Here is a 54178-nt window from a genome sequence, read left to right on the forward strand (position 1 = left end):
ATCTGCCACAGGAAACCCGCGCCCCAGGCCGCGTGCATGATCGCCAGCGCCGGCCCGGCCCAGAGCCCGTGGGCCGCGCGCAGCGCCACGGCGCCGACCAGCGAAGCCGCGGCCAGCGCCGCGAGATAGAGCGCCGCGGGGATCAGCGCCGGCGGCCAGACCGGCCCCAGCAGCAGCCCGACCGCCAGCAGAACGAGGTTGATCGCAGGCGCCAGCTGCCGCAGCCGCGGCTTCATCCGGTGCTTGGCGACGGTGCGCGCCCGGCCGCGGCCGTAGTTCCAGTATTGCCGCGCCAGCGCCGCCGGGCCCGGCCGCATCCAGTAATCCAGCCGCAGCCCGGCATCGAGCCAGACCCGGCCGCCGGCGCGCGCCAGCCGGTGGTCGTACTCGGCGTCCTCGTTGTGGCTGAAGCCGGGGTCGTAGCCGCCGATCCGCCGGAACCAGTCGAGCCGGAAGCCGGCGTGATGGGCATGATCGACCCAGCCCGAGCGCGCGCCGCCGCGATGCGCCGAGCCGCCGGAGCCGAGCGGCGTGTCGACCGCCCAGGCGGCGGCGCGGGCGAAGCCGCTTTCGCCGCGCGCGTCGAGCACGCTCGCGACGGAGGCCGCCTCGGGCCGCGCGGCCAGCGCCGCGGCCACCCGGCGCAGATAGCCCGGCGGGTAGAGCGCATGCGCGTCGCAGCGCACGAGGTAGCGATGCCCCGGCCCGGCCTGCCGCTCTACCGCACGGTTGATCCCGGCCGATTGCAGCCGGCCGGGGTTGTCGACCAGACGCAGATTGGCGAAGCGCTGCGACAGTTCGGCCACGCGCTCGCGCGTGCCGTCGCGGCTGCCGCCATCGGCGACCACCACCTGCACCTCCCGGGCGAAGTCGCAGCCGGCGATCAGCGAGCGCAGGCAGGGTTCGATCCGTGCTGCCTCGTTCAGCGTCGGGATTACCACCATCACCTCGTCGGGACGGGGGAGCAGATCAGGCAGCGTTTCGGGGGGGATCGGCGGGCCGGCCTCGGACGGATGGGGGGCGGGGACGGCGGGGCTTTGAACAACGGGCATGGCACTGGCACACAAGGACTGTCGCAAAAGGGCTGTCACGTCGCCCCATGCTAGCCGCCTCCCGGCCGCCGGCAAAGCCCGGTCTGCGGGGGCTGCGGGGTCAGCGCCGGCTGCGGTGCGCCAGCGCCAGCACGGCGAGGGTCAGCGCCGCGCCGATCACGCCGTGCAGCGGCACCGCCCACCACAGCGAAAGACCGGCGGCGTGCAGCAGCCACAGCGCGGCGACGAGCGAGACCGGCAGCGTCGCCAGCGCCACGGCGATCGGGCTGGACAGCCAGCGCGGCTGACCGATCCGGTCCCGGCTGACGAAGTTCTGCGCCCCTGCCTTGCGGCCTTGCTGCTTTGCGACCTGCACCCGTGATCTCCTTGCTGGGTTGGTCCGACGCTAGCGATTCCGCGGCGCCCGGACAATGGAGCCTTGCGGCCTGTCGGCGCCGAACCGCTGCTGGATAGGCAACCGTCGGCCCGGCGCGCCGGTTCCCGCGGCGATCGGCCATATAAACAATTAGATCTATATTGGTGATCAAATTTCAACCAGAAATTACATGGCCATTATTAACAATGTCTTACCCAATGACTCGCGGCCGTTTTCGGCAATTGAACACACAAACCACCTAACTTTAAAGATGTACTTAATATTGCACAGATTTCTTGCTCAATCGGCGGAAGCTGGCGTAAGATGAATTCGGGATCCGAGCGGGCGGCCCAATTCCAGTCCGCCACCCCGTGAACGGCTCGCCGTTCTGCAGGCCGCGCGGTTGCGGCGCGCAAAGCGGCGGACCCCTTTTGGTATTGGCCCGGCCCCGGGCCGATCTGTGCCTGATGCCCGTCGGGGCATCACCTTGTGTTTAACTAGTACGGAATGTCGCCATGGGGCATCTTTCTGCGACGACATCGGGCAAGGACTCGGATTTCGCGCCCCGGCACCGCCGCCGGGGCGCCTTGCGCTATGTCGAAATCCCGAAACGCGGCCTGGACCTGCTGCTCTGCCTGGTCCTGCTGCCGACCATCCTGCCGATCATCGCCTTCCTCTATCTCCTGGTGCGCCTCGATGGCGGGCCGGGCTTCTTCGGCCATCAGCGGATCGGCCGCGACGGCAGGCGCTTCCGCTGCTGGAAGATCCGCACCATGGTGCCCGACGCGCAGGAGCGCCTCGCGGCGCTGCTGGCCGCCGACCCCGAGGCGCGCGCCGAGTGGCAGCGCGACCGCAAGCTGCGCCGGGACCCGCGCGTCACCCGTCTGGGCGGCTTCCTGCGGGCCAGCTCGCTCGACGAGCTGCCGCAGATCTGGAACGTGCTGCGCGGCGAGATGAGCCTGATCGGCCCGCGCCCGATCACCGCCGCCGAGCTGATGCGCTACGGCGCCGAGAAGGGCGTCTACCTCGCCCTGCGCCCCGGCATCACTGGCCTGTGGCAGGTCTCGGGCCGCAACGACCTGAGCTACGACCAGCGGGTGCGGCTCGACGCCGAGTACCAGGCCCGGGTCTCGCTCGGCACCGATCTGCGGATCCTCTACCGCACCGCCGGCGCGGTGCTGATGCGCACCGGGCTGTGACGGCGGTCGCCCGCCCCGCCCGCGGATTTGCCCTCCGGAGGCCCGCCATGGACAACCGCCACGAGTTCCGCAGCGCCAGCGCCGCCACCCCGGCCGCCGTGCTGGTGGTCGATCTGGACGGCACGCTGATCCGCAGCGACATGCTGTACGAAAGCTTCTGGGCGGCGCTGTCGCGGCGCTGGACCTGCCTGTTCTCGGCGCTGGCGGCGCTGCGCGAGGGCCGCGCCCCGCTCAAGCGGCGGCTCGGTGCGCTCGGGCCGGTCGACCCGGCGCTGCTGCCCTACAACGACACTGTGCTCGACTACATCCGGCGCTGGCGCGCCGGCGGCGGCCGCGCGGTGCTGGTCTCGGCCGCCGACCAGCGGCTGGTCGAGCGGATCGCCGGCCACCTCGCGCTGTTCGACGAGGCGCATGGCTCGGACGGGGCGCAGAACCTCAAGGGCGGCCGCAAGGCGGCCTTCCTGACGCAGCGCTACGGCGAAGGCGGCTTCGCCTATGTCGGCGACGCCGCGGCCGACCTGTCGGTCTGGCGCGTCGCGGGCCACGCCGTCACCGTCGATGCCGGGCCGGGGCTGTCGCGCCGGGTCGAGGCCGGAACCGGGACCGGCTCGGTCGAGCATCTGAGCACGCGTTCGGGGCGCGCCGCGCCGCTTCTGCGCGCGATGCGGCCGCATCAATGGCTGAAGAACCTGCTGGTCTTCCTGCCGATGCTGGCCGCGCAGCAGTTCGACGCGGCCACCTTCGGCCAGAGCCTCCTGGCCTTCGTCGCCTTCAGCGTCATCGCCTCCTCGGTCTACCTGCTCAACGACCTGCTCGACCTCGCCGCCGACCGCGCCCATCCGCGCAAGCGCCACCGCCCCTTCGCCTCGGGCGCGCTGCCGCTGGCCTGGGGCACGGTGCTGGCGCCGGGGCTGGCGCTCACCGGCTTCGCGCTGGCCTTCGCGCTCGGGCCGGCCTTCGCGGCGGTGATGGTGCTCTATTACGGCTTCACCACCGCCTATTCCTTCCATCTCAAGCGCCGGCTGGTGGTCGACATCTGCACGCTGGCCGGGCTCTACACGCTGCGCATCATCGCCGGCGCCGTCGCCACCGGCATCCCGCTCTCGGTCTGGCTGCTGGCCTTCTCGATGTTCTTTTTCTTTGCGCTGGCGGCGATGAAGCGGCAGGCTGAGCTGGTGTCGGCGGCGCGGGCGGGCGGCCGGGCCGCGCATGGGCGCGACTACCGGGTGGACGACCTGCCGCTGATCGCCAACATGGCGGTCTCCTCGGGCTACATCTCGGTGCTGGTCATGGCGCTCTATCTCAACACCGGTGCGGTGCAAGACCTCTACGCCTCGACCACCCCGCTCTGGGGCATCTGCCTCGTGCTGCTGTTCTGGATCAGCCGCATGGTGATGATCACCCATCGCGGCTGGATGGACGACGACCCGGTGGTCTTTGCCGCGCGCGACCGCGTCTCGCTGATCTGCGCGGCGCTGATCTTCGGCTGCGCGCTGGCCGGGGCGGCCGGGGCACTGGCATGAGCGCTGGCCTGAGCCCTGGCATGAGCGCCGGCCTGAGCCGCACCACGCTGGTGCTGCGCTATGCCGGCTTCGCGGTGCTCGCGACGCTGGCCAACCTCGCGGTGCAGCGGGCGGTGCTGGCGCTCGACGCCGGCCCGCGCGGCTTCATGGCCGCGGTCTTCTGCGGCACGCTCGCCGGGCTCGTGCTGAAATACCTGCTCGACAAGCGCTGGATCTTCGACGACCGCAGCCGGGGCGCCGCCGCGCATGGGCGGCGCTTCTCGCTCTACACCGCGATGGGCATCGTCACGACGGCGATCTTCTGGGCCAGCGAGACCGCCTTCTGGCTGGTCTGGCAGACCGACGCCATGCGCGAGCTGGGCGCGGTGCTGGGCCTGACGGTCGGTTACGTCGTCAAGTACCGGCTCGACCGGCGCTTCGTCTTCACCGGCAGCGCGAGTCCCCGCCCGGCATGAGGCCCACCCGCGAACTTTCCGGCTGGGGCCGCTACCCGCGCCGGCCCGGCCCGGTCGCCGCCCCGCGCGACGCGGCCGAGGCGCGCGCCGCGCTGTCCGGCGGCGTGGTGGCGCGCGGCAACGGCCGCGCCTATGGCGACAGCGCCATGGGCGCCGCCCTCACCCTCGAGACGCGGCGCATGGACCGGATGCTCGCCTTCGACCCCGAACGCGGCCAGCTGGTGGCCGAGGCGGGCGTGCTGCTGGGCGACGTCATCGACGCCTTCCTGCCGCGCGGCTGGTTTCCCTTCGTCACGCCCGGCACCAAGTTCGTGACGCTGGGCGGCGCCATCGCCGCCGACGTGCATGGCAAGAACCACCACCGCGAGGGCGGCTTCGGCGCCTTCGTCGACTGGGTCGACCTGATGGGCCCGGACGGGCAGGTGACGCGCGCCAGCCGCGAGACCGCGCCCGACCTTTTCGCCTGGACGCTGGGCGGCATGGGGCTGACGGGGGTGATCCTGCGCGCCGCGATCCGGCTGCGCCCGGTCGAGACCGGCTGGATCCGCCAGACCAGCATCATGGCCCCCGACCTCGCCGCCGCCATGGCCGCCTTCGAGGCGCATGACGCCGCGACCTACTCGGTCGCCTGGATCGACTGCCTCGCCCGCGGCCCGGCGCTCGGCCGCTCGATCCTGATGCTGGGCGAACATGCGCGCCGCGACGAGCTGCCCGTAGAGCAGCGCGAGCACCCCTTCGAGACGCCGCCGCGCCGGCGGCTGACCATGCCGCTCGACGCGCCGGCGCTGGCGCTGAACCGCTACGCCATGCGCGGCTTCAACGCGCTCTACTGGGCGCGCGGCCGGCGCGCCCCGCGCGAGACGCTGGTGGGCTGGGACGGCTATTTCTACCCGCTCGACGCGGTGCTGGGCTGGAACCGCATCTACGGGCGGCGCGGCTTTCTGCAGTTCCAATGCGTGCTGCCGCCCGACCGCGCCGAGCAAGGCCTCGCCGCGCTTCTGGGCGAGACCGCGCGCACCGGGCAGGGCTCCTTCCTCGCGGTGCTCAAGCGGCTGGGGCCGGGGGCGGGGCGCTTCGCCTTCCCGATGCCGGGATGGACGCTGGCGCTCGACTTCCCGGCCGGGCCGCGCAGCCTCGCGCTGCTCGACCGGCTCGACGCCATCACGCTGGCGCATGGCGGGCGGTTCTACCTTGCCAAGGACGCGCGGCTCGCGGCGGCGACGCTGCACGCCGCCGACCCGCGCGCCGCCCGCTTCCGCGACATGCGCCGGGCGGCCGGGCTCGACACCGCCTTCGCCTCGGCCCAATCCGAAAGGCTGCTGCTATGACCGACCCAGACCCGACCCCGGCCCCCGTGCTGATCCTCGGCGGCCGCTCCGAGATCGGGCTGGCCATCGCCCGCCGCTTCGCCGCCGACCGCCACCCGGTGGTACTGGCCGCGCGCGACGCGGCCGGGCTCGAGGCCGATCGCGCCGACATCGCGCTGCGCCACGGGGTCGAGGTCAGGCTCGCCGAGTACGACGCGCTCGACCTCGAGGCGCTGCCAGGCTTCGTGGCGGCGCAACAGCCGCCGCCCGGCATCGTCGTGTCGGTGGTCGGGCTGATGGGCGAACAGGCCGAGAGCGAGCGCGACCCGCAGGCCGCGGCACGGGTGATGCGCTCCAACTACGAGGGCCCGGCGCTGGCGCTGGGGCTCTTCGCCGAAGTCATGGCGCCGCGCGGAAAGGGCGCCATCGTCGGCGTCAGCTCGGTCGCCGGCGATCGCGGCCGCGCCTCGAACTACGTCTACGGCTCGGCCAAGGCCGGCTTCACCGCCTTCCTGTCGGGGCTGCGCAACCGCCTCTCCGACAGCGGCCTGCGCGTCGTCACCGTCAAGCCCGGCTTCGTCGCGACCCGGATGACCGAAGGCATGGACCTGCCCGCCCGCCTCACCGCCGCGCCGGCGGAGGTGGCCGAGGCGGTGGTGCGCGCGGTGCGCGGCGGGCCGGAGGTGGTCTATGTCCGGCCCATCTGGGGGCTGGTGATGCGCGCGATCCGCGGGCTGCCCGAGCCGATGTTCAAGCGCACCCGGCTTTAATGCGCGGCGCGCGGCTTCTGCAGCCAGGCGATGTCTGACTTCAGCGCCCGGCGGTTCAGCGCGGCGCAAAGCGCCACCGCCGCCGCGCCGCCCAGCACCACCACCGCCGTCGCCGCCACCGCGCTGCCGATCCCCGGCAGCACCGCCACCCGCAGCAGCAGCCCCACGCCGAGGCCGCACAGCGCCGGGCCCAGCAGCGGCTCGGCCGCCTGCCAGTTGGTCAGCGGCACGCAGCGGCCGAGAAAGCCCCAGTAGCGCGGCAGGTAGGCCAGCGCGAAGGCGCTGCGCAGCGCGATCGCGAGGCCGAGCCCCAGCGGCAGCGCCAGCAGGAACAGCCCGCCGCCGATCACCAGCCGCTCGATCGCGCTTTGCAGCCTGAGCCCGGTGCGGTCGGCCACCATGAAGACCCGCGCCCCGAGCGAGGCCAGCGCCTCGATCGCGAAGGCCGGCGCGGCCAGCGCGAAGAGCGGCGCCGCCGCGCCCCAGGGCTCCGACAACAGCACGGTGAAGACCGGCACGCCGTTCAGCGCCAGCACCGCGAAGCCCGGCAGCAGCAGCGTCGCCAGCACCCGGCTGGCCGCGCGCCAGCTGCGGCTGACCCCGGCGGGGCCTTCCTCGCCATGCCATTGCCGGGCCATCGTCACCATCGCCACCTGCGACAGCGGCCCGGCCAGCCCCATGCGCGGCAGCCGCGCCACCCGCTCGGCCATCGACCACAGCGACACCGCCGCCGCGCCGGGCCCGGCGCCGAGCGCCAGCACCGGCACCTGCGTCTGCAGCGTCTGCACCCCCGAAAACAGCAGCGTGTTGCGGCCGAACAGCAGGTGCGGGCGCAGGAGCGGCCAGCGCAGCACCCATTGCGGCCGGAAGCCCGAGAGCAGCGCGAAGCCGCCCAGCTTGACGCCCGCCAGCACCACCTGCTGCCAGACCAGCGCCCAGTAGCCGAAGCCCGCCAGCGCCAGACCCAGCGCCGTCGCCACCCCGGCGAGCCCGGCCGCGACGCCGATCGCGGCCACGGGGCGGAACCGCCCGGCGCGCTCCAGCGCCGCCTGCTGGGTCGACATCGCCGACTGCATCAGCGGCACCGTCGCCAGGAGCAGCATCACCGCCACCAGCTGCGGCTGGCCCATCGCCCGCGCGTAGAGCGGCGCGATCGCCGCCACCACCAGCGCCAGCGCGAGGCCGAGCGCGGCGAGGAACCAGAACACGCTGCTCCATTCCTCGGCGTTGAAGCCGCCGGTGCGGATCAGCGAACGGCCCATGCCGGCATCGCTGAAGGCGTTGGCGAAGAGCGGCACCGCCATGCCGAGCGCGACGATGGCGAAATCCTCGACGCTGAGCAGCCGCGCCAGGATCGGCAGGCTCGCCGCCTGCAAGAGGATCATCGCGCCGCGCGCGACCACCAGCAGCCGCACATCGGCGAAGAAGCGGCCCGGCCGGGCCGGCGTGACCGCGCCGCTCATGCCGCCGCCCCGAAGCGCGCGCCGCCGCCGAAGCGCAGCGCCGGCCAGCGCGCCTCGAGCCGCATCAGGCCGCGCCGGCCCAAGCCGGTGAGCCAGCGCTGGCCCGGCCGCTCGACCAGCCGGTGCAGCAGCAGCGCCACGCCGACCACGGCGGCGAACACCAGCGCGAAGGCGGCCCAGGGCGCGATGCCGGCGCGCTCGGCATACATGAAGCCGACCATGCCGGGGCCCTGGTGGAACAGGTAGAGCGGGTAGGAGGCCAGTCCCACCGCCACCAGGGGCGCGCTGGCCAGCGGCCGCATCGGCACGCGCCCCGCCACCGCCGCGACGATGGCCAGCACCGCGGCATAGGTCGCGGCGCGGCCCGGATGCAGCACCAGCCCGCCCTCCTGCCAGGCGACGAGATCCTTGGCGGCGATGGCGTAGAGCGCCAGCACCGCCAGCGGCACCGCGCCCGGCCGGCCCCGGCGCCACAGGTAGGCCGCCATGCCCATGCTGAACCAGCACAGGTTCTGCGGCTGCAACACCAGCGCCAGCTTGAACTGCGCGGTGGCGAGGCCCGGATCGATCATCCGCACCGTCTCGAGCCCGGCGGAGGCCAGCTGCACCGCGAGCCAGGCCAGCACGAAGTGCCGCCCCGCCAGCAGGAACACCACCGCCACCAGCGCGTAGAAGCGGATCTCGGCCCAGAGCGTCCAGTAGACCCCCTCGACCCAGCGCGGGTCGCCGCCGAGCCCGAGCGCGCCGCCGACCATGTCGGGCGGCAGGAAGACGAGGCTCGAGAGATATTCCAGCGGGGTGACGGCGAAGCGCTCCCAGCCGGGGTAATGCGTCGTCACGCCAGAGCCGTTCAGCACCAGCGTCGAGAGCGTGGCGCAGACCAGCATCGCCGGCCAGAGCCGGGCCGCGCGGCGGACCGCGAAATCGACGAGGCCCGAGCAGCGCTCCAGCGTCATCAGGATCACGAAGCCGGAGATCGCGAAGAACAGGTAGACCCCGAACCGGCCGAACTGCAGCAGCGCCGGGAAGCGGGCGCTGACATCGCCATGCGGGTAGAGCGAGACGCCCCAATGCGCCTCGCCGAAGCGGGCGAGGAAGTGGTAGAGCACCACCGCCAGCGCCGCGAGGCCGCGCAGGCCGTCGAGCGCGGCCAGCCGGCCGCCCCCGGCGGGGGGCGGCGCGGCCGGGCCTGTCAGGCCGGCCGGCCCGGCCGCGCGCTCAGAAGGCCCGGTCAAGCGCTTCAAGATACTGCACCACGAGAGGGGCCAGCTCGCTGTCGGCGACGCCCGGCATCGCCGTGCCGGGGGCGAAGCCCTGCGGATCGGCGAGGTAGGTCTCGAGCGTCGCGCTGTCCCAGCGGCCGCGCTTGCCGGCCAGCGCGTCGGTGTAGCCGGTGTAGCCCGTCGCCGCGATCTCGTCGTCCCAGATCCGCGCCAGGCTCGGGGCCTTGGCGTGCTCGTCGGGCAGCAGCGAGTGGCACTGCGCGCAATTGCCGATCTCGGTCTCGAGCCGGGCGGCCAGCTGCGGCTCGAGCTTCTGCCGGCGGGCGAAGCGCTCGACCGTCACGGCGCGGTCGGCCAGCGGCGCGGCGCTGAGGAAGACCAGCTCGCCGCTGTCGGTCCACAGCACGATCCGCCCGTCCGAATGCTGGTGCACGTCGCGCAACCGCGTGCCGATCTCGATCCGCTCGTGGTAGACGCCGCGATCGCCGTCGAGCCGCACCCGGTAGAGGCTGCGGTCGATCAGGCTGGCGACCAGCAGGTCGCCGTCCCAGTCGGGGTGGAAGCCCTGCACATAGGCCAGGCCAGAGGTCGCGACGGAGGGCATCCAGGCATGCATCGGCGGGCGATGCGTCTCGTGCCGGCCGAAGCTGACCGCGCCGGGGATCGGCGTGCTGGTGTAGGACAGCCCGTAGCTTTCGCGCGGCCAGCCGTAATTGCCGCCCGGCTCGATCAGGTTCAGCTCGTCGCCGCCCTGCGGCCCGTGCTCGGCGGCGTAGAGCCGGCCGTCGGGCAAGAGCGTCAGGCCCTGCATGTTGCGATGGCCCATCGAGACGATCCGCGCGCCGCGCCCTTCGGCATCCATGGCGAGGATCTTGCCGTATTGCGCGCCGCGGTCCTGCGCGATCGGCGGCCCGTCCGAGCGCATCCCGTCGAGGTGGAAGTCGCCGCTGGCGAGGTAGAGCATGCCGCGGCCCTCGTCCCAGGCCAGCCGGCCGCTGGCCATGTGCCCCTCGATCGCGAGGTAGCGCGTCTTCAGCGGCAAGCAGGGCGCGGTGCGGAAGATCACCCGCCAGTCGCCCGGCGCCGCGAGCGCCGCCGCCCCCGTCTCGGGCCCCAGCTCGCGCCGGGCCAGCGTGTTGGTGTAGCACGACCGCTCGGGGTGGAACTCGGTGTAGGAGACGATCAGCGCCCGGCCCGTTCCGGTCCCGATCACCTCGAGGTCGTTGTAGCGCAGGAAGCCGGCGCCGATCTGGTAGTCGGCATGGTCGGGGTCGTCGGCCAGCGCCTCGTAGGCGGCGCGGCCGGTCTCGGGCGCCATGACGCCGGTCTCGCGCACCGGGCCTTCGCCGTCGGCGGCGTAGATCATGCCGTTGTAGGTGAGCAGCAGCACCGCGTCGTCGAGCGCGGCGAGCCCGCCGCCGTTCTGCTTGAGCGCGTTGCCGTCGGTGCGGCCGGTCTCGACCCGGAACACCCGGCTGTCGATCCGCAGAAGCGCGGTCGGGATGCGCGCATCGGCGATGCGCGGCTGCTCCTGGTTCAGACCGAGCTCGCGCTCGATCTTGCCGTTCACCCTGTCGAACAGCGCGTAGGGGAAGATCTGCCGCAGGCCGACCTGGTAGCCGGCGAAGAGCAGCCCGCCCGCCAGCGCGACGAGCAGCAAGAGCAGCAGGGCGCCGCGCCCCGCGCGCCGCAGGCGGGCGGGGCGGGGGGCGGTGGAGTGTATCGTCATGAACAGGGCTCCTCAGCTGGCGGCCGCGGCGGCCAGACCGCGCGCGGAAGGGGCGGCGGGCCGGCGGACCGGCCGGTCGGCAAGGTCGCGGGCCAGCATCTCGGCCATGCGGTTGCCGTCGCGCACCGCGTAGTTGGTGCCGCGATCCATCGGGTAGATCTGCGAGAAGTTGCACAGGATCACGCCCGGGCAGGGCGTCTCGTGGTCGAGCAGCTTGTTCTCGGCAAAGCCCAGATCGACGATGTGCTGGGCGTTGCGGAGCCGGAACAGCGCGTCGTCCACCACCTCGCCGCGGTCGAACTCGGGGAACATCTCGTGGATCTGGTCGTACCAGAGCGACTTCAGATCCGGGTCCGGGGTGGTGGCATAGGCGTGCTCTGGCGGCACGTAGGCGCCGATATAGTAGATGTTGAGCCCGTCGAAGCGCTCGGCGCCGACGAGGTTGGTCAGGCTCAGGAACACCACGAAGGGCGCGTCGGGCGTGTTGACGTTGTGCCAGTAGAAGCGGGTGAACTTCTGCCTGGAGGCGAAGACATGCACCACCGCGTCGAGGTAGTCGATGCTGCGCAGCCGGGCGAAGTAGTCTGGGTCGCGCGGCTCGGAGGTGGCGATCATCTTCGCGGCGACGCCGCTCGGCACCGTCAGGAGCACCCGGTCGAAGCGGCGCGCGCCCCCGGGCAGGTCGAGCACGACCTCGTCGGTCTCGGCGTCATGGGTGATGCCGCCCACGGGGGTCTTGAGCAGGACCTCGGTGCCCGCGGCGCGCACGGGTTCCTCCAGCGCGCGGATCAGCGTGTTGAAGCCGCCCTCGAAATAACCCAGCGCCTCGCCGCCCAGCTCGGGGTCGCGGCTGTCGACCCGCTGCAGGATCCGGCCCCAGAGCCATGACATGGTGACGCGGTCGTAATACTTGTCGAACTTGCCGCGCAGCAGCGGCTCCCAGATCACGTCGCAGACCCGGCGGCCGGCATGGCGGCGCAGCCAGTCGAGCGCGGTGACGTTCTCGAAGCGCTTCCAGTCCTTGGTGCGCTGCAGCCACAGCACGCTGAGCCCGGCGCGGATCCGGTCGACGAACTTCAGCGGCGTGAAGCGGATCAGGTCGAGCGGCCCCTCCATCGGCCAGAGCTTGCCGTCGTAATAGGTCGAGACCGAGGATTTGTGGTAGCGCAGCTTGTCCTTCAGCCCCAGCTCGTCGACGAGGCCGAGGATGTGCTCGTCGGTGCGGTAGAGGAAGTGATAGGCCTGCTCGACCCGGTGCCCGGCGAGGTCGAAGCCCGCGGCGAGGCCGCCCAGCCGGTCGCCGGCCTCGATCAGCGTCACCTCGGCGCCGCTCTCGCGCAGCCGGTAGGCGGTGGTGAGACCGGTGATGCCGCCGCCGACGATGGCGATGCGAGCGCCCTGCATGTCCTGCTCCTTCATGCCCGCCCCGTTCATGCCCGGCCCCCGACACGGCGGAAGGTGATGTTGGCGTTGAGCAGGTACTGGATCGCGAAGACCACCGGCAGCGAGACGAACTTGCCGAGATTGGCCCCGAGCCCGGCCGCGGCGCAGGCGGCGATCACCGCGTAGCCGGCGATGTAGCCGATGGTGCAGACCACGACGAAGCTCATCAGCCGCAGCGCGATGAAATCATGGGTGCGGAAATTGTGGCGGGCGTTGATGGTGAAGCTCAGGAGCACCGCCGTCGGCACCGCCACCGAATGCGCGAAGAGCGCGCTGGTGCCGGCGATGTTGAACAGCACCAGGAAGATCGCGAGATCGGTGGCCGAGGCCAGCCCGCCGATGAACAGGTAGTTCACCAGGTGCCGGTGCCGGCCGTAGAGCGCGCGCAGACCCGGCGGCGTCGCGGCGCCGGTCCGATCGAGTTGGGATTGGAACATGAGGACCCCTCTCACTGATTAACCCGTGGCCTCGCCGGCCCGCGCCGCCCGGCGCTGCGCGAGCCGCAGCCCGGTGCGCAGGGAGCGGCGGTCGCGGCCCCAGATGAAGGCCTGCGTGGCGACGAAATTCCACACCACCGTGATCAGCGCGCCAGCCACGGAGACGAGGCTGAGCTGCAGATCGGCGAATTGCGCGTGCATCATCGAGGCGACCGAGACATTGGCCAGCACCCCGACCGAGCACAGCAGCGCGAAGGCGGCGAAGCCGCGCCAGAAGGCGCCGCCGGTCAGCTGCCGGTCGCGATAGGTGAGCGCGTTGTTGACGCTGAAGTTGAAGAACATCGCCACCAGCGTCGCGCCGAGCTGCGCGGCGGCAAAGCCCGTGCCCCCCAGCGCCAGAAGCGGCATCAGCACCGCCAGATGCACGAGGATGCCGACCGCGTTGATCATCGCGAAGGACAGAAACCGCGCCGGCAGCGGCACGTAGCGGCCGATCCGCTTCTCGATCAGAAACAGCGCGAAGTCCCACAGCACCCGGTTGTCGAGCTTGGAATCGCCATGCGCGCGCGGCCGGAACCGGAACGGTACCTCCATCAGGCGCGGCGGCTCGGGCGCGGCGGTGACGAGATCGAGCAGGATCTTGAAGCCCAGCTGCGACAGGTGCGGCAGCGCCGACAGCAGCAGCGACCGGCGCATCACGAAGAAGCCGGTCAGCGGGTCGGTCAGCTCGAGCCCGAGCAGGCGGTTCGCGAGCCCGATGCCGCCGTTCGAGATCTTCAGCCGCCGCGCCGAGGCCAGCCCCTCGGCCGCGGTGCCGGTCTCGTCGAGAAAGCGGCTGGCCGAGACGAGGTCGGCGGCGCCGGCCTCGATCCGCCGCACCATGCCCGGCAGCACGCTCTCGTCATGCTGCAGGTCGCCGTCGATCACCGCGATGATCTCGCCCGCCGCGGCGAGGCCGCCCTCGACCACGGCCGAGGACAGCCCGCGCCGGTCGTGGCGGCAGATCAGCCGCACCCGGCGGTCGCGCCGCGCCAGAGCGCGCACCGCCTCGGCGGTGCCGTCGGGCGAGGCGTCGTCGACGAAGATCACCTCCCAGCCGAAGCCCGCCAGCGCGGTGTCGAGCCGGCGCACGATCTCGGCGACGTTGTCGCGTTCGTTGAAGGTGGGCACCACCACGCTCAGCCCGATACCCTCCGGCCGCTCGTCTCGTTCCTGCCGCATCCTGTCCCTCCCTCCCGGTCCCTTCCGGTCGCCCGCCGCGGCGGGCCGTCTCAGCGCCGCGCCGCCAGAGTGGCGCGGCGTTGGTGGATCTCGAACGGGCCGATGGTCTCGGCCAGCGCGTAGCGCGCCCCCACGAAGTCGCGCAGTGCCGCGAACTCCTCGTCATAGACGGCGCGGCTATCGCGCCGGTCGCCGGTCACGGCGCGCATCACGTCGCCGCTCTCGATCACGAGGTAGTCGGGCGGCGCAGCCGCGAGGTCGCGCATCAGCTCGGCCCGGCTCGCCTCGGCCGACCAGCCCACGCGCTGCGGGAAGTTCGACACGAAGCGCGTGGGCGGCCTGAGCCCGCTCAGCAGGTAGAGCGAGGGCTCGAAGCCCCAGACGTAGAGCCCGGCCCCCGGCGCCGCGCGTTCGCGCAGATAGGCGGCGGCGGCCTCGATCGCCGGGCGGTCGTAGCTGTTGGTGCTGTAGGCGGCCGGCCCCGGCGCGGCGGCCGGCGCGATCCAGGCCCGGCCCTGCGCCAGCGTGCGGTCCCACAACCCGGCGGCCGGGCGGGGCAGGGCCAGCAGCAGCGCCAGCGCCACGAGGATCGCGCCCTGCACCAGCGGCCAGCCGTGGCTGCGGCGCAGCCCCAGCCAGACCCCCCAGCCCGCCACCAGCGCCAGCGGCGCCAGCGCGGCGAGGTAGTGATAGGCGAAGAACTTGCCCTGCAGCGCCACGCCGATCAGCGGGAAGGCCGCCACCGCGCAGAGATGCAGCGCGCGGCCCCGCGCCGGGTGGCGCCAGAGCCCGCAAACGAGCCCCAGCGCGATCGCCGCCGGCAGCACCGGCCAGAGCTTGCTGACCCGCCACAGCGTCTTGGCCGTGTCATGCGCAAGCCCCGGGCCGCCGCCCTCGGGGGCGACGTCGCCCAGGTAGTTCGGCGCGAAGACGAAGAGCGTCCAGACGAAGGCGGGCAGGGCGCCCGACAGATGCAGGTAGAGCGCGGTGGCCGCGAAGACCGAAAGCCCGCCTGCCACCAGCACCGCCGCGGCGCGCAGCACGGCGCCCGGCCCCGCGCCCTCGCGCGACAGCAGCACGCCGACATAGATCAGCGCGACCAGCCCGCCGCCGGCGAAGCTCGGCTTGAGCAGCGCCGCGAAGCCGTAGAGCGCGCCGGCCGCGAAGAGGTATCGCCGCTCGGTCGCCAGCACCGCCCAGACCAGCAGCGGCGCGGCGAAGGTCTCGGGCTGGCCGACATGCCAGAAGCCGAACTGCAGGATCGCCACCACCGCCAGCAGAAAGCCGATCGCCGCGGCGCGCGGGTCGAGATGCGGCCGGGTCAGCGCCCAGAAGCCCCAGCCGGTCAGCCCGAGCGAGACCGCCTCGAGCAGCCGCGGCGCCGATTCGCCCGGCCCGAACAGCGCGTCGGCCAGCGCGTAGAGAAAGAAGATGCCCGGCGGCTTGATGTCCCAGGCCTCGGAATAGGGCGCGCGCCCCTCCAGCATGCCCGAGCCGATCACCGCGAAGGTGGCCTGGTCGCGGCCCAGCGGCAGCGCCAGCATCTGCACGATCAGCAGCGCCGAGATCGCGAGCGCCACCAGTGCCAGCGCGGTGCCGAGACGGTCGGCGGGGGCGCGGTCCGCCCCGGCGGACAGGCCCTGATCCTTCGTCGTCGAGGTGCCCAGCATCACGGGGGACCTCCTTCACTGAAAACCCACATCCGGGACCGGACCCGCGATAACCGCGCGAGCGACGTCCCGGGCCGGATCCGATCCCTAAAGCCCCGGCCGCAAAGGCATCGCGGCGCTCACCCGACCGGCGGATCCGGTGGCTTCAGCCTATAGCGAGGAGCCGGTCCGGCCAAAGACAATTTTCGCGCCGTGCCTTGTGCACCGGAAACAGGCTGTTGCCGGCGCCCCGGCCCGCCTCAGTCCGAGCCGAACAGGTCGCGGGTGAACACCTTGTCGGCGACGCTCTCGAGATCGGCGGTCAGGCGGTTGGCAACGATCACCTCCGAGCGGGCGCGGAAATCGGCGAGGTCGCGGATCACCGGCGAGCCGAAGAAGCTCTCCTCCTCGAGCGCCGGCTCGTAGACCAGCACCTCGATCCCCTTGGCCTTGAGCCGCTTCATGATGCCCTGCACCGAGCTTTGCCGGAAATTGTCCGAGCCGGTCTTCATGGTCAGCCGGTAAATGCCCACCCGGCGCGGCGCGCGGGCGATGATCCGGTCGGCGATGAAGTCCTTGCGGGTGCGGTTGGCCTCGACGATGGCACCGATCAGGTTCTGCGGCACCTCGCTGTAATTGGCCAGCAGCTGCTTGGTGTCCTTGGGCAGGCAGTAGCCGCCATAGCCGAAGGAGGGGTTGGAGTAGTGCCGCCCGATCCGCGGGTCGAGACCGACCCCCTCGATGATCTGCCGCGTGTCCATGCCGAGGCTCATCGCGTAGCTGTCGAGCTCGTTGAAATAGGCCACCCGCATCGCGAGGTAGGTGTTGGCGAAGAGCTTGATCGCCTCGGCCTCGGAGGGGTCGGTGAAGAGCACCGGCACGTCCTCGGCCGCCGCGCCCTCGGTCATCAGCGCAGCGAAGGCGCGGGCGGGCTCTGAGCGGTCGCCCACCACGATGCGCGAGGGGTGGAGGTTGTCGTAAAGTGCGCGGCCCTCGCGCAGGAACTCGGGCGAGAACAGGATCCGCTCGGTGCCGAAGCGGGCGCGCATCTCGCGCACGAAGCCCACCGGGATGGTCGATTTGACGACGATCGTCGCCCCGGCCGAGAGCCCCAGCACCGTCTCGATCACCGCCTCGACCGAGGCGGTGTCGAAGCGGTTGCTGACCGGGTCGTAATTGGTCGGGGTCGAGACCAGCACGAACTCGGCGCCGGCCACCGCCTCGGCGGCGTCGGTGGTGGCGCGCAGCTCGAGCGGGCGATGCGCGAGGAACTCCTCGATCTCGGGGTCCTTGATCGGGCTGCGGCGCGCATTCACCTCGGCCACCCGGTCGGGCGAGAGGTCGCAGGCCACCACCCGGTGGTGCTGCGCCAGGAGCACCGCGTTGGACAACCCCACGTAACCGATACCGAACACCGCGATCTTCATGGCTCAACACTCCTTGTCCGGGGGGGCCCGGAACACTCCTTGTCCGGGGGGCCCGGTTAGGCCGCCCCGACCCGACTGGCAAGGCCGCGCCCGGCCGCTCCGCGACGCGTGTCCCGCGGCGCCATGATAACGGCTCATGCGCCGCAGCAAAGCGCGCAGCGCCGCCGGCGCGTCCCGCAAGTGACGGATAATGCCGATTATGTCGCGAAGGCCGGTCTCAGATCAGCCCGTACTGCGTGGCGATCGCCGCGGCATGGGTGCCGTTCGAGGCGCCGAGCTTGGCGCGGGCGTTCTTCAGACGCTGCTTGATCGCCCCCTCGGTCACGCCCTGCTCATGCGCGATCTGCTTGATGCGGATGCCGGCCTTGATCCGCTCCAGCACCACGATCTCGGCCGCGGTGAGCGTGGTCGGCGGCGCCAGACGGCCATGCAGCTCGGCCAGATGCGCCGCCAGCACGTCGAGCTCGCCCTGCTCGTATTCGCGCCCCGAGCGGAAGAACAGCCCGTAGGAGCGCAGCCCGTTGGTTTCGCTGAAGGCCGCGACGGCGCCGTAGCGCAGCCCGAAGGGCGCGGCCCGGTCGATGATGCCCAGCGGGTCGTCGGCGCGCAGCGCGCTCCAGCGCGTCGCGCCGGAATGCGCGTAGGACCAGCGCATCGCCGGGTCGCCGAAAAAGAACTTCTCGCGCGAATAGAGATCGATCCAGCCCTGCGGCAGCGCGTTGAACTCGGTGGCCGGAAAGGCGAAGCGGATCCGCAGCCCGAGGTAATAGCCCTTCGGCGCCATCCGCGCGGCGATTTCCGGCGAGATCTGCTGAGTCACGGCAACGACCTGTCCTAAAGTCCAATCCGGGGCCGCTTTCCCTTTCGGGCGAAACGGCGAACATCTATGCAACCGATCCGGTCGCCCGCGCTGGGGCCGAGCGCAGACCCTAACCCGCGCATGCATGGAAAGGCAAGAAGTTGGACGCTGGCAAGCTTGTCATCGCCGCGCTGGCGCGGCTGGTCGAGATCGCGCCGGCGGGCTTCGCGATCGGGCTGCACGTGCGATTCACCGCCGCCACCTACATGTTCGAGAGCTATCCGCAGGCCTGGCGCGACCTCTATGCCCGCGAAGGCATGCTGATGCGCGACCCGACCGTGCTCTGGGCGATGCATCACGCCGGCGCCAAGCCGTGGGAGGAGCTGGCCGAGATCGACGGCGCCGGCGTGCTGAGCCGCGCGCGCGAGTTCGGCGTGATCCACGGCCACACCCGCTCGATCCACGAGAACGGCGACATCAGCTTCGGCGGGCTGGCCCGCAGCGACCGGCCCTTCACCGCCGCCGAGATCGACGAGATCGGCGAGATCCTGCAGCAGATGCACGACGCGACCGCCCGCCGGCAGACGCTGGGCACGGGCCTCAGCGCCCGGCTGCGCGACATGGCGGTGGTGATGACCGAGCGCGGCACCGAAGGCTAGGCGCGAAACCCGGGGCCGCCCTCGGCCGTTGGGTCCTGCCCCCCGCAGGGCGCAGCCAGAGGGAGACCGACATGGAACGTGCCTTCGAACATGACGGGCAGGCTTGCCGGATCGAGGCCCGGCTCGAGGACGAGATCTGGCATGTCAGGGCGATGCGCGGCGACAAGGTCGTCTGCACCGCCGGCCGGGTGCCGCGCACGCACCGGCTCGACGCCGAGGCCCTGGGCGGCGACGACCCGTTGCGCGCAATGCTCGACGCCTACGAGCAGCGCATCCGCTCCGGGCAGCTCTAGCCCGTCCGGCCGGGCCGCGCGATCGGGCTCAGACCGCCTCGGCCAGCGGCGCCGCCTCGATGCAGCCCATCAAGAGCGCGAGGTCGTCGGCCAGCGCGTCCTGCAGCCCCGGCGCCGAGAGGTAGAGCGCGGCGAGCCGCTCCTCGGCGCGGGCGCAGAGCAGCCGCAGCTGCGTGCTGTTGAACTGCCGGCGCAGCTCGGCCGAGACGGCATCGCCCGAGAACGGCGCCTCGCGCAGCAGCGCGGCGGCGCGGCGCAGGCTGGCCTCGCAGCCGCAGCGCTCGACCATCCCGCTCGACAGCGCGCCGACGATCGCCGCCCGGCGGAACCGCTCCGGCCCGCCCTCCGGCGCCGCCGCCGTCGCGTCGAGCCAGTCGGCGAGCGTCTCGGGGCGGTGATACTGGACCGTCTGGGTCATGCGGTGGCTCTCCCTGTCCGCCGCGTGGGGCGGGATGTTGATATTGCTGTGGTCTTTGTTGACCTTGGCGTCACATCTAGGGCGCAGCCCCGGCCCGGTGAACCTGTCCGTTGCGACATGTCGGGCGGTGCCGCGCGGACCGCGCTGGCGAACGGTGCGGCGCGGTGCGGCCCGATCGTCGCCGGGGCGCCGACAATCCGGCGCGCCGCGCCATGATCGCAAGGACTTTGCGCGAGTCGCCGCGACTGCATGGCGGCCATGCCGAATGGGCGGGGCTCGAGGTCTGGGGCGGGTGGAGACGCTCTGTTAATCGGCGGCTCCGCAACGCAAAAACACAGACAGAAGGATTCGCGCCGTGCCTGCCATCGCCGCGTCGCCGCTCGCTCTCACCACCTCGTTCGCGCGCCTGGCCGCCGCCTGCGGCCGCTGGTTCGCCCATCGCCAGTCGCTGTGCGACCTGCGCCAGCTGTCGGATGCCGATCTCGCGCATCTGGGCATCCGCCGGGACACGCTGCACCGCGTCATCGCGCGCAGCACCGGCCTCGCGCCGCGCCCGGCCGCGCCGGCGCGCGAAAGCCAAGCCGCGCGGCCGCTGCCCGGCGGCGCGATCGGCCTTCTGACCTCGGCGGCGCTGCGCCGCTGACCCGGCCGGGGCGGCCCTTTGGCCGCCCCGTCACCGCGCGCCGGCCTCGGCGCGCCAACTCAGAGCGCCGGCCAAATCCGCTTCAGCGCGCCAGCGTCACCGTGAAGATCCCGGCCCGCGCGGAGATTTCCTCCAGCCGCCAGACGCCGCCCTCCGGCGCCGCGTAATCCAGCCGCAGCGACAGCGACTTCAGCTCCAGCGGCGCGAGGTAGCCCGGCCCCGCCACCACCTTGTGGCGCAGCTGGCAGAACGCCCGCTCCCCCTGCCGCTCGGCCGTCTCCAGCGACAGCTCGGCCACCCGCCGCCCGTCGAACACCCGGATCGCGTCCGGGCAGCCGCGCGTGTCGACCAGCCGCCCGAAGGCCGTGACCGGGTCGAGCACGCCCGCCGGCACCGCCGCCGCCACGCTCAGCGCCGTCGCCTCCTCGGCCGGCTGCACCGACACGGTGGCGACGCGGCCGCCGTCGATCTTCATCGACACGTCGCGGGTCTTGCGGCTCGACCGGGTGGCGGCGCTGTGCGCCACCACGCCGCCCTCGGCTTGGCTCTGCGCCGCGAAGCGGCCGTCGAAGACCCCGAAGGGCGTGCTGTCGAAGGTCGAGACCAGCCGCGCCCCGCCGCCCTCGCGCGCGTAGCTCACCTGCCCCAGCCGGTCCCCGGCCAGCGAGACGGTGAAGCTTTCGGCGGCGGCGAGGCCGGGCCAGGCCGCCAGCAGGCACAGGCCGGCGAGGCGGCCGAGACGGGAAGGACGGGTCGACATGCGGGGGCTCCTGTCGCGAGGGGTGCCACCTGACTGGCATGCCGGGCCGGCCGGCGCCAGTGCCGGCGTGGCCCGCCTTGCCCGCCGGCCGCTGGCCCCCTCCCCGGCGCCGCGCTATGAGGCGGCGCGAAAGGAGCGCGCCTTGGCCTATCTCGACAATCTCCGCACCTTCGTCCGGGTCTACGAGCTCGGCTCGATGTCGGCCGCCGGGCGCGACCTGCGGATCTCGGCCGCCGTCACCTCGGCCCGGATCGGCCAGCTCGAGGCGCATCTGGGCGTGCGGCTGTTCCAGCGCACCACCCGCAGCCTCGCCCCGACCGAGCAGGGCCGCAGCTTCTACGAGGGCGCGCGCGCCGTTCTGGAGCGGCTCGAGGAGGCCGAGGCGATGGTCTCGGAGATCACCGAGACGCCGCGCGGCGTGATCCATCTCGCCGCGCCGCTGGGTCTGGGGCGGCGGCTGATCGCGCCCGAGGCGCGCGGCTTCGCCGAGGCCTACCCGCAGATCGAGCTGCGGCTCAGGCTGTCGGACCGCAGCGTCGACCTCGCCGCCGAGGCGATCGATGTCAGCTTCTTCCTCGGCCACCCGGCCGACAGCGACCTGAAGATCCGCCACATCGCCACCTGCGCGCGCGTGCTCTGCGCCGCGCCCGACTACGTGGCGCGGCGCGGCATGCCCGAAGACGGCGCGGCGCTCCTGCGCGACGGGCATGACTGCCTGAACCTGCGCTTTCCCGGCGCGACCGAGTTCCGCTGGACGCTGCAGACGCCCGAGGGGCCGCGCCGCTTCGCCGTGGCCGGCCGGCTCGAATGCGACGACGGCGACGTGCTGACCGACTGGGCGCTCGACGGCGCGGGCATCGTGCTCAAGCCGGTGTTCGAGGTGGCGGGGCATCTGGCCGAGGGCCGGCTGGTGCCGGTGGCGCGCGCCACGCCGCCGCTGCCGGTGCAGATGGCCTGCCTCTACCAGCACCGCCGCTGGCAGGACCCGAAGACCCGGCTGTTCATGGACCACATGTCCGGCCGCCTCTCGGCGGCGCTGCGGGCGGCCGAGACACGGGCCGCCGCCGCGCTCTAGCGGAACCGCGGGGGCCGCACGGGCGTATGTCCCATGCACTTTCGGCGGGCATCGGCAAGAATCTGCCCATCCGCCGGGCGACCGGGAACCCGAAACTGCCGCGAAACCCCGGCTCTGCTATAGCGGGGGCAAGGACCAGCAGGAGCACGCCATGACCGCACTCGCCCTCCAGCCGACCGAACGCCCCGTCGCCGCCGCCGAAGCGCGGCCGCTGGTGCGCAGCACGGTGATGCTGGCCCGGGTCTGGCAGCTGCGCGACGCGCAGATGGTGGCGATCCTCGGCGACATGCAGCCCGAGGCGTGGCGCCGCTGGTGCGACGGCCGGGTCGAGATCGTCGACCGCGAGCGCCTGCGCCGCATGGCCGTGCTGGTCGAGATCCACGTCGCCACCCGCGCCGCCAGCGCCGCGCTCGGCGCCGCCGACTGGATCCGCGCCCGCCTGCCCGAGCTCGACGGCCGGAGCCCGCTGCAGCTGATGGCCAGCGGCCGGATCGAGGACCTGCTGCGCCTGCGCGACCGCTTCGCCGCCCTGCCCGCCTGAGCCGCCCGCCTGAGCCGCCCCCCCCGTCCGCCCGGCGCCGGTTCCCCGCCTCGCCCGCCATGTGCGTGGCGCATGGCCGCGCCCCGGCCCGCCGCCGCGGCGCATCGGGGGCTTGGCAGCGGCGATGCGCCGGTCTAAGGCGCCGCTCCGCCCGACCCTCGCCCGGAGCCCGCCATGGATCTCGCCCTCGCCCCGCTCGTCGCCGCCCTCGACATCGCGGCCGCGCTCTCCTTCGCGGTGACCGGCGCGCTGGTCGCCTCGCGCAAGGAACTCGACATCCTCGGCTTCGTCTGGCTGGCGGTGATCACCGGCGTCGGCGGCGGCACGCTGCGCGACCTGCTCCTGGGCCTGCCGGTGTTCTGGGTCGAGGACCCGACGCCGGTTCTGGTCTGCCTCGGCACCGCGCTCGCGATGCATTTCGGCGCGCATCTGATGGAATACCGCTACCGCTACATCCTGTGGTTCGACGCCTTCGGCATGGCGCTGGTCAGCGTCGTCGGCACGCTCAAGGCGCTCGACGCCGGTGCCGCGATGCCGGTGGCGATCGCCATGGGGGTGATCACCGCCAATGTCGGCGGCATCATCCGCGACACGCTCGGGCAGGAGCCCTCGGTGATCCTGCGGCGCGAGGTCTATGTCGCGGCCTCGATGCTGGGCGCGGCCACCTGCGCGGCCGTCGACGCCTTCGGCCTGCCGCGCGAGGCGGCCGCGCTGGCGGGCTTCGCGGCCGCCTTCGCGCTGCGCATCCTCGCGCTCTGGCGCGGCTGGTCGCTGCCGGCCTACCGCTCGCGCCCCGGCCGGGCCAACCCGCCGACCCGGCTCTGAGCACCCATTCACGAAAAAGGCCGGCGGGGTCGCCCCCGCCGGCCCGTGTCCCGGCCTCTCTGGCCCTTTGGCGTCAGGCCACCTGCCGCAGCGGCGCGGGCTTGGTCCAGGCCGTCTGGTCGATGTCGAGATCGGCATAGTCGGCCGGGTCGAGCACCGGCTCCACCGCGCCGGCGCGCAGCTGCCTGCGGTAATCGGCCAGCAGCCGCATCCCCACCGGGAACAGCATCGCCAGCGCGATCAGGTTGACCAGCGCCAGCAGCCCCATCAGCGGGTCCGAGAAGAAGAACACCGCCGTCGCGCCCGGCGCCGCGGCGCCGAGGAACACCACCACCGGCACCGCCAGCCGCAGCGCCAGCACGCCGAAGCGGTTGCCGGTCAGCACGCTCACCGCCGTCTCGCCGAGATAGTAGTTGTAGATGATCGAGCTGAAGGCGAAGAGCAGCACAGCCCCGGTCAGGAAGTACTGCGACCAGTCGCCCAGATGGCCGACCAGGCTCTGCTGGGTCAGCGCGACGCCGTCCACATCCGTGGCGCCCGGCACGTAGACGTCGCCCAGAAGGATCACCATCGCGGTGCAGGTGCAGATGATCACCGTGTCGATGAACACCGACAGCGACTGCACGATGCCCTGCGTCATCGGGTGCGGCACCGCCGCCGCCGCCGCCACGTTCGGGGCCGAGCCGAGGCCCGCCTCGTTCGAGAAGAGCCCGCGCCGCATGCCCTGCGCCACCGCCGCGCCGACGCCGCCGCCGACCGCTTCCTCGAGGCCGACCGCGTTGGCGACGATGGTCCAGAGCGCGGCCGGCACCTCGGTGAAGTTGAGCACGATCACCGCCAGCGCCATCGCGATGTAGCCGAGCGCCATGATCGGGATGATCACGTCCGCGACCCGCGCGATGCGGCGGATGCCGCCGAACACGATCACCGCCGTGACCAGCGCCAGGAACACGCCGACCATCACCGGGTCGAGCCCGAGGCTGTCATTGGCGGCCACCGCCACGGTGTTGCCCTGGAAGGCCGAGAAGCCGAGCCCGAAGCTCGCCAAGAGCGCGATGGCGTAGATCACCGCCAGCCAGTTGAAGCTCTGCCCCAGACCGTGCTGGATGTACTGCGCCGGGCCGCCGCGGAAGGTGCCGTCGGGCTCGCTGCGCTTGTAGAGCTGCGCCAGCGCGCATTCGAACAGCGAGGTGGCCATGCCGATCAGCGCCACCACCCACATCCAGAACACCGCGCCGGGCCCGCCCAGCGTGATCGCTACCGCGACGCCGGCGATGTTGCCGCCGCCGACCCGGCCGCCGATCGACACCAGCAGCGCCTCGCGCGAGGAGACCTCGCCCTCGCCCTGCCCGTGGCCGCCCGAGAGCACGTTCCACATCCGCCCGAAGAAGCGGAACTGCACGAAACCCGAAATCAACGTGAAGGCCCCGCCGAGCACGATCAGGAACGGGATCAGCGCCCAGCCCCATGTCGCGTCCCCGAGCCAGCCGAAGGCCGTCTGCAACCAATCCATCGCGCCCGTTCTCCTCAATCCGTCGTGAACCATTGATGTCTGACGCGGCTCTTTGGCGCAAACCCCCGCGTGTCGCAATGCGCGGGGCCGGCCCGCGCCGGCACGTCACCGCAGCACCAGCGCCACCGACACGGCATAGAGGCCGAGCACGGCGAGGCTCTCGAAGCCGATCCGCGCCGGGCCGGTCTTCTCGCGCCTGAGCATCCCCAGAAGCAGCACCCCGGTCATCAGCAGCGCCAGCAAGGCCGTTGTGCGGTCGCCCGGCCCCATCGCGCCGTAGATCGAGCCCTCGTCGAACAGGTCGGCGGCCGAGAGGAACATCACCTCGAAGGCGTTGCCGCCGATCACGTCGCCCACCGCGAGGCTGACCGCGCCGATCCGCACCGCGGCGATCGCGGTGACCAGCTCGGGCAGCGAATTGGCGACGCCCGCGAAGACCGTGCCGATCGCGCTCTCGCCGAGGCCCGTCATCTCGTTGAGCGCGAGGCTCGCCTCGCCGATCGCCCAGCCCGCCACGGCGGTGATCCCGGCATAGAGCGTGAAGCGCAGCCACAGCGCGCGGTCGGGCACGCCGTCCTCGCGGTCGGGCTCGGACACCTCCTCGCGGGTTTCGTCGGTCTGCACCGGGTGCCACATCGGGTCGTCGTGGATATGCGACAACAGCCGCAGCCCCAGCCCGTAGATCACCGGGATCAGCACCGAGGCCGGATGCACGCCCCACAGCGTCACCTGCGGCTCGGCCGAGGCCAGAAGCGGGATGGTGAGCAGCACCATCAAGAGCACGCCCTGCGTCAGCCCCGCCACCGAGGCGGCGGCGTGTTCGAGATTGGCGCGGCGGTAGAACAGGTCGGCCACGGCGATGAAGGCGGTCTGCGCCGTCAGCCCGCCGAGCGCGTTGCCGACGGCGAGGCCCGAGGCCCCCTGCCACGCGGTCGAGACCGAGGTGATGGCGCCGGGCAGCGAGGTCGCGGCGCCGACGAAGAGCGCGCCGGCCACCACCTCGCCCATGCCGGTGCGGTCGGCCAGCGCGTCGGCGACATGCGCAAGCCGCACCCCGGCCAGCGCGATCGCCGCGGCCGCGGCGACGAACACCGCGACCACGGCCCAGAGCGGCAGGGCCGCCAGTGTCATGCCGGCGGGCCGGCTCCGATCCGCGCGGCCGGGCTCACTCGGCCGCCTTCAGCTCGCGCCCGGCGAAGAGCGCGCAGCTGCCGTCGTCGTCGGCCATGGCAAAGCCGGTCTCGGTCGGGCTCAGGCCGCAGCGCATCGGGAAGCGCGCCCGGCCGGTGTCGCCGCGCGCCTCCTGCAGCACGAGATACTCGCCCTCGACCGTGTAGCGGCCGGTGACGCGGCCCATGTCCTCGGCGCCGGCCATGCTGAAGCGGCCGTCCTCCGACAGCTTCACCGCGATCGGGCCGAGCATGTAGAGCCCCGGCTGCAGCCCGTCGCCGCCGCTCGCGGGCGCGGCCGCGCCCTGCGTCGCCGCGCCGCCCAGCCCGGCGGCCCCGGCCTGCGCCTCGCCCTCGGCGGCCGCGGTTTCGGTGGCCTCGGCCGCGCCGTCGCCCTCGGCGGCATCAGCCGCCTGCGCCGCGTCGCCTTCGGTGGCCTCGGCAGCGCCGGCCTCGTCGGCACTCGTCGCGGCAGCCTCGTCCTCGGTGGCCTCGTCCGCCTCGGTCGCCTGCGCCCCGTCATCCTCGGTGGCCTCGTCCGAGCCGGCCTCGTCGGCACCCGCCGCAGCCTCGCCCCCGGCGGCATCCCCCGCCTCGGTCGCCTGCGCAGCGTCGTCCTCGGTCACCTCGTCCGAGCCGGCCTCATCGGCACCCGCCGCGTCAGCTTCGCCCTCGGCGGCATCCTCCGCCGCGGGCGCCTGTGCCGCATCGTCTTCGGTGGCCTCGGTCGCCTCGGCCTCGCCGGCCTCCGCCGCAGCGCCTTCGCCTTCGGCTGCCTGATCCAGCGCTTCGTCCGCCGGCAGCTCGGTGATCCGCGGCGCGGCGGCTTCGCCCTCGGCGGGCTGCGCGGCCTCGTCCTCGGCCGGCAGCTCGGTGATCCGCGGCGCGGCCTCGGTTTCGGCGGCGGCCTCCTGAGGCAGGTCGGTGATGCGCGGGGCCTCAGACGTGCCGGCGGTGGCGAGGTCGCCGCCCTGCAGCGCGGCGATCCGGCGCTCGGTCTCGGCCAGCTCCTCGGCGCCGGCGGCCAGCACCTCGGCCAGCGCGGTCACCTGCTCCTGCAGGCGGGCGCGGCGGTCCTGCGCGGCCTCGACGTCGGAGCGCAGCGCGGAGCGGTCGTCGGTCAGGCTGCCGATCTCGACGTCCAGTCGCTCGTGGCGGGCCTCCAGCTCGGCCAGGCGCGCCTCGGCCTCGCCGACCTGCTGGCGCAGGTTCGCGTTCTCCTCGCGCAGGCCGCTCAGGGTCGACTCGGCGGCGCTCACCTGGCGGGTCAGCTCGGCCGCCTCGTCGCTCAGCGTGGCGATCAGCTCGCGCAGCTCGGCCTCCTCGGCGCGGGCGGTGTCGAGCCGCTCCTGCACCGCGGCCAGCTCGGACTCGGCGCGCTCGGCCGCGCCCTGCGCCTCGTCGCGGCGGGTCTCGAAACCGTCGAGCTCGGCGCGCATCGGCGCCAGCTGCTCCTCGAGCGCGGCGACGTCGGCCTCGCGCGCGGCGAGATCCTCCTCGGCGGTGCCGATCTGGTCCTGAAGCTCCGTGAGACGGGTCTCGGCCGGGGCGATGTCGGCCTCAATGGTGGCGCGGCGGTTCTGCAGCTCCTCCTCCTCGACCCGCAGGGTCTCGAGCTCGGTGCGCAGCACCTCGATGCTGCCCACGGTCTCGCTCTGCACCGCGAGCTGGTCCTCGACCTCGCCGATCTGGGCGCGCGCCTGCTCGAGCTCGCCCGAGACGCCGGCGCGCGACACCGCGAGCCAGAGCACGATGAGCCAGCCGACGACGGCGGCGGCGACGGCGATCCAGAAGACGAGGCCGCGCCCCCCGGCGCCGCCTCCGCCGGACCGGTCTGGGGTGGTGGTGCTGTCGGTTTCGGCCATCTTTCTCTCCCTCGTCTCGCGCGCGCCCGCGCGCCTGTTCCGAACAAGCCAACCGGGGGCGGGGCGCCAAGTTCCGGTTCGCGTTCAATTCTCCGCCCGGCGCGGCGGCCACTGCGCGGCGACCGCCTCGCACACCGCCCGCAGCGGATGCGCGACCGCCGCGCCCGGCAGCGGCCCGACCGCGCCATGGGGGCCGTAGCCCAGCCGCAGCATCACCGCGCGCACCGCCTCGGGCAAGGGCGCGGTCTCTGACAGGTCGTAGTCGCGGTTGCCGTCGCGCACCGGCTCGGCGGGCGCGGTGGCAAGGCCGGACCCCGGGTCGGGCGCGAGGTCGCAGAACGCCGCAAGCGCCCGCCGCGCCGCGTCCGGGTCGGCCACCAGATCCTCGTAGCGCAGGATCAGCCGCGCATGCAGCCGCCCGGCATCCTCGAGCGCAATCTCGTGCGCCCGCGCCCAATGCGCCACCAGTTCGGCCTCGCCGCGCGCGCTCCACTTCGCCGTGGCCCGCGCCACCGCCAGCGGGTGGCGGGTGACGATCACGAACTGCGACAGCGGGAAGAGCTGCTGGTAGAGCCGGGTCCGCAGCAGGTTGACCGGCGACTTCTCGACCCGCCACGGCACGCCGTCCGGAAACCACGGCGCCCAGTCCGCCTCGATCCGCTCGCGCGTCTCGAGCCGGTCGTAAGGACCGCCCTCGACCAGGTGCTGGGCCGGGTCGAAGGCGAAGGCGCCGGGCTCGCCGGCCCGCGCGTCATGCGGGATCGCGCCCTGCAGGTAGACGCCCTCGTTCTCGGGCACGGGTGCGTGCGTTATCGTACCCATCCCCGGGATCGTCCCGGCGATCCGCGCGGCCAGCGAGGTGCCCGAGCGGTGCAGCCCGCCGATGAAGAGGTAACGATGACGCATGTTTGCTCCGCCGGGGCTCCGGATCCCGCGGCAAACTAGCGCGGCGGCGCGCCGGTCCAGCCCCGGAAAGGCCGTATCTTGCGGCGGAACAGAACCGGGGGGTGGGGACTTTGGACCCGGCAACCCTTTGACGACCGGAAGTTTCCTTCGATGTTCGTGATGCACATTGCCTTGGGCGGATGCCTCAAGGCACCGCCGATCCGTTACGGCCTGACCGACGACACCGGCGGCCACATCGCCTACATCCTCGCCGCCGCGCGGGCGCAGGCGGCGCGGCACGACATCGACCGGGTCGAGATCGTCACCCGCCGCTTCGACGCGCCCGGCCTCGACGCCGCGCATGCGCGGGCCGAGGAGCCGCTCGGCCCGAAATCACGGCTGCTGCGGATCGACGACGGCTGCGCCGACTACCTCTCGAAGGAGGCGCTCGAGGCGCAGGTCCCGGCCTTCACCGCGGCCTTCCTCGACCACCTCGCCGCGCTGCCGCGCAAGCCGGACGCGATCCACGCGCATTTCGCCGACGCCGCCGCGGTGGCGCTGGCGGCGCGCGACCGCTTCGGCATCCCGGTGCTCTACACGCCGCATTCGCTGGCGCTCGACAAGGCGCGCGCGATGCGCCGCCCCGATGACGGGATGCGCCGCCGCATCGAGGCCGAGACCCGCGCCATCGCCGAGGCCGACGCAATCGTCGTCTCCTCGCGCGACGAGGCCGAGCGTCAGGTCTGCGCCTATGCCGGCGCCGACCCCGCGCGCATCCACTGCATCGCGCCGGGGCCCACCCTGCCCGAGGGCGCGGGCCCCGAGGCCGCCCGCGCGCTGATCGCGCCGGAGCTCACCGCTCCCGAAAAGCCCTTCATCCTCGCCGTGGCGCGGCCGGTGGAGAAGAAGAACCTCGCCGGGCTGGTCGAGATCTTCGCCACCACGCCGGGGCTGCGCGAGCACGCCAACCTCGTGATCCTCGCCGGGCTGCGCGGCCCGGAGCGGCTCGGCAGCGCCGAGGGGCGGCGCGTCATCGCCGCGATCGAGGCGATGGTGCACGAGCATGGCCTCGAAGGCCGCGTCGCGCTGCCGCCCGAGCATGACGCGGGCCGGCTCGGCGCGCTCTACCGCCTGGCCGCCGCGCAGGGCGGCGTCTTCGCCAACCCCGCGCTCACGGAGCCCTTCGGCCTGACCATCCTCGAGGCGGCCGAGGCCGGGCTGCCGGTGGTCGCGACCTGCCATGGCGGGCCCTCCGACATCGTCGCCCGCATCGGCCACGGCCTGACCGCCGACCCGCGCGACACCGCCGGCTTCGGCGCGGCGCTGTCGCGCCTGCTGGGCGACTCCGAGCTCTGGGCCCGCTGCGCCGAGGCCGCCGCCACCGGCGGCAGCGCCTATGACTGGGACGCCTGGGCGCGCCGGGTCTCGGGCCTTCTGGCCGAGGTCGCGGCACCCCGCCCGGTGCCCGCCCCCGCCCGCATCCTCGCCAGCGACATCGACAACACGCTGACCGGCGACCGCGCCGCGATCGCCGATTTCGCGGCGTGGCGCGCGCAAGGCCACGCGATGTTCGCCGTCGCGACGGGCCGCACGCTGTCGGAGGCGCGGCGCATCCTGTCGGAGTGGGAGGTGCCCGAGCCAGACGCCTTCATCACCTCCTGCGGCACCGAGATCTACATCCGCGACGAGACCGGCCGCCTGCGCTTCGACGCGAGCTTCGCGCGGGAGATCGGCGCCGACTGGCGGCATGACGAGATCGCGCGCCTGCTCGACAACCCCTCGATCCGGCCGCAGCCCGCGCTCGAGCAGCGGCGCTGGAAGCTCGGCTATCTGGGCTGCGCGCGGCAGGCGCAGCGCATCCGCAACCGGCTCGACATGGCGGGGCTGGCGGCGCGGGTGGTGGCCTCGCATGGCAACCTGATCGACGTGATGCCGGTGCGCGCCGGCAAGGGCGCGGCCGTGGCGCATCTGGCGCGGCATTACGGGCTGACGCTGGAGCATTGCGTGACCGCCGGCGATTCCGGCAATGACGACTGCATGCTGCGGGCGGCGGGCCACGCCATCGTGGTCGGCAACGCCGATGGCGACCTCGCGCTGCTGCCGCGCCGGCCCGGCCTGCACCGCAGCCGCGGCCACCACGCCGCTGGGCTGATGGAGGGGCTGGCGCGCGCCGGTCTCTGCCCGCCCGTGGCCGACAACATCGACGCCCCGATCGCCATGGCCGCCGAATGAGACCGCTCGGCTGTTTCGTCCACCACCAGGGCCGCGGCCATGCCGAGCGCTGCGCCGCGCTGGTGCACGCACTGCCGCCCGAGCGCCCCGTCACCCTCTTCTGCGCCCGCGCCGAGATCTTCCCGCCCCTGCCCGCGAATGCCGAGGTGGTCTCCGTCCCCTCGCTGTTCGAGGCGACGGGCGCCGAGGCGCCGGGCCTCGCCGATCTCGACACGCCCGACACGCTGCATTGCGCGCCCGCTGGCTGGCCCGGCATCCGCGAGGCGATGGGCACCATCGCCCAGTGGTTCCGCGAAGCCGACCCGGCGCTGATGATCTGCGACGTCTCGGCCGAGATCGCGCAGCTGTCGCGGATCTGCTCGGTGCCGCATGTGAAGGTGGTGCAGCATGGCGACCGCAGCGACCCCGGCCATGTCGCCGCCTATCGCGGCGCGCTCGGCCTGCTCGCGCCCTGCCACGCCGACCTCGCCCAGCCGGACTGGCCGGGCTGGATGACCGCCAAGACGCATTTCGCGGGCGGGCTCGGCATCGCCGCCATGCCAGACCGCGCCGCCGCCCGCGCCCGGCTCGGCATCGCGGCAGGGGAAAAGATCGCCCTCGTCGTGTCGGGCGGCGGCGGCTCGGGCTTCGCGCAGGCGCCGATCGGCGTCGGCGCGCGCGCCCTGCCCGACTGGTCGTGGCACACGATCGGCCATGTCGAACGCGACTGGCACGCCACCGAGCCCGGCAACCTCGCCCATCACGGCTGGGTCGACGACGCGGCCGACCGGATCGCCGCGGCCGACCTCGTGATCGCCTCGACCGGCAACACCACCTGCCACCAGATCCTCGGTGCCGGCGTGCCGTGGATCGCCGTGCCCGAATGGCGCTATTTCGACGAACAGCACCGCAAGGCCGAGGCGCTGTCGCGCGCCGGCGTAGCCCATGCCGTGCCGCACCTGCCCTCATCGGCGCAGGCCTGGCGCGCCGCCGCCGAGGCCGCGCTCATGCGCCACGATCCCGAACGGATGCACGCCCTCGTCGACCCGCGGGCCGCGGCCCGCGCCGCCGACTGGATCGAGACCCTGATCGCCCGCGCATGGGGGGCCGAGCCGCGGCTCGCCCTCGTGGCGGAATGACCCTTCAGCACCGGAGACCCCAGATGACCGCTTCCGTCCTGACCATCGCCCGCGGCCGCGCGGCCCATCTCGCCAACCTCGTGCGCGGGCTCGGCCGCCAGACCGAACGGCCCGCCGAGCTGGTGATCGTGCGGATGCAGCCCGAGCCCTACGACCTGCCCGAGGCGCCCTTCCCGGTGCGGCAGATCGAACTGCTGCGCGACAGCCTGCCCTTGGCCGAGGCGCGCAACCTCGCCGCGCGCGAGGCCGAGGGCGACGAGCTTCTGTTCCTCGACGTCGACTGCATCCCGGGCCCCGACTTCGTGGCCGAGTATCGCCGCCACCTCGCCGCCTTCGACGGTCTGGTGATGGGCGAGGTGATGTATCTCCCCGACGGGGTGAACGCCGAGGGCTGGGACTACCCCGATTTCGAGGCGGTGGCCGAGCGTCACTCCGACCGGCAGGGCCCGCCGCCCGAGGGCATCCGCCCCTGCGAGGACTACCGCTGCTTCTGGTCGCTCAACTTCGCGATCCGGCGCGCCGATTTCGACCGCGTCGGCGGTTTCGACGAGCGCTTCCACGGCTATGGCGGCGAAGACACCGATTTCGGCCGGATGCTCGACGAGGCCGGCGTGAAGATCGGCTGGGCCAAGGGCGCGCGCGCCTATCACCAGTACCACCCGCACCACATGCCGCCCGTGCACCACATGGAAAGCGTGATCCGCAACGCCGAGCTGTTCCGCGCCAAGTGGGGCCACCGCACCATGGGCCACTGGCTGCACGCCTTCGAGGTGATGGGGCTGATCGCGCAGGACGAACGCCAGATCCGGGTGCTGCGCCCCGCCAGCGAATGCGACCTCGCCCTGACCCGGCACCAGGCGCACCGGCCCTACTGCAACTCGGCCGAGGTGATCCGCGAGATCGAGCGCCGGCGCAGCGCCACCGCGCCGATCATGCCCGTCGCGGCGGAGTGAGGCTCAGGCCCCGGCGGCCATGACCGCCGGGGCGATCCGCAGCTCGTGCGCGGCATAGTCGATGGCGGACGCGGGCGCGTCGCGCGCCGCGATCGCCTCGGCGTAGAGCGCCTCGTAGCCCTCGACCATCGCCGCGACGCTGAACCGCGCCGCGACCCGCGCCCGCGCCGCCGCACGCGGCAGCGCCATGGCCCGGCGCAGCGCCGCCGCCAGCGCCTGCGGGTCGTCGGCCGGCGCATAGGCGCCGCAATCGCCGATCACCTCGCGCACCGCCCCCATCTCCACCGCCGCCACCGGCAGGCCGCAGGCCATCGCCTCGATCGCCACGAGGCCGAAGGGCTCGTCCCAGAGCGGCGTGAACAGCAGCGCCGAGGCGCGGCCGATCTCGGCCGCGAGATCCGCCCCGCCCAGATGCCCGCCATAGCGGATGCCGTCTCCCAGCTGCGGCTTCACCTCCGCCTCGAAGTAGTCGCGATGCTCGATCGCACCGAAAAGCGTCAGCGGCACCCCGGCGATCCGCGCCGCCTGTGCCGCCAGATGCGGGCCCTTGTTCGGCGTGATCCGCCCCGCCCAGACCGCCGTGCCGTCGCCCTCGGCCACGAAGGGCCAGTCGTCCAGCGCGATGCCGTTGCCGACCACCCGCGCCTCGCGCGGCGGCGCGTCCCACCAGCGCGTGCGCTGCAGCGCCGATGTGGTGGTGGCGAGGTGCCATGGCGCGAGGCTGTCCCGCATCGCGCGGCCGAGCGCGTCGAAGGGCGGCACATGCATCGAGGACAGCATCGGCAGCCGGTGCGCCCGCGCCATGCGCGGCGGAAACCGGTTCAGCGTGTTGTTGTGCACCACGTCGAAGCCGCCCTCGGCAAGGGCGCGGCAGACACCCGCGAAGGCCGCGTCGAGATGGGCGTTGAGCGTGTCGGTGCCGTGGAACGCGTGCCACGGGAAGCGGCGGTCGTAATGCACCTCCACCACCGGGTGCAGCGCCACGCCCGGCGGCGGCCGGCTGTCGCCGCTGGCAAACAGCGTCACCGCGTGGCCGCGCGCGGCGAGCGCCCGCGACAGATGCCAGGCATGGGCCTCCATCCCGCCCGGAAAGGGCGGCGCGACGGGGTGGCGGATATGGGCGAGAACGGCGATCTGCACGGGCGGGCCTTCCGAAAGGGTCGCGCCGTAAGCTAAGCTGCCAGCACCGGGGTCAAGCCGCCCGGCCGCCCTGATACGTTGATGCCGCCGCACAAGCCTGGCGGGAACGAAGCGGGCGGGCCATCCGTTGCCCCCTGCAGATGACCGTCACCGCGAAAGGGAGCCCGACATGAGCCTCAAACGCATTCTCGGCGTGCTACTCGCCTCGCGCATGGCCGGGCGCGGCCGGCGGCGCGGCAGCCTCGGCAGCGCCAGCCTGCTGGGCGGGCTGGGCGGGCGCGGCCTGCGCGGCAAGGCCGGTGTCGCGGCGCTCGGCTACATGGCCTACCAGGCCTGGCGCGACCACGAGGCGCGCCAGCGCGCGCAGGGCGGAACGACGGGCGGCACCACCCGCAGCGCCGGCACCTCGGGCGGCCTGTCGGGGCTGGTGAGCGAGATCGCCGATCGCATCGGCGGCGACGGCCCGACCCCCGACCCGGCCCCCGATGCCGAGCACCTGCCCGAGAGCCAGGCCGCGCAGGCGATGAGCGACGATCGCGCGCTGCTGCTGATCCGGGCGATGATCGCCGCCGCCCATGCCGATGGCGACCTCTCGCCCGAGGAGCGGCACCGGATCTCGGGCTATCTCGACGAGGCCGAGGCCAGCGCCGACGAGCGGCGGCTGATCGCCGGCGAGATCAAGCACCCCAAGCCGCTCGACACGCTGCTGGCGCAGGTCGAGGACCACGAGGCGGCGATCGAGTTCTACATCGCCTCGCGCGCCGCCGTGGACGCCACGACCGAGGCCAACACCGCCTATCTGACGCTCCTGCGCCACAGGCTCGACCTCACTGAGGAGGAGCTGCGCGAGGCCGAGGCGCTGGCCGACTGAACGGCGGCGCCCGCGAAGGCGCCTGCAACGGGCCGCCCGCCGATGCGGGCGGCCCGTTCGGGTGTCAGTCCTTCTTCGAGTAAGCGTCGGCGCTCTTTTCCGGGCCCGAGCGCACGGCGCGGCGGCTGACCTTCTTCTCGCCCGGCGCCACGGTGTGGCCGCCCTTGGCCGCCCCCGCCTTGGCCGGCTTGTCGACCTTGGCGGCGGCGGTCTTCTTCGCGCGCTTGGGCGCGGCGCCCGGCTCGGTCTTGGCGGCCGCGCGCTTGCGCTTGCCGCCCGTGGCGGGCGTGGTGTCGCCGACCTGCTCGCCGCGCCCCTCCTGCATCGCCTCGCGCGCCTGCTGCACGTCCATCTCGTCGAGCCCCGAGGCGTCCTTCGGCAGGTCGTCGCCGCGCCCGGCCAGCCCGGCCGCGGCGGCGGTGCCGGGGGCGACGCCGCTCTGGGCCGCGTCCTCGGCGTCGATCTGCGCCACCGCCTCGTGCCAATGCGCCTGGTCGCGCCCCTCGGGCGCGCCCTCGCGCTGCCACAGCTCGTAGGCGCGGCGACGGATGCGTTCGTCCCTGTCCTCTGCGCTGTCCTCGGCCATGTCCGTCTCCCGTTAGAAATGACTTGATCGCAAGGGGACATATCCTGACGCGGCCGGATTTCGAGGGCTGCTGCGCGTTGAAATCACGATGGAACATCGCAGGGCCCCCGCGATGGAACATCGCATGGCACAGCCCGTTGGCCCCCGAGCAAGGCAACCAGCCAAGGGAGACACGACATGCGGATCACCGCTATTCTCGGCACCTTCGCCGCGCTCGGCCTCGCGGCCTGCGGCAACACCGACCTCGAACGCGCGGCCAGCGGCGCCGCGATCGGCGCCGCCGCGGGCGAGGTGGTCTCGGGCGACCCGGCGGTCGGCGCCGGCGTCGGCGCGACGGCCGGGGCGCTGTCCGACGACGTCTGATTTCAGATCAGGCCGCGCGCCTGCGCGGCGTGCACCGCCTCCGCGGTGGTGCGCGCCGCCAGCGACAGCCGCGCCGATTTCAGCCGCGCCTTCAGGGCGCTCTCGCTGATCCCGATCCGCGCGGCGGCGCGGGCGTGCCGTTCGCCCGCCGCCATCAGCTGCAGCGCCTCGCGCTGCGCCTCGGTCAGAACGACCTGCCCGATCGGGCCGCCATGCAGCCGCTCGATCGCCGCGAGCGCGGCCAGCCGCTCGGATTCGGTGAAGTCGCGATCGGCCCGCGCCAGCCCGCAGAAGGACCGCGTCTCGGCCGAGCCCGTCGCCACCGTCATGCCGTAGCGCATGCCGTGGGCGCGCGCCTCGCCGATCACCCCGAAGGGGTCGACGACCGACGGGTCGTCCCAGCCGATGCAGCCGTCATGGGTCAGCGCCCAGGCGATCAGCGGGTCGCGCAGGAAATAGGAGCGCTGGTCATAGACCCGGCGCCATTCGGTATCGAAGCGGTTCTCGACATGGGTCGGCTTGCCCTTGCTGACCCTGAGGATCGCGGCAAAGCCGAGCCGGCCGATCCGGTCGAGATCCTCGAACTCGTGCTCGGCATAGCTGTGCAAAAGTATGTTCATATAACTCGTTCATGGTACTGGTCGCCTCCGAAATTGCGGTGGCTTGATGCGGCGGAGACTGGCGCGGGGCTTATGCAATTGCAAGATGAGTTGACATTTGACGGAACCCCTTAAGCGACATTTGTGCCAAGTTCCGCGCATCGTTTCCGAAGCCGCGCATCCGCACCGGCGGCTTCGCCGGGATCACCGCAAGGATGCGTCACCCGGCACGAATCACTCATAGGTTGAAAATCGTCGCCTCATGCTCCCTCTGCCGGGTCATCCGGCCGACAAACCGCCGCCGCCCGGCCGCCCTGATTCTGCCCCGATTCCGTTCTGGGGTTTCCGTGGCCGCGCCTGTCGCCCCTCCCCGGCGCGATTGTCGCGGCAACCTCAAACAATCACCTGCCGGTCCATGTCGCAATAGACAGGTTCACGCGGAGGGAAAAATCCAGCAAATCTAAATCATTCCAGCGCCACATGATAACGGGGACGAGGACGGACCGATGGCTCATACGACCGCATTCCAACGCTCCCGCGATCTGGCCGACTGGCTGTCGGCGATCCTGATGGAGCCGGAGGCCGGCACCGGGGCCCTCGGTCACGCCACCCTGGTGCGGATGCTCGACAACGAGGACATCCGCCGCTGCCACGACCTCGACGCGCTGCAGGACTTCATCGTCGTGATGAACGCCGCGCGCCGCGGCTCGGAAGGGCCCTGGGCGCCGCTGCGCCGGCTCCTGACCCGCAGCCGCATGGCCAGCCTGTCGCAGGAGGCCGAGGACCAGATCAACCGGCTCTACCTCGCCTCGCCGGCGCTGCGGGCCGAGCTGGACAGCGATATCGCGTTGATGATGGCCTGCGCCGCGGAGACCCGGCAGGCAAGCTGATCAGTGCCGTGACGAGTGTGCATGTTTCTGGCGGGGCGGTTCGGGGGGACCGCCCCGCCGCCGTTTCGGGCCCCCTGACCTTCCCTCCCGCAGCCCTCCTCCCCGCGCCGGCCGGCTCGCGCAGCCGTGAGGCCGCGCCCCGGCCCGCCGGCTTGCCGCGCCGGCGCCGCGCCGCAGATGGAGGGCCAGACACATGCAGGAGAGACGACATGGCTGACAAAACGCTGTTCATCACCGGCGCCTCGTCCGGCATCGGCGCCGCCACCGCCCGCGCCGCCGTGCAGGCGGGCTGGAATGTCGGGCTGATGGCGCGCAGCGCCGACAAGCTCGAGGCGCTGGCCGGCGAGCTCGGCGACAAGGCGCGCGCCCTGCCCGGCGACGCCACCGACCTCGCGCAGCAAGAGGAGGCGGTCGCCGCCACGGTCGAGGCCTTCGGCGGGCTCGACGCCGCCTTCGCCAATGCCGGCATGGGCATCTCGAAGCCCGGCACCGAACAGGGCGACCCCGAGGAATGGCGCAAGGTCGTCGATCTCAACATCATGGCGCTGCTCTACACCGCGCGCGCCGCGCTGCCCGAGCTGAAGAAGCGGAAGGGCCACCTCGTGCTCACCGGCTCGGCCGCGGGCAAGCGCCACATCGCCGGCTCGATCTACGGCGCGACCAAGTGGTTCGTGCACGGCTATGCCGGCAACATGAGCGAGGAGATGCGCGACTGGGGCGGGCGCTGCACGGTGATCGCGCCGGGCATGGTCAACACCGCCTTCTTCGACGAGCCCAAGCCCGACAAGATCCAGCCCGAGGACGTGGCCGACGCGGTGGTCTTCGCGCTGAACCAGCGCGAGACCGCCGATGTGCGCGAGGTCTTCGTCATGCCGCGCGGCTGAGCCGGGGCGCGATGCCGCGCCAATGATGCGCGCCCCGGCCGGGGAGGTGGGCCGGGGCGCCGCGGATAGATGGGGGGCGTCTCAGCCCAGTTCGCCCTCGGCCTCGATCGGCTTCTCGATGGCGTAGAATTCCGAGCCGTAGGCGACCACGCAGCTGGTGCCGCGCGCATCCGTCAGCAGGACGGTGTAGGTGCCGCTTTGCGGGTTCGACCAGATCTCCAGCATGGATTGCCTGCTGGCCGCGCCTTGCAGCCCCGCGGCCGTCAGGGTTTCCGAGTACTGGTTTTCGAGCTTCTGCACGATCTGGTCGCGCGGCGCGCAGCCCATCGCAAGGGCGGGCGGGGCGGTCGCTGCCATTCCGAACAACAGACCCATCGTGGCAAGTTTCTTGAACATCTCGGCCTCCAGCTTCCGCAGGGTCCGAAAGAGGAGGAGGAGATGCTGCGGATCCGTCGCCCCCTCACACCAGATGTGGGGGGGAGGGGGGGTGCGGTCAAATCCGCGCCCATCAATTGATTCTGACGTCGCGTGAAGCGAACCCGATCCGGCCTTGCGCGTTGTGTCGCCCGCGCCTTGCCGGGCGCCGGACACGAAAAACGGCGGCTCCGGGCACGGAAGCCGCCGTTTTCGCGTGGTTTTGCCGGGATGCGGCGGGGCCGCCGCCGGGGCGGCCCGTACCGGGCCTTCGCGCTCAGGCGGCGCGGGCGGCCTCCGCGGCGATCTGGTTGATCTGCGAGCGGTGCAGGCCGAGATCGGCGAGGTCGCGGTCCGACAGCAGCGACAGCTCGCGCTGGGTCTGGCGGTAGACGCGGTTGCGCTCGAGCGCGGCGCGGAAGCGGCCGCGCAGGGCGTGCAGGCCGAAGGTTTCGGTGTTGTTGGTGGTGCGGAGATCGGTGGTCGCGAAAGCCATGTCTTTATCCCTTGCGGTTCGGGTCCGGTATGCGGCCCTTGTCGCGGGCCTCGTCGAAGCGGCGCCCATCGCCGCCTCGTTGACCCCTATCTGGTAGCGGTAACGGGGAATGAAAACAGACATCGACGGAACCCCGCCATGCAGCGGATGCATGGGAACCGGGGCCGCGCCCCTTCCGGTCGGGGCCGCCTCAGCGGGCTTTCGTCCAGTCCAGCACCACCTTGCCCGAGGAGCCGCCGCGCATCGCCTCGAAGCCCGCGACGTAGTCGGCCACCGGCAGCCGGTGGGTGATCACCCCGCGCACGTCGAGCCCATTCTCGAGCATCGCGATCATCTTGTACCAGGTCTCGAAGATCTCGCGGCCGTAGACGCCCTTGATGGTGATCGCCTTGAACACGATCCGGCTCCAGTCGACCGGGCTCTTGCCCGGCGGGATGCCGAGCATGGCGATCCGTCCGCCCATCACCAGCCGCTCGACCATCTGGTCGAGCGCGCGCTGGTTGCCCGACATCTCGAGGCCGATGTCGAAGCCCTGCTTCATGCCGAGACGCGGCACCACCTCGGCAAGGTCTTCCTCGGCGACGTTGACCGGCACCACGTCCGCCACCTTGGCGGCGAGCGCGAGGCGGTCGGGGTTGATGTCGGTGATCACCACGTGCCGCGCGCCGACATGGCGCGCGACCGCCGCCGCCATGATGCCGATCGGCCCCGCGCCGGTGATCAGCACGTCCTCGCCCACCAGGTCGAAGGACAGTGCCGTGTGCACCGCGTTGCCCAAGGGGTCGAGGATCGCGCCGATCTCGTCGTCGATGGCATCCGGGAGCGGCACCACGTTGAAGGCCGGCAGCCGCAGGTACTCGGCGAAGGCGCCCTGCTCGTTGACGCCGATGCCGCGCGTCTCGGGGTCGAGGTGGAACTTGCCCGACCGGCTCTGGCGCGAATGCTTGCCGATCAGGTGCCCCTCGCCCGAGCAGCGCTGGCCGATGGCGAGATCGGTGACGTTCTTCCCCAGCTCGACGATCTCGCCCGCGAATTCGTGGCCCGTGACCAGCGGCACCGGCACCGCGCCCTGCGCCCACTCGTCCCAGTTCCAGATATGCACGTCGGTGCCGCAGATGCCGGTCTTGTTGATCCGGATCAGCACGTCGTCGGGGCCGATCTCGGGCACCGGCACGGTCTGCTGCCACAGCCCTTCCTCGGCCTTGGCCTTGACCAGCGCAGTCATGCCGTTCGGGCGGGTCACGAGATCACGCCCAGTTCGCGGCCCGCCTGCGCGAAGGCCGAAAGCGCCGCGTCGAGATCCTCTCGGCTCAGCGCCGCGTTCATCTGGGTGCGGATGCGTGCCTGCCCCTTGGGGACCACCGGGAAGAAGAAGGCCGAGACGAAGACGCCCAGCTCGTCGAGCCGCGATGCCATGGCCTGTGCCTTCTTGGCGTCGTGCAGCATCACCGGGATGATCGGATGCTCGCCCGGCAGGATCTCGAAGCCGAGATCGGTCAGGCCCTTGCGCCAGTACTCGGCGTTCTCGAAGAGCCGCGCGCGCAGATCGTCGCTCTGCTCGATCAGGTGCAGCGCTTCCAATCCGGCGGCGCAGACCATCGGCGGCAGCGCGTTCGAGAAGAGATAGGGCCGCGCCCGCTGGCGCAGCAGGTCGATCACCGGCTGCGGCCCGGCGATGTAGCCGCCGATCGCGCCGCCGAGCGCCTTGCCCAGCGTGCCGGTCAGCAGGTCCGACTTCACCCCGAAATGCGCGGGCGTGCCCGCGCCCTTCGGCCCCATGAAGCCGGTGGCGTGGCAGTCGTCGACCATCATGATCGCGTCGTACTTGTCGGCCAGCGCCCGGATCTCGTCGAGCTTGGCGAGGTAGCCGTCCATCGAGAAGACGCCGTCGGTGGCGATCATCACGTGCCGGGCGCCGGCCTCGCGCGCCTCCCGAAGCTTGGCCTCGAGGTCGTCCATGTCGGAGTTCGCGAAGCGGTAGCGCTTGGCCTTGCACAGCCGGATGCCGTCGATGATCGAGGCGTGGTTCAGCGCGTCGGAGATCACCGCGTCCTCGGGGCCCAGAAGCGGCTCGAACAGCGCGCCGTTGGCGTCGAAGCAGGCGGCGAAGAGGATGGTGTCGTCATGGCCGAGATACTCGGCGAGGCGCTTCTCGAGCTTGCGGTGCAGGTCCTGCGTGCCGCAGATGAAGCGCACCGAGGCCATGCCGAAGCCGTGCCGGTCGAGCGATTCCTTGGCCGCGTGCACGAGGTCGGGATGGTCGGCGAGGCCGAGATAATTGTTGGCGCAGAGGTTGATCACCTCGCGGCCCTTCACCTCGACCCGGCCGCCCTGCGGCGAGGTGATCTCGCGCTCGGTCTTCCACAGCCCCTCTTCGCGGATCTCCCCCAGACGGGTCTCGATGTCGTCCAGAAACCGGCTCATGTCGCTCCCTCGCGCTGCTGAAGAGATGAATCTAATGCCGCGCGGCGCGCACGCAAGCCGTGCCGCCGGGGCATCGGTCGGGGCAGCCTCCGGCGCAGCCGCTCAGGCCTCGGCCGGAAAGGCCGAGAGCCAGCCCAGCCCCTCCTCGGTCCAGCCGGCGCGCGGCCGGTACTCCGCCCCCACCGGCCGGCTCCAGCCAAGGCCCCGCAGATCCGCCAGAAGCGCGGCATAGTCGATCTCGCCGCGATCCGGCTCGCCCCGGTCGGGCAGCGCCGCGATCTGCACATGGCCCAGATGGTCCAGATGCGCGGCCAGGTCGGCGCGGATGTCGCGCCCGGCCATGCCGGCATGGTAGCAGTCATACATCAGCTTCAGGTTCGGCCGGCCGAGCGCGGCGATGGTCTCGCCCGCGGCGTCGGCATGGGCGATGTGGTAGCCCGGCACGTCGCGGCGGTTGATCGGCTCGATCAGCACGCCGATCCCGGCCTCGCCGGCGAGGTCGCAGGCGAAGGCCAGCGCCTCGCGGAACACGGTCTCGGCCGCCGCGCCGCCGCCCGAGCGGCCCGCCAGCACATGCACGAAGCCCGCCCCCGCCTCGGCGGCGTAGATCACCGCCTCGGCGATGGCGTCGCGCGCATCCGCCTCGCGCCCGGCCAGCGCCGCCAGACCGAACTCGCCGCGCGCCGCGTCGCCGCGCCGGGCGTTGAGACCGATGAGCGGCAGCCCGGTCTCGTCGAGCACCGCGCGCAGCGCGCCGGGGTCGGTGGCGTAGGGCTCGTGGCACTCGATCGCCGCAAACCCCGCGCGGGCGGCGGCGCGCACCGCATCGGGCAGCGCGTGCTCGGTGAACAAAAACCCCAGATTGGCGGAAAATCCCATGTGCTCCTCCCGGTCCCCGCGCGCCACCATCCGCCTTCCGGCGGCGGTGTCAAACCGGTCGCAGGCCAGTCGCGGGCCAGTCGCGGGCCCCGGCACGGCCATGGGGCCGGGCGATCGCTCGCCCGGCCCCTCGTTTGGGCGGTGGTCCCGCCGGGTCGGATCAGCCGGCCTTGCGCCGCCGGCCCACCGCGCCGAGCGCGGCCATCGCCCCGATCAGCAGGAAGCCCGCCGCCGGAACCGGCACCGGCGCCACCTTGAAGGATGCGAGGGTGAAATTGTCCTTGAGGATCAAACCGTCGACGATGCTCGAGCTGCTGGCCCGAATGCCGAAGGAGTTCACGAAGTTGATGTCGGGCGAGATGGTGTAGGGGTTGTCGCTGATGCCCGGACCGTAGGAGCTGTCCATCGAGCCGTTGATGAAGAGCTCGAAGTCGTCGTTGTAGTCGAACATCCGAAGCGTCACGTCCACCAGCCGGACGTCGTAGTCGAAGTTCACCCAGAGCGTCTCCTGGCTCTTGGGCCAGTTGTCGATCTCGCCGGGCTGCAGGTCGGGGATGCCTTTCACGCCGAGACCTTCGGCGTTGTAGGTGACCTCGCAGTCGACGTTCAGCAGGCCGGTGGCCTGGCAGCCGAGGCTGAACGGCCCGGCCGGGTTGGCCCCGCCGGTGAAATCATAGGTCGTCGCCGCGCCCGCGGCCGAGACGAAGCCCGTGACCATGAAGGCGGCGGCTCCGGCGATGTGTGAGATTTTCATACAGATACCCGTTAAACGCGAATCACTATCCATCCACTCCCGTCATGAGAGTATCACCTCTTTGCCACAATTCTACCGAAATCTCGTGCCGGCCCGTCCGGGGCCGCGGCGCTACTCGAAGCCGTAGATCGCCAGCCCGCGCACGCTTTCGTCCACCATCAGCCGCCGGTTGACCGGCGCATGCGCCCGGCTGGCGCAGTTCGGCCGTTCGCAGAGGTAGCAGTTGACGCCGATGCCGGTGGGCGTGACGCGCTCGAGATCCAGCCCCTCGGCATGGGCGAGGCGCGGCGCGTAGGCGACGTCGCAGCCCAGGCCGATGGCGAGCCGCGTCGCGCGCTGGCCCAGCGTGCCGCCATGGCGGGTGACGGTGCGCGCGATCGAGAAGTAGCGCGCGCCGTCGGGCATCGAGATCACCTGCGTCTGCACCCGGTCGGGCGCCTCGAAGGCGGCGTGGATGTTCCACAGCGGGCAGGTGCCGCCGAAGGAGGAGAAGGGAAACCGCCCGGCGCTGAACCGCTTGGAGATGTTGCCCGCTTGGTCGACCCGCACGAAGAAGAACGGCACGCCGCGCGCGCCCTCGCGCTGCAGCGTCGTCAACCGATGCGCCACCTGCTCGTAGCTGGCGCCGAAGCGGTGGCCCAGCATCTCGACGTCGTAGCGCGCCGCCTCGCAGGCCGAAAGGAAGCGGCCATAGGGCATGAGCAGCGCCGCCGCGAAGTAGTTGGCCAGCGTCACCCGCGCCAGCGCCAGCGCCGAAGGGTCGGTGAGGCCCGAATCCGCCAGTTCCTCGGCAATAGCCTCCGACTGCTCGAGCCGCGCCAGGAGCACCGCCATCTGGAACCGGCGGCTGGGCTGGGCCAGCAGCTCCGACAGCCGCAACTCCTGCCGGTGCGCCATGTGCTGCCTGAGCCGCCCGGCCATCACCTCGGCCGGCAGGATGCGCACCCGCACGCCGTGGCCGCGCAGCCGCTCGGTCAGGGCGGTGTGCGGCTCCGAGCGGTGCAGCCGCATCTCCTCGGCCATCGCCTCGGCGGCGCGGTCGAGCCGGTCGACATGGTTGCGCCGCGCATAGAGCCAGCCGCGCACCGCCTGCACCGCGCGCGAGCCCTCCTCCAGCACCTCGACCTTGTCGCGATCGGCAAGCGGGTTGGCCTCCGACTGCCGCGACAGCACCAGCTGGCGGTAGCGGTCGTGCAGCCGCACCAGCGCCGCCGCCACGTTCGGCGCGGCGGCGAGCGCCTGCTCGATCTCGACCCGGCCGACCCGGGCCTCGAGCGAGGGGTCGCGCAGCGCCGCGGCGAGGTCGGAGGCGAGCTGCGCGTCGGTCTCGGGCGCGAGCTCTGCGACGTTGATGTCGAAGGCTTCCGCCAGCTTGACCAGCAGCTTGGCGCTGGCCGGGCGCTGGTTGCCCTCCATCAGCGTGACGTAGCTCGACGACACGCCGAGCCGCGCCGCCATCTGCGCCTGGGTCAGCCCCAGCGACACCCGCAGCCCCTTGAGCCGCGGCCCGATCATCAGTTTTGCGCCGCGGTCCGACATCTGACACCACTAACAATATTTCATTCTTACCGCTGACATTACTTACATGATTACCCGTCAGCAACAAAATTATGCTGCGGATGCGAGATGACCTGACTAACCTTACAGACAGGAGGTCCGGCGTCGGCCGGGCCAGAGCAACCGAAAGGTCAGATCATGTCGCTCGACCTCGCACAGACCCGCCCCGCCCCGCAGCCGGTGCTGCTGCGCGACGTGCCCGGGCAGGACCGCGTCCTGACGCAGGACGCGCTCGGCCTCGCGGCGCTGCTGCAGACCCGCTTCGGCCACAAGCTCGAGGCGCTCGCCGTCGCCCGGCAGCGCCGGCAGGAGCGCGCCGACGAGGGCCGCCTGCCCGACTACCTCGAAGAGACCGCCGGCACCCGCAAGGGCGTCTGGTCCTGCGCGCCCGCGCCCGTGGCCTTCCGCGACCGCCGGCTCGGCCTCGCCTGCGCCGCCAGGGGCGAGGCGCTGGCGCAGGCCGCCGACACCGGCGCCGTGCTCACCGTCGATCTCGACGAGGCGACGCCGGCGGGCTTCGCCAACCTCGTCGCCGGCATCGCCGCGCTGACCGAGGCGCTTGCCGGCACGCCCGCCGCCGCGATGCTGCTGCGCCCCCGCCCGCTCGACCGCGACGAGCCGGCGCTGATGATCGCCGGCGCGCCGGTCTCGGCCGGGCTGTTCGACCTCGCGCTCCTGCTCAGCCATCTCGCCCACCCGATGGCCGAGGCGGGCCAGGGCCCGGCGCTGCAGATCGGCCGTCTCGACGGCCATCGCGACGCCAAGCTCTGGGCCGAGATCCTCGATCTCTGCGAAGAGCATCTCGGCCTCGCGCCGAACACGATCCGCGTGGAGCTGTCGGTCGAGACCCCCGGCGCCGCCTTCGAGATGGACGAGATGCTGTGGGAGATGCGCGACCGCGCGATCGGCCTGACCATGCGCCGCGCCGATCTCGCCGCCGCCTATCTGCGGCTGGTGCGCGCCCATCCCGACCGGCTCCTGCCCGACCGGCTCGACCCCGATGCCGCCTTCCTCGGCACCTGCGCCGCGCGCATGGTCAAGGTCGCGCATCGCCGCGGCACCCATGCCATCGCCGAGGCGCCCGAGGCCGACGAGAGGCTGCGCGCGCCCTTCGACGAGGGCTGCGACGGCATCCGCCTCGACCAGCCCGAGCGCATCAAGCCCGCCCGCGCCGCCATCGCCGCGGCGCTGCCGGACGCGCACCAGATCGGCCGGCCGCGCCAGTATTTCCGGATCGAGCCCGAGATGCTGCTGCGCCCGCATCAGGGCGCCGTCACCGAGGACGGGCTGCGCGCCACGGTGCATGTCGCCATCGCCGCGCTCGCCGCCTGGATCGCCGGGCGCGGCCCGGTGCGGATCGGCGAGGCGACGCATGGGCTCGCCTCGGCCGACCTCGCCCGCGCGAGGCTGGGCCAGTGGCTGCGCCACGGCGCCACGGTCGAGACGCCGATGGGCGCCCGCCCGATGACCGCCGACTGGCTGGCCGAGCTGATCCACGAGGAGATCGTCAGCCTCGTCGAATGGCTCGGGCCGCACAGCTTCCACCGCGGCCGCTACGCCTCGGCCGCCCGCATCGTGCAGGAGGCGGCCTCCGCCTCCACGCCGCCCGACCACGTGGCGCGGCTCGCCGCCCCGCTGATCGACACGCTCGACTGACCCCGCGCGGGGGGCGCGCGCCCGACGCCGCCGCCCCCCGCCACACCCCTCTTGCCATCCAAGGACCGACCATGACCCAGACCACCCCCACGCCCCGCCAGAGCTACGCCGAACGACGCGCCGCGCTGCAATCGCGCTTTCCCGACGGCGCGGCGCCCGGCGGCGTCGGCCTCGACGACATCCTGCAGCTGCAGATGCAGAACAGCTTCGACACCCATCTCGACATCGCCCGCGCCATGTCGAAGGTGATGCGCGCCGACATGGCCGCCTACGACGCCGACCCCGAGCATTTCACGCAATCCTTGGGCTGCTGGTCGGGCTTTCACGCCCAGCAGATGATCCGCTCGGTCAAGCGGCTGCGCGGCACCACCAAGGGGGCCTATGTCTACCTCTCGGGCTGGATGGTCGCGGGCCTGCGCAATCGCTGGGGCCACCTTCCCGACCAGTCGATGCATGAAAAGACCGCCGTGGCCGACCTGATCGAGGAGATCTACGTCTCGCTGCGGCAGGCCGACGAGGTCGAGATGAACGACCTGTTCCGCGCCCTCAACGCCGCGCGCAAGGCGGGCGACCCGCAGGCCGAGCGCGAGGCCATCGCCGCGATCGACAACTTCGAAAGCCACGTCGTGCCGATCGTCGCCGACATCGACGCGGGCTTCGGCAACGAGCACGCGACCTACCTGCTGGCGCGCGAGCTGATCAAGGCCGGCGCCTGCTGCCTGCAGATCGAGAACCAGGTGTCCGACGCCAAGCAGTGCGGCCACCAGGACGGCAAGGTGACGGTCCCGCGCGAGGACTTCATCGAGAAGCTGCGCGCCTGCCGCCTGGCCTTCGAGGAGCTGGGCGTGCCCGAGGGCGTGATCGTCGCGCGCACCGACAGCCTCGGCGCCGGCCTCACCCAGAAGATCCCGGTGAGCCAGCAGCCCGGCGACCACGCGGCCGAGTACCTCAAGTGGATCGAGACCGAGAGCTTTTCGGGCCAGCCGACCGAGGGCGAGATCGCGCTTTGGCGTGACGGCGGCTGGGCCAAGCCCGCGCGGCTGCCGAACGGCCTCGTGCGCTTCAAGGAGGGCACCGGCCGGGCGCGGGTGATCGAGGATTGCGTCGCCTCGCTCAACGACGGCGGCGCCGACCTGATCTGGATCGAGACCGACACCCCGAACGTCGCCGAGATCGCCTCGATGGTGGCCGAGATCCGCGAGAAGGCGCCGCACGCGAAGCTGGTCTACAACAACTCGCCCTCGTTCAACTGGACGCTCAACCTGCGCAAGCAGGTGCGCGCCGACTGGATCGCGGAAGGCAGGATCGCCGAGACCGACTACCCGGACGGCACCGCGCTCATGAAGGCCGATTACGACGCCACCGATCTCGGCCGCGAGGCCGACGCCCGGCTCAAGCGGTTCCAGTACGACATCTCGACCAGGGCCGGCGTGTTCCACAACCTGATCACGCTGCCGACCTTCCACCTGACCGCCAAGTCGGTGGACGAGCTGTCGCGCGGCTATTTCGGCGAGGACCGGATGCTGGCCTATGTCGCGACCGTCCAGCGCGAGGAGATCCGGCGCGGCATCTCGGCGGTGCGCCACCAGCACGAGGTCGGCTCGGATCTGGGCGACAGCTTCAAGGAGATGGTCGGCGGCGACCGGGCGCTGAAGGCCGGCGGCGCGGCCAACACGATGAACCAGTTCGCCGCCGAGTGAACCCCCGCCCGGCCGGGCCTGGCCGGGGCGGGACCACGGACCGCCGCCCTCCTCTCACCGGGGGGCGGCGGTTTCGCTCGTCAGGCGGCGCGGCCGGGCCGTTCGGCCCCGCTTTCGCTCTCGCCCTTCGGCGCGGCGCTGGCGGCATAGGCCGCCTCGGCCCGCCCCTTGGCGTCGGCCTCGACCGGTTCGAGCGCCAGCTTCGCCCCGCCTTCGACCACGCCGATCGAGGCGACGACGCCGTCGCGCAGCAGGCTCTCGCGAAGCCGCATCGCCTCGGCCCGCGCGGCGTCGGTCGCGCCGGCCTCGCCACTCTCCTGCGCCGTCGCGGCCGTGCCCGTCGGGCCGGCCTGCGCCGGGGTCTTGGCAACCCCCGCGGCCGAACCGCCGCCCGACGCCGCGCCGTCACCGGACGCCCCCTGCGCCGCGCCCGCCGAAGCCGGTGCGGCCGGCTCCGAGATGTCGATCACCACCGCCGGGCCGGGGTCCGTGGCGGCGGCGGGGGCGACGGCGGCGCCGTCGCCGCCATCGTCGTCATTGCCGGTATTGCTCGTGCTCAGCGCGTTCTGCGCGGCCTGCCAGATCGCCCCGAGCGACTGGCCGATGTTGTGGATGGTCATAGAGGACTCCTCCTTGTGACTCCGCCCCCTCAGACACCGCGATTGCGGCGCAATCCGCCCCGAGGCGCGGCAAACCGCGACAGAGTTTCCGGCCCCTTGCGGACATACCGACCGTCCGGTATGTAATGCCCGAACCCGATTCCCACGGAGACACGCATGTCCCTCTCCCTCGCCTACGGCACCCTGGCGCTCGCGATCGTCGCCGAGGTCAGCGGCTCGACCCTGCTGCAGAAATCCGACGGCTTCACCCGGCTCGCCCCGACGCTGGGCATGGTGGCGCTCTACGTCGTGTCCTTCTACCTGCTGGCGCTGACGCTGCGGGTGATCCCGCTCGGCGTCGCCTACGCGATCTGGGCCGGCCTCGGCATCGTGCTCACCGCCGCGATCGGCGCGGTGCTGCTGGGCCAGCGGCTCGACCTGCCGGCCATCGCCGGCATCGCGATGATCGTCGGCGGCGTGCTGGTGATGAACCTGTTCTCCGGCAGCACCGGCCACTGATGGCCACCACCCGCGATCCCGAGCGCACCCGCCAGGCGCTGCTCGACTGCGCGCTGCGCCTCGCGCTCGAGCGCGGCCTTGCCGGGCTCAGCCTGCAGCAGGTGGCGCGCGCCGCCGGCGTCACCAAGGGCGGTCTGTTCCACCACTTCGCCAGCCGCGACGCGCTGCTCGAGGCGATGGCGCGCGACTTCCTCGACCGGCTCGACGCCGAGATCGACGCCCGGCTCGCCGCCGACCCGGCGCGGGAGGGCCGCTTCACCCGCGCCTATGTCGCGGCGATGCTGGGCGGCGAGGTGCTGGGCGAGGCCGCCCCCTTCGCCGCGCCGGCGCTCGCCATGCTGGCCGAGCCGGGGCTGCGCGAGGTCTGGTCGGGCTGGATCGCCGGGCGGCTCGCGCGCCACGCCGACACCGATGGCGGCACCCGGCTGGCGATGATCCGCCTCGCCGCCGACGGCGCATGGCTCGCCCATGTCACCGACGCCTCGCAAGGGCCGAGCGCGCGCGAAAGCCTGGCCGAGCTTCTGCGGATGAGCAGCCCCGGCTGACGGACCCGCGGGCGGATACACACCGGAGCGCGTCACGGCGCGCACGCCCCGCGCGGCCGATTCGCGCGCGCCTCCTCCCCGGCGTGTCGACCCCGCCGCAGGATCGGGCGATGAGCGGGAATTTGGCCTGCCATTCGAGCGGTTTCCCAAGGGCCCGCGCCGCCCGCCCCGCACCGCGCGGCTTGCTGTGGACGCCTCGCCCCGACGCGGTAGACTCGCGCCTGCGTCAATCTCGCCAGGGAGGTTCGAGATGTCCCGCAAGACCCCACCCGCCGACCGCCGCCCCGCCGCGGGCGCGACCGTACCGCAGCCCTTCGACCTGCCGCATCTCGCGCATCTGCGCCGCGCGCAGGAGCAGATGCTCGACGAGGGCCGGATCTTCGCCGAAGGCTGGTTCGCCCGGCGCCAGCGCATGATCGCGGCGATGGCCGAGCTGTCGACCGAGATGCTGAGCGCCGACCCGGACCGCATCACCGCCGCGATCGGCCGTTGGCAGGACGGCGCGCAGGAGCGGCTCGGCGCCGACATGCGCGACTGGATGGCGCTGTGCGGCAACTGCGCCGGCCACCTCGCCCGCGAGGCCAGCGCCACCGAGACCGACCTGCTCGACAACACGGTCGAGCTGGCCCGCAGCCAGGCCCGCCACGCCATGCCGGTCTGACGGCCGCGACAGGCGCCCGGCCCGGCAACGCCGGGCCGGGCCGATCACTCGGCCCTGAAGCAGTAGAACAGCCCGTCGCCGCCGGTGCCGCGCAGCGCCTCGAGATCGCAGCCGCGCGAGGGATGCGAGGCGTTCCACGACTTCGCCGCGTCCGACTCGTCGAGCCCCATCCGGTCGTGATGCCCGACCATGGCCGAACCCTCGCCGCCCGCGGTCCAGTCCTCGCAGGTCTGCTCGGCCGCGGTGCCGTCGGCCATCGAGCCGGTGAGGATGTCGTGCCGGTTCGGGCTGTCGCCGCGCCCGTTCACCACCGCCCCCGTCTCGTCGAGCGCGGTCTCCTTCGAGATCGCGTTGCCCTCGCCATGCAGCGCCTCGAGGTCGGCCGCGATCTCGACCCCTTCGGCGTTGTGCCACGGCCCCGTGCCGATCCGGTCGCGCGCATCCTCGGCCGAGCTCGACAGGTAGGCCCGCCACGTGCCCGAGGCCCCGGCCGCCTCGGCCAGCGACTGGCAATGCGCGTCCGCGCCTTCCAGCCCGCCGAGATCGCCGCCCTGCCCCGGGTTGGCGCTGGTCACGAAGAAGCTCATCTCCGCCTCCTGCGCCTGCGCCGCGGCGCCCGCCCAGGCGAGCGCCGCGGCCATCATCCATCCGAACCGTGTCATCTGGTCTCTCCCATGCCTTGGCGGCGGCAGGATAGCAGCCTCCGCCCGGCGCGCGGATTCAACCCTATGGTCGGCCCGGCTCACCCCGCCGCGCGACCCCGCGGCGCCGGCAGGCGCAACGCGCCAGAGCGGCCGAGCGCGAAGGCGCCGTCGCCCAGCAGCAGCTGCGCCACCGCCAGCAGCGCCAGGTAGGCCGGGTATTCCCAGCCACCGTTCGGGTTGGCGAACATCCAGCCATGGCCCGAATGCGCCCATGTCGCGCCCAGCAGGATCGGCAGCACCGCCAGCGCCGCAAAGCGGGTCTGCAGGCCGAGGACCAGCATGAAACCCGCCGCCACCTCGACCGCGAAGACGAGATAGGCCGACCAGCCCGGCAGGCCGAGCGAGACGAAGAAGGCCGCCGTGCCGGGCAGGCCGAACACCACCAGCTTCAGAAGCAGGCTGTGGGCCAGGAACATCACCCCGAGCGCGACCCGCAACAGGAACACGCCGAGATCTTCAGGAGAATGCCGTGTCATCATCGTGACTCCCGATATAGATGCACATGCATCAACTTGCGCCCGAGCCGCCCCTGCGTCAAGATAGATGCAGTTGCATCTTCGTGAGGAGGCCGCGTCATGACGCCCGACGACGCCACCATCGCCGCCTGGGTCGCGCTCGCCACCACGAGCCGCGAGCTGCTGGAGCGCGCCGAGCGCGCCCTGAAATCCGAAGGCCACCCGCCGCTCGCGTGGTACGACGCGCTGCTCGCGGTCGAGAAGGCGGGCCCGGGCGGCATCCGCCCGGTGGCGCTGAAGGACCGGCTGCTCCTGCCCCAATACGGCACCTCGCGGCTGCTCGACCGGATGGTGCGGGCGGGGCTTCTGGAACGCCGCCCCTGCCCCGGCGACGCGCGCGGGCAGGTGATCGTGCCGACCGCGGCCGGCCGCGCGCAGCGCGCGGCGATGTGGCCGGCCTATGCCCGCTTTCTCGCCGCCGAGATCGGCGAGCGCCTCGATCCGGGCGAGGCCGCCGAGCTGGCGCGGCTGCTGGACAAGCTGCGCGGCGCGGCCGGCTAGCCCGCCCGGCCCGCGGCCGGTGCCTCAGGCGGTCGCGCGGACGGGTCCACGACATGCACGTCGTGGTGTATGATGCATTGCAGTTGTGCCCGTTGGATGTGTTCGCCCATGTACCCCTTTGCCCGATACCGCCTCGCCGCCCCCCTTCTCGCCCTGATCATGGGCCTCGCCTCCGCTGAACCGTCAGCCGCCGATCAATCGCTCGCGCGGGGCTTCGGCCCGATGACGCTGCAGAGCGCCGGCAAGCCGTGGTCGCATCAGATCGTGCGGTTCCAGGACGGCACGCGTGGCGAACGCTTCGAGCTGCGCGCAGGCGATTGCGAGAGCCGCTACACTGACGACTGCCGCACCGACCGCGAGCGGGTCGAGTTCTCCGAGCGCTCGCCCGGCCAGCGCCAGAACAGCGAATGGTGGTATGGCTGGACCGTCTACCTGCCGCCCGACTTCCCGGCGACCGGCCGCGTCCTGACCAAGCTGGGGCAGTTCCACCAGCGCGGCGACAGCGGCCCCGAGCTGTTGTTCGACCTCCACGAGGACGCGCTGCAGATCACCATGCCCGACCCGGTGCGCTGGGACACGGACCCGATGAACCCGCTGCCGATGCACCGGGTCAAAGACATCTGGCCGCGCAGCCGCATGATCGGCCAGCTGACCGAGATCACGATGCAGGCGCGCTGGTCGCCCGATCCGTCCGGCTACTACCGGATCTGGATCAACGGCCAGCTGGTCGACGCCTACCAGGGGCGGACGACCAACGACCCGCGCGGGGAGATCTACTTCAAGTACGGTCTCTACCGCAGCTTCGTGCAGCGGCTCGGCGGCGGCGCCACGCCGCCCACCCTCGTCGCCTATTACCGCGACGTGGTCCGTGCCGAGAGCCGCGCCGCGCTCGAGGCGATGCGCTAGGCTCACCCTGCCCGGTTCAGCAGCAGGCAGGTCTCCGAGTTCAGCACGCCCGGGATCTCGCGGATGTCGCCCAGCACCCGGTCGAACTCCGACAAAGAGGCCGCCTCGATCCGCGCCACGAGGTCCCACGCGCCGTTGGTCGAATGCAGCTCCGAGACCTGCCGCATCCGCCTGAGCCGCGCCGCGACGCCGCGCGCCTGCGGGCCCTGCAGCTCGATCAGCATCACCGCGCGCACGAGGTCGTCGGCGTCGGGCGTGCCCAGCTCCAGCGTGAAGCGGCGGATCGCGCCGGTGGCGCGCAGCCGTTCGATCCGCGCGCTCACCGTGGCGCGCGACAGCCCCAGCTCGGCCGCCAGCGCCGTCACCGGCATCCGCGCGTCCTGCCGCAGCAGCGCCACGAGGCGGCGGTCGGTCGGGTCGAGCTCGCTCATTTCGCAATCCGTCGGTTCACTTGGCAACCTGATAGGAAAACGGTGCGTTCTGCACAACAAGACCCCTCCCCCGCGCGCCGAAAATCGCCCAAGATCGGGCGAAACCGCCCCTTTCCGCCCCTTCAGGAGTGAGACATGACCGACGCCCCCGCCCCCTCCCAGCTCGCCATGGTGCCCTTCGTCTCCGTCGCGCAGATGATGGAGATGGTGAACGCGATCGGGCCGCGGAAGCTGATGGCCGAACTGGCGGCCTATATCGAGGACGACTTCCGCCGCTGGGAGAGCTTCGACAAGACGCCGCGCGTGGCCAGCCACTCCAAGGAGGGCGTGATCGAGCTGATGCCGACCTCGGACGGCGAGACCTACGGCTTCAAATACGTCAACGGCCACCCCTCCAACCTCAAGCGCGGCTTCCAGACCGTCACCGCCTTCGGCGTGCTGGCCCGCGTCGACACCGGCTACCCGATCCTCCTGTCGGAGATGACGGTTCTGACCGCTCTGCGCACCGCCGCCACCTCGGCCATGGTCGCCAGGCACCTCGCGCCGAAGAACGCCAAGACCCTCGCGATGATCGGCGCCGGCG

57 protein-coding genes (2 of these 57 only partly in view) are annotated in these 54178 nt (G+C 72.4%); 26 read left to right on the plus strand and 31 right to left on the minus strand.

What is annotated here, in order from left to right; all coding sequences use genetic code 11:
- Both BLT43_RS15430 and BLT43_RS15435 read right to left on the minus strand, forming a co-directional pair.
- A protein-coding gene (locus BLT43_RS15430) for a glycosyltransferase family 2 protein (RefSeq protein WP_242652316.1) crosses the window boundary here: on the minus strand, positions 1–944 show its 5' portion. It extends 28 nt beyond the left edge of the window; the window shows 944 of its 972 coding nt (coding positions 1–944); it begins with the start codon at positions 942–944; its stop codon lies off the left edge, out of view.
- A 208-nt stretch (positions 945–1152) separates the two neighbouring features.
- Entirely contained in the window at positions 1153–1407 is a 255-nt protein-coding gene (locus BLT43_RS15435) for a hypothetical protein (RefSeq protein WP_090114285.1), read from the minus strand.
- Between the two features lie 515 nt (positions 1408–1922).
- Between BLT43_RS15435 and BLT43_RS15440 the strand changes: the two genes are divergently transcribed.
- Genes BLT43_RS15440 through BLT43_RS15460 form a run of 5 tightly spaced genes read left to right on the plus strand, consistent with a single transcriptional unit; the run spans position 1923 to position 6661 of the window.
- Positions 1923–2606: a sugar transferase gene (locus tag BLT43_RS15440; protein WP_090114287.1), complete on the plus strand. Its 684-nt coding sequence runs from the start codon at positions 1923–1925 to the stop codon at positions 2604–2606.
- Positions 2607–2653: 47 nt separating this feature from the next.
- Positions 2654–4129 carry a UbiA family prenyltransferase gene (locus tag BLT43_RS15445; protein WP_090114289.1) on the plus strand — a complete coding sequence of 492 codons (1476 nt, stop codon included), beginning with the start codon at positions 2654–2656 and terminating at the stop codon, positions 4127–4129.
- Between the two features lie 20 nt (positions 4130–4149).
- A complete protein-coding gene (locus BLT43_RS15450) occupies positions 4150–4584 on the plus strand; it encodes a GtrA family protein (RefSeq protein WP_242652317.1) in 435 nt (144 codons plus the stop codon).
- On the plus strand, positions 4581–5912 hold the full coding sequence (locus tag BLT43_RS15455) for an FAD-binding oxidoreductase (RefSeq protein ID WP_090114291.1): 1332 nt from the start codon (positions 4581–4583) through the stop codon (positions 5910–5912). Before BLT43_RS15450 ends, BLT43_RS15455 begins: the two co-directional genes overlap by 4 nt.
- Entirely contained in the window at positions 5909–6661 is a 753-nt protein-coding gene (locus tag BLT43_RS15460; RefSeq protein WP_090114293.1) for an SDR family oxidoreductase, read from the plus strand. Before BLT43_RS15455 ends, BLT43_RS15460 begins: the two co-directional genes overlap by 4 nt.
- Here BLT43_RS15460 and BLT43_RS15465 read toward each other — a convergent pair.
- The 9 genes from BLT43_RS15465 to BLT43_RS15505 all read right to left on the minus strand — a co-directional run bounded on the left by BLT43_RS15465 (position 6658) and on the right by BLT43_RS15505 (position 18073).
- On the minus strand, positions 6658–8124 hold the full coding sequence (locus BLT43_RS15465; RefSeq protein WP_090114295.1) for an oligosaccharide flippase family protein: 1467 nt from the start codon (positions 8122–8124) through the stop codon (positions 6658–6660). The genes BLT43_RS15460 and BLT43_RS15465 overlap by 4 nt on opposite strands.
- Complete coding sequence (locus BLT43_RS15470) at positions 8121–9368, minus strand: acyltransferase family protein (protein ID WP_165612642.1); 1248 nt, start codon at positions 9366–9368, stop codon at positions 8121–8123. Before BLT43_RS15470 ends, BLT43_RS15465 begins: the two co-directional genes overlap by 4 nt.
- Positions 9343–11076 (minus strand): PQQ-dependent sugar dehydrogenase, encoded by a 1734-nt coding sequence (locus BLT43_RS15475; protein WP_090114298.1) that lies wholly within the window; start codon positions 11074–11076, stop codon positions 9343–9345. The genes BLT43_RS15470 and BLT43_RS15475 overlap by 26 nt, the downstream gene beginning before the upstream one ends.
- Before the next feature lie 12 nt (positions 11077–11088).
- Complete coding sequence (locus BLT43_RS15480) at positions 11089–12480, minus strand: FAD-dependent oxidoreductase (protein WP_165612643.1); 1392 nt, start codon at positions 12478–12480, stop codon at positions 11089–11091.
- Positions 12481–12506: 26 nt separating this feature from the next.
- Positions 12507–12956, minus strand: a complete 450-nt coding sequence (locus BLT43_RS15485; RefSeq protein ID WP_090114302.1) for a GtrA family protein — start codon at positions 12954–12956, stop codon at positions 12507–12509.
- Between the two features lie 18 nt (positions 12957–12974).
- Positions 12975–14177 carry a glycosyltransferase gene (locus BLT43_RS15490; protein ID WP_090114305.1) on the minus strand — a complete coding sequence of 401 codons (1203 nt, stop codon included), beginning with the start codon at positions 14175–14177 and terminating at the stop codon, positions 12975–12977.
- 50 nt (positions 14178–14227) lie between these two features.
- On the minus strand, positions 14228–15847 hold the full coding sequence (locus tag BLT43_RS15495; RefSeq protein WP_090114307.1) for an ArnT family glycosyltransferase: 1620 nt from the start codon (positions 15845–15847) through the stop codon (positions 14228–14230).
- A 239-nt stretch (positions 15848–16086) separates the two neighbouring features.
- Complete coding sequence (locus BLT43_RS15500) at positions 16087–17253, minus strand: nucleotide sugar dehydrogenase (RefSeq protein ID WP_090114309.1); 1167 nt, start codon at positions 17251–17253, stop codon at positions 16087–16089.
- A gap of 217 nt (positions 17254–17470) precedes the next feature.
- Positions 17471–18073 (minus strand): helix-turn-helix transcriptional regulator, encoded by a 603-nt coding sequence (locus BLT43_RS15505; RefSeq protein WP_242652318.1) that lies wholly within the window; start codon positions 18071–18073, stop codon positions 17471–17473.
- A 140-nt stretch (positions 18074–18213) separates the two neighbouring features.
- Here BLT43_RS15505 and BLT43_RS15510 point away from each other — a divergent pair, with 140 nt between their 5' ends.
- Positions 18214–18711 (plus strand): autoinducer binding domain-containing protein, encoded by a 498-nt coding sequence (locus BLT43_RS15510; RefSeq protein WP_090114313.1) that lies wholly within the window; start codon positions 18214–18216, stop codon positions 18709–18711.
- 71 nt (positions 18712–18782) lie between these two features.
- Complete coding sequence (locus BLT43_RS15515; RefSeq protein ID WP_090114315.1) at positions 18783–19004, plus strand: hypothetical protein; 222 nt, start codon at positions 18783–18785, stop codon at positions 19002–19004.
- A 28-nt stretch (positions 19005–19032) separates the two neighbouring features.
- Here the strand turns inward: BLT43_RS15515 and BLT43_RS15520 are convergent, their stop codons facing one another.
- Complete coding sequence (locus BLT43_RS15520; RefSeq protein WP_090114317.1) at positions 19033–19422, minus strand: hypothetical protein; 390 nt, start codon at positions 19420–19422, stop codon at positions 19033–19035.
- Positions 19423–19777: 355 nt separating this feature from the next.
- On the opposite strand from BLT43_RS15520, the gene BLT43_RS15525 reads away from it, so the two are divergent.
- Complete coding sequence (locus BLT43_RS15525; protein WP_090114319.1) at positions 19778–20065, plus strand: DUF1127 domain-containing protein; 288 nt, start codon at positions 19778–19780, stop codon at positions 20063–20065.
- A gap of 82 nt (positions 20066–20147) precedes the next feature.
- Here BLT43_RS15525 and BLT43_RS19470 read toward each other — a convergent pair whose 3' ends face one another.
- The gene (locus tag BLT43_RS19470; RefSeq protein ID WP_090114321.1) at positions 20148–20825 is read right to left on the minus strand and encodes a DUF3108 domain-containing protein; all 678 of its coding nucleotides are present in this window, start codon (positions 20823–20825) and stop codon (positions 20148–20150) included.
- Between the two features lie 142 nt (positions 20826–20967).
- Here BLT43_RS19470 and BLT43_RS15535 point away from each other — a divergent pair, with 142 nt between their 5' ends.
- The 3 genes from BLT43_RS15535 (at position 20968) to BLT43_RS15545 (ending at position 23266) form a co-directional block, all read left to right on the plus strand.
- Positions 20968–21900 carry a LysR family transcriptional regulator gene (locus BLT43_RS15535; protein ID WP_090114323.1) on the plus strand — a complete coding sequence of 311 codons (933 nt, stop codon included), beginning with the start codon at positions 20968–20970 and terminating at the stop codon, positions 21898–21900.
- Positions 21901–22051: 151 nt separating this feature from the next.
- Positions 22052–22441: an antitoxin Xre/MbcA/ParS toxin-binding domain-containing protein gene (locus BLT43_RS15540; RefSeq protein WP_090114325.1), complete on the plus strand. Its 390-nt coding sequence runs from the start codon at positions 22052–22054 to the stop codon at positions 22439–22441.
- Between the two features lie 174 nt (positions 22442–22615).
- Positions 22616–23266 (plus strand): trimeric intracellular cation channel family protein, encoded by a 651-nt coding sequence (locus tag BLT43_RS15545; RefSeq protein ID WP_090114327.1) that lies wholly within the window; start codon positions 22616–22618, stop codon positions 23264–23266.
- A 73-nt stretch (positions 23267–23339) separates the two neighbouring features.
- On the opposite strand, the gene BLT43_RS15550 is transcribed toward BLT43_RS15545, so the two are convergent.
- From BLT43_RS15550 to BLT43_RS15565, 4 genes are all read right to left on the minus strand, one after another.
- Positions 23340–24779, minus strand: a complete 1440-nt coding sequence (locus BLT43_RS15550) for an alanine/glycine:cation symporter family protein (RefSeq protein WP_090114329.1) — start codon at positions 24777–24779, stop codon at positions 23340–23342.
- A gap of 105 nt (positions 24780–24884) precedes the next feature.
- Complete coding sequence (locus BLT43_RS15555) at positions 24885–25910, minus strand: sodium:calcium antiporter (protein WP_090114331.1); 1026 nt, start codon at positions 25908–25910, stop codon at positions 24885–24887.
- Between the two features lie 34 nt (positions 25911–25944).
- Positions 25945–27813 (minus strand): coiled-coil domain-containing protein, encoded by a 1869-nt coding sequence (locus tag BLT43_RS15560; RefSeq protein ID WP_090114332.1) that lies wholly within the window; start codon positions 27811–27813, stop codon positions 25945–25947.
- A gap of 84 nt (positions 27814–27897) precedes the next feature.
- Complete coding sequence (locus BLT43_RS15565; protein WP_090114334.1) at positions 27898–28719, minus strand: sulfotransferase family protein; 822 nt, start codon at positions 28717–28719, stop codon at positions 27898–27900.
- Between the two features lie 159 nt (positions 28720–28878).
- Between BLT43_RS15565 and BLT43_RS15570 the strand changes: the two genes are divergently transcribed.
- The 3 genes from BLT43_RS15570 to BLT43_RS15580 are packed head-to-tail and all read left to right on the plus strand — an operon-like array spanning position 28879 to position 33001.
- Positions 28879–30930 carry an HAD-IIB family hydrolase gene (locus BLT43_RS15570; protein ID WP_207497607.1) on the plus strand — a complete coding sequence of 684 codons (2052 nt, stop codon included), beginning with the start codon at positions 28879–28881 and terminating at the stop codon, positions 30928–30930.
- Complete coding sequence (locus tag BLT43_RS15575) at positions 30927–32048, plus strand: glycosyltransferase (RefSeq protein ID WP_090114337.1); 1122 nt, start codon at positions 30927–30929, stop codon at positions 32046–32048. The genes BLT43_RS15570 and BLT43_RS15575 overlap by 4 nt, the downstream gene beginning before the upstream one ends.
- A 23-nt stretch (positions 32049–32071) precedes the next feature.
- A complete protein-coding gene (locus BLT43_RS15580) occupies positions 32072–33001 on the plus strand; it encodes a glycosyltransferase family 2 protein (protein ID WP_090114339.1) in 930 nt (309 codons plus the stop codon).
- 3 nt (positions 33002–33004) lie between these two features.
- Here the strand turns inward: BLT43_RS15580 and BLT43_RS15585 are convergent, their stop codons facing one another.
- Positions 33005–34141 (minus strand): glycosyltransferase, encoded by a 1137-nt coding sequence (locus BLT43_RS15585; protein WP_090114341.1) that lies wholly within the window; start codon positions 34139–34141, stop codon positions 33005–33007.
- Between the two features lie 169 nt (positions 34142–34310).
- On the opposite strand from BLT43_RS15585, the gene BLT43_RS15590 reads away from it, so the two are divergent.
- Complete coding sequence (locus BLT43_RS15590) at positions 34311–35012, plus strand: DUF533 domain-containing protein (protein ID WP_090114343.1); 702 nt, start codon at positions 34311–34313, stop codon at positions 35010–35012.
- Positions 35013–35076: 64 nt separating this feature from the next.
- On the opposite strand, the gene BLT43_RS18975 is transcribed toward BLT43_RS15590, so the two are convergent.
- Positions 35077–35598, minus strand: coding sequence for a DUF2934 domain-containing protein (locus tag BLT43_RS18975; RefSeq protein WP_090114345.1), 522 nt, complete (start codon positions 35596–35598; stop codon positions 35077–35079).
- 177 nt (positions 35599–35775) lie between these two features.
- Between BLT43_RS18975 and BLT43_RS15600 the strand changes: the two genes are divergently transcribed.
- On the plus strand, positions 35776–35961 hold the full coding sequence (locus BLT43_RS15600; RefSeq protein WP_090114346.1) for a hypothetical protein: 186 nt from the start codon (positions 35776–35778) through the stop codon (positions 35959–35961).
- 2 nt (positions 35962–35963) lie between these two features.
- On the opposite strand, the gene BLT43_RS15605 is transcribed toward BLT43_RS15600, so the two are convergent.
- Entirely contained in the window at positions 35964–36581 is a 618-nt protein-coding gene (locus BLT43_RS15605) for an autoinducer binding domain-containing protein (protein ID WP_090114347.1), read from the minus strand.
- Positions 36582–37066: 485 nt separating this feature from the next.
- Between BLT43_RS15605 and BLT43_RS15610 the strand changes: the two genes are divergently transcribed.
- Both BLT43_RS15610 and BLT43_RS15615 read left to right on the plus strand, forming a co-directional pair.
- Complete coding sequence (locus BLT43_RS15610; protein WP_090114348.1) at positions 37067–37450, plus strand: hypothetical protein; 384 nt, start codon at positions 37067–37069, stop codon at positions 37448–37450.
- Positions 37451–37659: 209 nt separating this feature from the next.
- Entirely contained in the window at positions 37660–38334 is a 675-nt protein-coding gene (locus BLT43_RS15615; protein WP_090114349.1) for an SDR family oxidoreductase, read from the plus strand.
- Between the two features lie 81 nt (positions 38335–38415).
- Here BLT43_RS15615 and BLT43_RS15620 read toward each other — a convergent pair whose 3' ends face one another.
- The 7 genes from BLT43_RS15620 to BLT43_RS15650 form a co-directional block, all read right to left on the minus strand.
- Positions 38416–38730 carry a hypothetical protein gene (locus tag BLT43_RS15620; RefSeq protein ID WP_090114350.1) on the minus strand — a complete coding sequence of 105 codons (315 nt, stop codon included), beginning with the start codon at positions 38728–38730 and terminating at the stop codon, positions 38416–38418.
- Between the two features lie 295 nt (positions 38731–39025).
- Entirely contained in the window at positions 39026–39244 is a 219-nt protein-coding gene (locus tag BLT43_RS15625; RefSeq protein ID WP_090114351.1) for a DUF1127 domain-containing protein, read from the minus strand.
- A 190-nt stretch (positions 39245–39434) separates the two neighbouring features.
- Positions 39435–40469: an L-threonine 3-dehydrogenase gene (tdh, locus tag BLT43_RS15630; RefSeq protein ID WP_090114352.1), complete on the minus strand. Its 1035-nt coding sequence runs from the start codon at positions 40467–40469 to the stop codon at positions 39435–39437.
- Between the two features lie 14 nt (positions 40470–40483).
- Positions 40484–41668 carry a glycine C-acetyltransferase gene (locus BLT43_RS15635; RefSeq protein ID WP_090114353.1) on the minus strand — a complete coding sequence of 395 codons (1185 nt, stop codon included), beginning with the start codon at positions 41666–41668 and terminating at the stop codon, positions 40484–40486.
- 102 nt (positions 41669–41770) lie between these two features.
- Entirely contained in the window at positions 41771–42547 is a 777-nt protein-coding gene (locus tag BLT43_RS15640) for a hydroxypyruvate isomerase family protein (RefSeq protein WP_090114385.1), read from the minus strand.
- Positions 42548–42707: 160 nt separating this feature from the next.
- Positions 42708–43301, minus strand: coding sequence for a VPLPA-CTERM sorting domain-containing protein (locus BLT43_RS15645; protein WP_165612644.1), 594 nt, complete (start codon positions 43299–43301; stop codon positions 42708–42710).
- 111 nt (positions 43302–43412) lie between these two features.
- Positions 43413–44840: a helix-turn-helix domain-containing protein gene (locus BLT43_RS15650; protein ID WP_090114355.1), complete on the minus strand. Its 1428-nt coding sequence runs from the start codon at positions 44838–44840 to the stop codon at positions 43413–43415.
- A gap of 156 nt (positions 44841–44996) precedes the next feature.
- On the opposite strand from BLT43_RS15650, the gene BLT43_RS15655 reads away from it, so the two are divergent.
- Positions 44997–46514 (plus strand): aldolase/citrate lyase/malate synthase family protein, encoded by a 1518-nt coding sequence (locus BLT43_RS15655; RefSeq protein ID WP_090114356.1) that lies wholly within the window; start codon positions 44997–44999, stop codon positions 46512–46514.
- A 71-nt stretch (positions 46515–46585) separates the two neighbouring features.
- Positions 46586–48214, plus strand: coding sequence for an isocitrate lyase (locus BLT43_RS15660; RefSeq protein ID WP_090114358.1), 1629 nt, complete (start codon positions 46586–46588; stop codon positions 48212–48214).
- A gap of 80 nt (positions 48215–48294) precedes the next feature.
- Here the strand turns inward: BLT43_RS15660 and BLT43_RS15665 are convergent, their stop codons facing one another.
- Complete coding sequence (locus BLT43_RS15665) at positions 48295–48834, minus strand: hypothetical protein (protein WP_090114359.1); 540 nt, start codon at positions 48832–48834, stop codon at positions 48295–48297.
- Positions 48835–48990: 156 nt separating this feature from the next.
- Here BLT43_RS15665 and BLT43_RS15670 point away from each other — a divergent pair, with 156 nt between their 5' ends.
- The 3 genes from BLT43_RS15670 (at position 48991) to BLT43_RS15680 (ending at position 50538) form a co-directional block, all read left to right on the plus strand.
- On the plus strand, positions 48991–49332 hold the full coding sequence (locus BLT43_RS15670; RefSeq protein WP_090114360.1) for a DMT family transporter: 342 nt from the start codon (positions 48991–48993) through the stop codon (positions 49330–49332).
- The gene (locus tag BLT43_RS15675; protein ID WP_090114361.1) at positions 49332–49877 is read left to right on the plus strand and encodes a TetR/AcrR family transcriptional regulator; all 546 of its coding nucleotides are present in this window, start codon (positions 49332–49334) and stop codon (positions 49875–49877) included. Before BLT43_RS15670 ends, BLT43_RS15675 begins: the two co-directional genes overlap by 1 nt.
- Positions 49878–50127: 250 nt before the next feature.
- Positions 50128–50538, plus strand: a complete 411-nt coding sequence (locus BLT43_RS15680) for a hypothetical protein (protein ID WP_090114362.1) — start codon at positions 50128–50130, stop codon at positions 50536–50538.
- Between the two features lie 44 nt (positions 50539–50582).
- Here the strand turns inward: BLT43_RS15680 and BLT43_RS15685 are convergent, their stop codons facing one another.
- On the minus strand, positions 50583–51200 hold the full coding sequence (locus tag BLT43_RS15685; RefSeq protein WP_090114363.1) for a hypothetical protein: 618 nt from the start codon (positions 51198–51200) through the stop codon (positions 50583–50585).
- Between the two features lie 80 nt (positions 51201–51280).
- On the minus strand, positions 51281–51721 hold the full coding sequence (locus tag BLT43_RS15690) for a DoxX family protein (RefSeq protein WP_341349851.1): 441 nt from the start codon (positions 51719–51721) through the stop codon (positions 51281–51283).
- 96 nt (positions 51722–51817) lie between these two features.
- Here BLT43_RS15690 and BLT43_RS15695 point away from each other — a divergent pair, with 96 nt between their 5' ends.
- The gene (locus BLT43_RS15695) at positions 51818–52258 is read left to right on the plus strand and encodes a MarR family winged helix-turn-helix transcriptional regulator (protein WP_090114364.1); all 441 of its coding nucleotides are present in this window, start codon (positions 51818–51820) and stop codon (positions 52256–52258) included.
- Between the two features lie 222 nt (positions 52259–52480).
- On the plus strand, positions 52481–53164 hold the full coding sequence (locus tag BLT43_RS15700; RefSeq protein WP_165612645.1) for a polysaccharide lyase family 20 protein: 684 nt from the start codon (positions 52481–52483) through the stop codon (positions 53162–53164).
- Positions 53165–53166: 2 nt separating this feature from the next.
- Here the strand turns inward: BLT43_RS15700 and BLT43_RS15705 are convergent, their stop codons facing one another.
- Complete coding sequence (locus BLT43_RS15705; protein WP_090114366.1) at positions 53167–53595, minus strand: Lrp/AsnC family transcriptional regulator; 429 nt, start codon at positions 53593–53595, stop codon at positions 53167–53169.
- A gap of 135 nt (positions 53596–53730) precedes the next feature.
- Between BLT43_RS15705 and BLT43_RS15710 the strand changes: the two genes are divergently transcribed.
- Positions 53731–54178: the beginning of an ornithine cyclodeaminase gene (locus BLT43_RS15710; protein ID WP_090114367.1), read on the plus strand. The gene runs 608 nt beyond the window's last position; the window shows 448 of its 1056 coding nt (coding positions 1–448); its start codon is at positions 53731–53733; its stop codon lies off the right edge, out of view.

The sequence above is a fragment of the Limimaricola pyoseonensis genome, assembly GCF_900102015.1.
In the GTDB taxonomy this organism is placed as follows: domain Bacteria; phylum Pseudomonadota; class Alphaproteobacteria; order Rhodobacterales; family Rhodobacteraceae; genus Limimaricola; species Limimaricola pyoseonensis.

What these genes read in the sequence shown, in the direction of transcription:
- BLT43_RS15440 (WP_090114287.1), top strand. Translation starts at nt 1,923, where the DNA reads ATGGGGCATCTTTCTGCGACGACATCGGGCAAGGACTCGGATTTCGCG.
- BLT43_RS15445 (WP_090114289.1), top strand. Translation starts at nt 2,654, where the DNA reads ATGGACAACCGCCACGAGTTCCGCAGCGCCAGCGCCGCCACCCCGGCC.
- BLT43_RS15450 (WP_242652317.1), top strand. Translation starts at nt 4,150, where the DNA reads ATGAGCGCCGGCCTGAGCCGCACCACGCTGGTGCTGCGCTATGCCGGC.
- BLT43_RS15455 (WP_090114291.1), top strand. Translation starts at nt 4,581, where the DNA reads ATGAGGCCCACCCGCGAACTTTCCGGCTGGGGCCGCTACCCGCGCCGG.
- BLT43_RS15460 (WP_090114293.1), top strand. Translation starts at nt 5,909, where the DNA reads ATGACCGACCCAGACCCGACCCCGGCCCCCGTGCTGATCCTCGGCGGC.
- BLT43_RS15465 (WP_090114295.1), bottom strand. Translation starts at nt 8,124, where the DNA reads ATGAGCGGCGCGGTCACGCCGGCCCGGCCGGGCCGCTTCTTCGCCGAT.
- BLT43_RS15475 (WP_090114298.1), bottom strand. Translation starts at nt 11,076, where the DNA reads ATGACGATACACTCCACCGCCCCCCGCCCCGCCCGCCTGCGGCGCGCG.
- BLT43_RS15480 (WP_165612643.1), bottom strand. Translation starts at nt 12,480, where the DNA reads ATGCAGGGCGCTCGCATCGCCATCGTCGGCGGCGGCATCACCGGTCTC.
- BLT43_RS15485 (WP_090114302.1), bottom strand. Translation starts at nt 12,956, where the DNA reads ATGTTCCAATCCCAACTCGATCGGACCGGCGCCGCGACGCCGCCGGGT.
- BLT43_RS15490 (WP_090114305.1), bottom strand. Translation starts at nt 14,177, where the DNA reads ATGCGGCAGGAACGAGACGAGCGGCCGGAGGGTATCGGGCTGAGCGTG.
- BLT43_RS15495 (WP_090114307.1), bottom strand. Translation starts at nt 15,847, where the DNA reads ATGCTGGGCACCTCGACGACGAAGGATCAGGGCCTGTCCGCCGGGGCG.
- BLT43_RS15500 (WP_090114309.1), bottom strand. Translation starts at nt 17,253, where the DNA reads ATGAAGATCGCGGTGTTCGGTATCGGTTACGTGGGGTTGTCCAACGCG.
- BLT43_RS15515 (WP_090114315.1), top strand. Translation starts at nt 18,783, where the DNA reads ATGGAACGTGCCTTCGAACATGACGGGCAGGCTTGCCGGATCGAGGCC.
- BLT43_RS15520 (WP_090114317.1), bottom strand. Translation starts at nt 19,422, where the DNA reads ATGACCCAGACGGTCCAGTATCACCGCCCCGAGACGCTCGCCGACTGG.
- BLT43_RS19470 (WP_090114321.1), bottom strand. Translation starts at nt 20,825, where the DNA reads ATGTCGACCCGTCCTTCCCGTCTCGGCCGCCTCGCCGGCCTGTGCCTG.
- BLT43_RS15540 (WP_090114325.1), top strand. Translation starts at nt 22,052, where the DNA reads ATGACCGCACTCGCCCTCCAGCCGACCGAACGCCCCGTCGCCGCCGCC.
- BLT43_RS15545 (WP_090114327.1), top strand. Translation starts at nt 22,616, where the DNA reads ATGGATCTCGCCCTCGCCCCGCTCGTCGCCGCCCTCGACATCGCGGCC.
- BLT43_RS15550 (WP_090114329.1), bottom strand. Translation starts at nt 24,779, where the DNA reads ATGGATTGGTTGCAGACGGCCTTCGGCTGGCTCGGGGACGCGACATGG.
- BLT43_RS15555 (WP_090114331.1), bottom strand. Translation starts at nt 25,910, where the DNA reads ATGACACTGGCGGCCCTGCCGCTCTGGGCCGTGGTCGCGGTGTTCGTC.
- BLT43_RS15560 (WP_090114332.1), bottom strand. Translation starts at nt 27,813, where the DNA reads ATGGCCGAAACCGACAGCACCACCACCCCAGACCGGTCCGGCGGAGGC.
- BLT43_RS15565 (WP_090114334.1), bottom strand. Translation starts at nt 28,719, where the DNA reads ATGCGTCATCGTTACCTCTTCATCGGCGGGCTGCACCGCTCGGGCACC.
- BLT43_RS15570 (WP_207497607.1), top strand. Translation starts at nt 28,879, where the DNA reads ATGCACATTGCCTTGGGCGGATGCCTCAAGGCACCGCCGATCCGTTAC.
- BLT43_RS15575 (WP_090114337.1), top strand. Translation starts at nt 30,927, where the DNA reads ATGAGACCGCTCGGCTGTTTCGTCCACCACCAGGGCCGCGGCCATGCC.
- BLT43_RS15580 (WP_090114339.1), top strand. Translation starts at nt 32,072, where the DNA reads ATGACCGCTTCCGTCCTGACCATCGCCCGCGGCCGCGCGGCCCATCTC.
- BLT43_RS15590 (WP_090114343.1), top strand. Translation starts at nt 34,311, where the DNA reads ATGAGCCTCAAACGCATTCTCGGCGTGCTACTCGCCTCGCGCATGGCC.
- BLT43_RS18975 (WP_090114345.1), bottom strand. Translation starts at nt 35,598, where the DNA reads ATGGCCGAGGACAGCGCAGAGGACAGGGACGAACGCATCCGTCGCCGC.
- BLT43_RS15600 (WP_090114346.1), top strand. Translation starts at nt 35,776, where the DNA reads ATGCGGATCACCGCTATTCTCGGCACCTTCGCCGCGCTCGGCCTCGCG.
- BLT43_RS15605 (WP_090114347.1), bottom strand. Translation starts at nt 36,581, where the DNA reads ATGAACATACTTTTGCACAGCTATGCCGAGCACGAGTTCGAGGATCTC.
- BLT43_RS15610 (WP_090114348.1), top strand. Translation starts at nt 37,067, where the DNA reads ATGGCTCATACGACCGCATTCCAACGCTCCCGCGATCTGGCCGACTGG.
- BLT43_RS15615 (WP_090114349.1), top strand. Translation starts at nt 37,660, where the DNA reads ATGGCTGACAAAACGCTGTTCATCACCGGCGCCTCGTCCGGCATCGGC.
- BLT43_RS15620 (WP_090114350.1), bottom strand. Translation starts at nt 38,730, where the DNA reads ATGTTCAAGAAACTTGCCACGATGGGTCTGTTGTTCGGAATGGCAGCG.
- BLT43_RS15625 (WP_090114351.1), bottom strand. Translation starts at nt 39,244, where the DNA reads ATGGCTTTCGCGACCACCGATCTCCGCACCACCAACAACACCGAAACC.
- tdh (WP_090114352.1), bottom strand. Translation starts at nt 40,469, where the DNA reads ATGACTGCGCTGGTCAAGGCCAAGGCCGAGGAAGGGCTGTGGCAGCAG.
- BLT43_RS15635 (WP_090114353.1), bottom strand. Translation starts at nt 41,668, where the DNA reads ATGAGCCGGTTTCTGGACGACATCGAGACCCGTCTGGGGGAGATCCGC.
- BLT43_RS15640 (WP_090114385.1), bottom strand. Translation starts at nt 42,547, where the DNA reads ATGGGATTTTCCGCCAATCTGGGGTTTTTGTTCACCGAGCACGCGCTG.
- BLT43_RS15645 (WP_165612644.1), bottom strand. Translation starts at nt 43,301, where the DNA reads ATGAAAATCTCACACATCGCCGGAGCCGCCGCCTTCATGGTCACGGGC.
- BLT43_RS15650 (WP_090114355.1), bottom strand. Translation starts at nt 44,840, where the DNA reads ATGTCGGACCGCGGCGCAAAACTGATGATCGGGCCGCGGCTCAAGGGG.
- BLT43_RS15655 (WP_090114356.1), top strand. Translation starts at nt 44,997, where the DNA reads ATGTCGCTCGACCTCGCACAGACCCGCCCCGCCCCGCAGCCGGTGCTG.
- BLT43_RS15660 (WP_090114358.1), top strand. Translation starts at nt 46,586, where the DNA reads ATGACCCAGACCACCCCCACGCCCCGCCAGAGCTACGCCGAACGACGC.
- BLT43_RS15665 (WP_090114359.1), bottom strand. Translation starts at nt 48,834, where the DNA reads ATGACCATCCACAACATCGGCCAGTCGCTCGGGGCGATCTGGCAGGCC.
- BLT43_RS15670 (WP_090114360.1), top strand. Translation starts at nt 48,991, where the DNA reads ATGTCCCTCTCCCTCGCCTACGGCACCCTGGCGCTCGCGATCGTCGCC.
- BLT43_RS15675 (WP_090114361.1), top strand. Translation starts at nt 49,332, where the DNA reads ATGGCCACCACCCGCGATCCCGAGCGCACCCGCCAGGCGCTGCTCGAC.
- BLT43_RS15680 (WP_090114362.1), top strand. Translation starts at nt 50,128, where the DNA reads ATGTCCCGCAAGACCCCACCCGCCGACCGCCGCCCCGCCGCGGGCGCG.
- BLT43_RS15685 (WP_090114363.1), bottom strand. Translation starts at nt 51,200, where the DNA reads ATGACACGGTTCGGATGGATGATGGCCGCGGCGCTCGCCTGGGCGGGC.
- BLT43_RS15690 (WP_341349851.1), bottom strand. Translation starts at nt 51,721, where the DNA reads ATGATGACACGGCATTCTCCTGAAGATCTCGGCGTGTTCCTGTTGCGG.
- BLT43_RS15695 (WP_090114364.1), top strand. Translation starts at nt 51,818, where the DNA reads ATGACGCCCGACGACGCCACCATCGCCGCCTGGGTCGCGCTCGCCACC.
- BLT43_RS15700 (WP_165612645.1), top strand. Translation starts at nt 52,481, where the DNA reads ATGACGCTGCAGAGCGCCGGCAAGCCGTGGTCGCATCAGATCGTGCGG.
- BLT43_RS15705 (WP_090114366.1), bottom strand. Translation starts at nt 53,595, where the DNA reads ATGAGCGAGCTCGACCCGACCGACCGCCGCCTCGTGGCGCTGCTGCGG.